The sequence below is a fragment of the Quyinboa sediminis genome (assembly GCF_042219855.1).
GTDB lineage: Bacteria > Bacteroidota > Bacteroidia > Bacteroidales > UBA5342 > JBHJHP01.
Map to the genome: position 1 here is coordinate 346030 of NZ_JBHJHP010000001.1, position 57671 is coordinate 403700.

At 40.8% G+C, this 57671-nt stretch carries 57 protein-coding genes (2 of these 57 only partly in view); 44 read left to right on the forward strand and 13 right to left on the reverse strand.

What is annotated here, in order from left to right; all coding sequences use genetic code 11:
• Window positions 1-122, reverse strand: partial view of a porin family protein gene (locus tag ACE1EF_RS01450; RefSeq protein WP_375718823.1) — the start only. It extends 1003 nt beyond the left edge of the window; the window shows 122 of its 1125 coding nt (coding positions 1-122); its start codon is at window positions 120-122; its stop codon lies beyond the left edge, outside the window.
• A 115-nt stretch (window positions 123-237) separates the two neighbouring features.
• Here ACE1EF_RS01450 and ACE1EF_RS01455 point away from each other — a divergent pair, with 115 nt between their 5' ends.
• A complete protein-coding gene (locus ACE1EF_RS01455) occupies window positions 238-387 on the forward strand; it encodes a hypothetical protein (RefSeq protein ID WP_375718824.1) in 150 nt (49 codons plus the stop codon).
• A gap of 84 nt (window positions 388-471) precedes the next feature.
• Here the strand turns inward: ACE1EF_RS01455 and ACE1EF_RS01460 are convergent, their stop codons facing one another.
• Genes ACE1EF_RS01460 through ACE1EF_RS01470 form a run of 3 tightly spaced genes read right to left on the reverse strand, consistent with a single transcriptional unit; the run spans window position 472 to window position 2186 of the window.
• Window positions 472-1125 carry a hypothetical protein gene (locus ACE1EF_RS01460; RefSeq protein WP_375718825.1) on the reverse strand — a complete coding sequence of 218 codons (654 nt, stop codon included), beginning with the start codon at window positions 1123-1125 and terminating at the stop codon, window positions 472-474.
• Window positions 1126-1178: 53 nt separating this feature from the next.
• On the reverse strand, window positions 1179-1475 hold the full coding sequence (locus ACE1EF_RS01465) for a hypothetical protein (protein WP_375718826.1): 297 nt from the start codon (window positions 1473-1475) through the stop codon (window positions 1179-1181).
• Between the two features lie 12 nt (window positions 1476-1487).
• Window positions 1488-2186, reverse strand: a complete 699-nt coding sequence (locus tag ACE1EF_RS01470; RefSeq protein WP_375718827.1) for an SIMPL domain-containing protein — start codon at window positions 2184-2186, stop codon at window positions 1488-1490.
• A gap of 587 nt (window positions 2187-2773) precedes the next feature.
• On the opposite strand from ACE1EF_RS01470, the gene ACE1EF_RS01475 reads away from it, so the two are divergent.
• The 22 genes from ACE1EF_RS01475 (at window position 2774) to ACE1EF_RS01580 (ending at window position 31515) form a co-directional block, all read left to right on the forward strand.
• Window positions 2774-3367, forward strand: coding sequence for a Pvc16 family protein (locus ACE1EF_RS01475; RefSeq protein WP_375718828.1), 594 nt, complete (start codon window positions 2774-2776; stop codon window positions 3365-3367).
• Window positions 3367-4233 carry a hypothetical protein gene (locus ACE1EF_RS01480; protein ID WP_375718829.1) on the forward strand — a complete coding sequence of 289 codons (867 nt, stop codon included), beginning with the start codon at window positions 3367-3369 and terminating at the stop codon, window positions 4231-4233. The genes ACE1EF_RS01475 and ACE1EF_RS01480 overlap by 1 nt, the downstream gene beginning before the upstream one ends.
• Before the next feature lie 18 nt (window positions 4234-4251).
• Window positions 4252-6297, forward strand: coding sequence for a phage tail sheath C-terminal domain-containing protein (locus ACE1EF_RS01485; protein ID WP_375718830.1), 2046 nt, complete (start codon window positions 4252-4254; stop codon window positions 6295-6297).
• Window positions 6298-6321: 24 nt separating this feature from the next.
• The gene (locus ACE1EF_RS01490; protein ID WP_375718831.1) at window positions 6322-6756 is read left to right on the forward strand and encodes a phage tail protein; all 435 of its coding nucleotides are present in this window, start codon (window positions 6322-6324) and stop codon (window positions 6754-6756) included.
• A 2-nt stretch (window positions 6757-6758) separates the two neighbouring features.
• Window positions 6759-7190: a phage tail protein gene (locus ACE1EF_RS01495; protein ID WP_375718832.1), complete on the forward strand. Its 432-nt coding sequence runs from the start codon at window positions 6759-6761 to the stop codon at window positions 7188-7190.
• 1 nt (window position 7191) lies between these two features.
• The gene (locus ACE1EF_RS01500; protein WP_375718833.1) at window positions 7192-7350 is read left to right on the forward strand and encodes a DUF5908 family protein; all 159 of its coding nucleotides are present in this window, start codon (window positions 7192-7194) and stop codon (window positions 7348-7350) included.
• Between the two features lie 15 nt (window positions 7351-7365).
• Window positions 7366-8052 (forward strand): CIS tube protein, encoded by a 687-nt coding sequence (locus ACE1EF_RS01505; RefSeq protein ID WP_375718834.1) that lies wholly within the window; start codon window positions 7366-7368, stop codon window positions 8050-8052.
• A 5-nt stretch (window positions 8053-8057) separates the two neighbouring features.
• Window positions 8058-9803: a type VI secretion system tip protein VgrG gene (gene vgrG / locus ACE1EF_RS01510; RefSeq protein WP_375718835.1), complete on the forward strand. Its 1746-nt coding sequence runs from the start codon at window positions 8058-8060 to the stop codon at window positions 9801-9803.
• 1 nt (window position 9804) lies between these two features.
• A complete protein-coding gene (locus ACE1EF_RS01515) occupies window positions 9805-10095 on the forward strand; it encodes a PAAR domain-containing protein (protein ID WP_375718836.1) in 291 nt (96 codons plus the stop codon).
• Window positions 10096-10506 carry a GPW/gp25 family protein gene (locus ACE1EF_RS01520; protein ID WP_375718837.1) on the forward strand — a complete coding sequence of 137 codons (411 nt, stop codon included), beginning with the start codon at window positions 10096-10098 and terminating at the stop codon, window positions 10504-10506.
• A gap of 9 nt (window positions 10507-10515) precedes the next feature.
• Window positions 10516-13737 carry a baseplate J/gp47 family protein gene (locus ACE1EF_RS01525; protein ID WP_375718838.1) on the forward strand — a complete coding sequence of 1074 codons (3222 nt, stop codon included), beginning with the start codon at window positions 10516-10518 and terminating at the stop codon, window positions 13735-13737.
• Window positions 13725-16445, forward strand: a complete 2721-nt coding sequence (locus ACE1EF_RS01530; RefSeq protein WP_375718839.1) for a hypothetical protein — start codon at window positions 13725-13727, stop codon at window positions 16443-16445. The genes ACE1EF_RS01525 and ACE1EF_RS01530 overlap by 13 nt, the downstream gene beginning before the upstream one ends.
• 10 nt (window positions 16446-16455) lie before the next feature.
• Window positions 16456-20661 carry a PKD domain-containing protein gene (locus ACE1EF_RS01535; protein ID WP_375718840.1) on the forward strand — a complete coding sequence of 1402 codons (4206 nt, stop codon included), beginning with the start codon at window positions 16456-16458 and terminating at the stop codon, window positions 20659-20661.
• Complete coding sequence (locus tag ACE1EF_RS01540) at window positions 20654-22030, forward strand: contractile injection system tape measure protein (RefSeq protein ID WP_375718841.1); 1377 nt, start codon at window positions 20654-20656, stop codon at window positions 22028-22030. Before ACE1EF_RS01535 ends, ACE1EF_RS01540 begins: the two co-directional genes overlap by 8 nt.
• A gap of 1 nt (window position 22031) precedes the next feature.
• The gene (locus ACE1EF_RS01545; protein WP_375718842.1) at window positions 22032-25730 is read left to right on the forward strand and encodes an eCIS core domain-containing protein; all 3699 of its coding nucleotides are present in this window, start codon (window positions 22032-22034) and stop codon (window positions 25728-25730) included.
• On the forward strand, window positions 25717-26718 hold the full coding sequence (locus tag ACE1EF_RS01550; protein ID WP_375718843.1) for a tetratricopeptide repeat protein: 1002 nt from the start codon (window positions 25717-25719) through the stop codon (window positions 26716-26718). Before ACE1EF_RS01545 ends, ACE1EF_RS01550 begins: the two co-directional genes overlap by 14 nt.
• Window positions 26708-28066, forward strand: coding sequence for an ATP-binding protein (locus ACE1EF_RS01555; RefSeq protein ID WP_375718844.1), 1359 nt, complete (start codon window positions 26708-26710; stop codon window positions 28064-28066). Before ACE1EF_RS01550 ends, ACE1EF_RS01555 begins: the two co-directional genes overlap by 11 nt.
• A gap of 42 nt (window positions 28067-28108) precedes the next feature.
• Complete coding sequence (locus ACE1EF_RS01560) at window positions 28109-29050, forward strand: tetratricopeptide repeat protein (protein ID WP_375718845.1); 942 nt, start codon at window positions 28109-28111, stop codon at window positions 29048-29050.
• 19 nt (window positions 29051-29069) lie between these two features.
• Window positions 29070-30299 (forward strand): patatin-like phospholipase family protein, encoded by a 1230-nt coding sequence (locus tag ACE1EF_RS01565; RefSeq protein WP_375718846.1) that lies wholly within the window; start codon window positions 29070-29072, stop codon window positions 30297-30299.
• A gap of 279 nt (window positions 30300-30578) precedes the next feature.
• Window positions 30579-30980 carry a NifB/NifX family molybdenum-iron cluster-binding protein gene (locus tag ACE1EF_RS01570; protein ID WP_375718847.1) on the forward strand — a complete coding sequence of 134 codons (402 nt, stop codon included), beginning with the start codon at window positions 30579-30581 and terminating at the stop codon, window positions 30978-30980.
• Between the two features lie 11 nt (window positions 30981-30991).
• Complete coding sequence (locus tag ACE1EF_RS01575) at window positions 30992-31213, forward strand: hypothetical protein (protein ID WP_375718848.1); 222 nt, start codon at window positions 30992-30994, stop codon at window positions 31211-31213.
• Window positions 31214-31215: 2 nt separating this feature from the next.
• Complete coding sequence (locus ACE1EF_RS01580; protein ID WP_375718849.1) at window positions 31216-31515, forward strand: hypothetical protein; 300 nt, start codon at window positions 31216-31218, stop codon at window positions 31513-31515.
• 14 nt (window positions 31516-31529) lie between these two features.
• On the opposite strand, the gene ACE1EF_RS01585 is transcribed toward ACE1EF_RS01580, so the two are convergent.
• The gene (locus tag ACE1EF_RS01585) at window positions 31530-32318 is read right to left on the reverse strand and encodes a glucose 1-dehydrogenase (RefSeq protein WP_375718850.1); all 789 of its coding nucleotides are present in this window, start codon (window positions 32316-32318) and stop codon (window positions 31530-31532) included.
• Window positions 32319-32377: 59 nt separating this feature from the next.
• Window positions 32378-34183 (reverse strand): glycoside hydrolase family 15 protein, encoded by a 1806-nt coding sequence (locus ACE1EF_RS01590; protein WP_375718851.1) that lies wholly within the window; start codon window positions 34181-34183, stop codon window positions 32378-32380.
• 438 nt (window positions 34184-34621) lie between these two features.
• On the opposite strand from ACE1EF_RS01590, the gene coxB reads away from it, so the two are divergent.
• The 10 genes from coxB to ACE1EF_RS01640 all read left to right on the forward strand — a co-directional run bounded on the left by coxB (window position 34622) and on the right by ACE1EF_RS01640 (window position 42612).
• Complete coding sequence (gene coxB, locus ACE1EF_RS01595; protein ID WP_375718852.1) at window positions 34622-35584, forward strand: cytochrome c oxidase subunit II; 963 nt, start codon at window positions 34622-34624, stop codon at window positions 35582-35584.
• Window positions 35585-35610: 26 nt separating this feature from the next.
• Window positions 35611-37293 carry a cytochrome c oxidase subunit I gene (ctaD, locus tag ACE1EF_RS01600; protein WP_375718853.1) on the forward strand — a complete coding sequence of 561 codons (1683 nt, stop codon included), beginning with the start codon at window positions 35611-35613 and terminating at the stop codon, window positions 37291-37293.
• Complete coding sequence (locus tag ACE1EF_RS01605) at window positions 37280-37831, forward strand: cytochrome c oxidase subunit 3 (RefSeq protein WP_375718854.1); 552 nt, start codon at window positions 37280-37282, stop codon at window positions 37829-37831. Before ctaD ends, ACE1EF_RS01605 begins: the two co-directional genes overlap by 14 nt.
• Complete coding sequence (locus tag ACE1EF_RS01610; RefSeq protein WP_375718855.1) at window positions 37828-38664, forward strand: cytochrome c oxidase assembly protein; 837 nt, start codon at window positions 37828-37830, stop codon at window positions 38662-38664. Before ACE1EF_RS01605 ends, ACE1EF_RS01610 begins: the two co-directional genes overlap by 4 nt.
• A complete protein-coding gene (locus ACE1EF_RS01615; protein WP_375718856.1) occupies window positions 38633-38881 on the forward strand; it encodes a hypothetical protein in 249 nt (82 codons plus the stop codon). The genes ACE1EF_RS01610 and ACE1EF_RS01615 overlap by 32 nt, the downstream gene beginning before the upstream one ends.
• Window positions 38868-39377: a QcrA and Rieske domain-containing protein gene (locus ACE1EF_RS01620; protein ID WP_375718857.1), complete on the forward strand. Its 510-nt coding sequence runs from the start codon at window positions 38868-38870 to the stop codon at window positions 39375-39377. Before ACE1EF_RS01615 ends, ACE1EF_RS01620 begins: the two co-directional genes overlap by 14 nt.
• Complete coding sequence (locus tag ACE1EF_RS01625; protein ID WP_375718858.1) at window positions 39374-40789, forward strand: cytochrome b N-terminal domain-containing protein; 1416 nt, start codon at window positions 39374-39376, stop codon at window positions 40787-40789. The genes ACE1EF_RS01620 and ACE1EF_RS01625 overlap by 4 nt, the downstream gene beginning before the upstream one ends.
• Before the next feature lie 110 nt (window positions 40790-40899).
• Window positions 40900-41358, forward strand: coding sequence for a hypothetical protein (locus ACE1EF_RS01630; protein WP_375718859.1), 459 nt, complete (start codon window positions 40900-40902; stop codon window positions 41356-41358).
• Window positions 41359-41644: 286 nt separating this feature from the next.
• Entirely contained in the window at window positions 41645-42238 is a 594-nt protein-coding gene (locus ACE1EF_RS01635) for an NADPH-dependent FMN reductase (protein ID WP_375718860.1), read from the forward strand.
• A gap of 2 nt (window positions 42239-42240) precedes the next feature.
• Window positions 42241-42612: a DUF4260 domain-containing protein gene (locus ACE1EF_RS01640; protein ID WP_375718861.1), complete on the forward strand. Its 372-nt coding sequence runs from the start codon at window positions 42241-42243 to the stop codon at window positions 42610-42612.
• Window positions 42613-42733: 121 nt separating this feature from the next.
• On the opposite strand, the gene ACE1EF_RS01645 is transcribed toward ACE1EF_RS01640, so the two are convergent.
• On the reverse strand, window positions 42734-43054 hold the full coding sequence (locus tag ACE1EF_RS01645; protein ID WP_375718862.1) for an MmcQ/YjbR family DNA-binding protein: 321 nt from the start codon (window positions 43052-43054) through the stop codon (window positions 42734-42736).
• A 241-nt stretch (window positions 43055-43295) separates the two neighbouring features.
• Between ACE1EF_RS01645 and ACE1EF_RS01650 the strand changes: the two genes are divergently transcribed.
• The 8 genes from ACE1EF_RS01650 to ACE1EF_RS01685 all read left to right on the forward strand — a co-directional run bounded on the left by ACE1EF_RS01650 (window position 43296) and on the right by ACE1EF_RS01685 (window position 48145).
• The gene (locus tag ACE1EF_RS01650) at window positions 43296-43778 is read left to right on the forward strand and encodes an Hsp20/alpha crystallin family protein (RefSeq protein WP_375718863.1); all 483 of its coding nucleotides are present in this window, start codon (window positions 43296-43298) and stop codon (window positions 43776-43778) included.
• A 50-nt stretch (window positions 43779-43828) separates the two neighbouring features.
• Complete coding sequence (trxA, locus tag ACE1EF_RS01655) at window positions 43829-44128, forward strand: thioredoxin (protein ID WP_375718864.1); 300 nt, start codon at window positions 43829-43831, stop codon at window positions 44126-44128.
• 186 nt (window positions 44129-44314) lie between these two features.
• A complete protein-coding gene (locus ACE1EF_RS01660) occupies window positions 44315-44485 on the forward strand; it encodes a hypothetical protein (protein WP_375718865.1) in 171 nt (56 codons plus the stop codon).
• Window positions 44486-44567: 82 nt separating this feature from the next.
• Window positions 44568-45401 carry a nitroreductase family protein gene (locus tag ACE1EF_RS01665; RefSeq protein WP_375718866.1) on the forward strand — a complete coding sequence of 278 codons (834 nt, stop codon included), beginning with the start codon at window positions 44568-44570 and terminating at the stop codon, window positions 45399-45401.
• An 87-nt stretch (window positions 45402-45488) separates the two neighbouring features.
• Window positions 45489-46304, forward strand: a complete 816-nt coding sequence (locus tag ACE1EF_RS01670; RefSeq protein ID WP_375718867.1) for an ABC transporter ATP-binding protein — start codon at window positions 45489-45491, stop codon at window positions 46302-46304.
• Between the two features lie 14 nt (window positions 46305-46318).
• Window positions 46319-47104: a hypothetical protein gene (locus ACE1EF_RS01675; protein WP_375718868.1), complete on the forward strand. Its 786-nt coding sequence runs from the start codon at window positions 46319-46321 to the stop codon at window positions 47102-47104.
• A 1-nt stretch (window position 47105) separates the two neighbouring features.
• Window positions 47106-47477: a GntR family transcriptional regulator gene (locus ACE1EF_RS01680; protein ID WP_375718869.1), complete on the forward strand. Its 372-nt coding sequence runs from the start codon at window positions 47106-47108 to the stop codon at window positions 47475-47477.
• Entirely contained in the window at window positions 47474-48145 is a 672-nt protein-coding gene (locus tag ACE1EF_RS01685) for a hypothetical protein (protein WP_375718870.1), read from the forward strand. Before ACE1EF_RS01680 ends, ACE1EF_RS01685 begins: the two co-directional genes overlap by 4 nt.
• A 99-nt stretch (window positions 48146-48244) precedes the next feature.
• Here the strand turns inward: ACE1EF_RS01685 and ACE1EF_RS01690 are convergent, their stop codons facing one another.
• The 5 genes from ACE1EF_RS01690 to ACE1EF_RS01710 form a co-directional block, all read right to left on the reverse strand.
• Window positions 48245-49693 (reverse strand): vWA domain-containing protein, encoded by a 1449-nt coding sequence (locus ACE1EF_RS01690; RefSeq protein WP_375718871.1) that lies wholly within the window; start codon window positions 49691-49693, stop codon window positions 48245-48247.
• A gap of 103 nt (window positions 49694-49796) precedes the next feature.
• The gene (locus ACE1EF_RS01695; protein WP_375718872.1) at window positions 49797-51221 is read right to left on the reverse strand and encodes a pectate lyase family protein; all 1425 of its coding nucleotides are present in this window, start codon (window positions 51219-51221) and stop codon (window positions 49797-49799) included.
• A 257-nt stretch (window positions 51222-51478) separates the two neighbouring features.
• On the reverse strand, window positions 51479-52516 hold the full coding sequence (locus ACE1EF_RS01700; protein ID WP_375718873.1) for an ABC transporter permease: 1038 nt from the start codon (window positions 52514-52516) through the stop codon (window positions 51479-51481).
• A gap of 50 nt (window positions 52517-52566) precedes the next feature.
• Window positions 52567-53523 carry an ABC transporter ATP-binding protein gene (locus ACE1EF_RS01705; protein ID WP_375718874.1) on the reverse strand — a complete coding sequence of 319 codons (957 nt, stop codon included), beginning with the start codon at window positions 53521-53523 and terminating at the stop codon, window positions 52567-52569.
• A 2-nt stretch (window positions 53524-53525) separates the two neighbouring features.
• A complete protein-coding gene (locus ACE1EF_RS01710) occupies window positions 53526-54674 on the reverse strand; it encodes a COG1470 family protein (RefSeq protein WP_375718875.1) in 1149 nt (382 codons plus the stop codon).
• Window positions 54675-55271: 597 nt separating this feature from the next.
• Between ACE1EF_RS01710 and ACE1EF_RS01715 the strand changes: the two genes are divergently transcribed.
• The 3 genes from ACE1EF_RS01715 to ACE1EF_RS01725 all read left to right on the forward strand — a co-directional run bounded on the left by ACE1EF_RS01715 (window position 55272) and on the right by ACE1EF_RS01725 (window position 57377).
• The gene (locus tag ACE1EF_RS01715; protein ID WP_375718876.1) at window positions 55272-56561 is read left to right on the forward strand and encodes a PQQ-dependent sugar dehydrogenase; all 1290 of its coding nucleotides are present in this window, start codon (window positions 55272-55274) and stop codon (window positions 56559-56561) included.
• A gap of 55 nt (window positions 56562-56616) precedes the next feature.
• A complete protein-coding gene (locus ACE1EF_RS01720; RefSeq protein ID WP_375718877.1) occupies window positions 56617-57048 on the forward strand; it encodes a c-type cytochrome in 432 nt (143 codons plus the stop codon).
• 182 nt (window positions 57049-57230) lie between these two features.
• Entirely contained in the window at window positions 57231-57377 is a 147-nt protein-coding gene (locus ACE1EF_RS01725) for a hypothetical protein (protein ID WP_375718878.1), read from the forward strand.
• Between the two features lie 20 nt (window positions 57378-57397).
• Here ACE1EF_RS01725 and ACE1EF_RS01730 read toward each other — a convergent pair whose 3' ends face one another.
• Window positions 57398-57671: the final stretch of a Cbp1 family collagen-binding glycoprotein adhesin gene (locus ACE1EF_RS01730; RefSeq protein WP_375718879.1), read on the reverse strand. Its footprint extends 584 nt past the window's final position; the window shows 274 of its 858 coding nt (coding positions 585-858); the start codon falls outside the window, past its right edge — the gene reads right to left on this strand; its stop codon occupies window positions 57398-57400.

Genomic DNA, 57671 nt, shown 5'->3' on the forward strand with positions numbered 1-57671 from the left:
TCGTATACTTTTATGTTGTATTTGGTTAAAGAATCAGTTCTGTAATAACTTACCTGACCATTACAATAAAAGCTAGAACATAACCATAATGCAATAAACAGGAATTTAATATAGGCTTTCATATATTTTGAGTCTTATTGCGTAATTTTTAAAACAGGTATTATAATTCTTAATATGACTTAAGTGTAAAAATAGCGTTTTTGTTTATACAAACATCGAGTTACAAACATTTTTTGTTTGAAATTAGATTTATCGGTTAAAAATACAGAAGACCTCATTCAACCTGAAGAAATTGCTGAACTGGTTGTGTTTTTATGTAACTATAAAGGCAAAGGAACGATTGATCGGATCGGGATACGCCGCTTTAATTCGCTGGCCTTTGATTAATTTTGACTTCCCGCAGATTTCGCCGATAAACGCAGATTTTTTCAGTCGTTGGTTTAAGCTGTATGTCATGCACAATGTTCCCGATTAGTTTTTATCGCAATTGTTAAAGGTTTCAACAATTTCCGGTAAATCGGCTATAAAAAATATTTCAGCCTGAACCAGGTTAACCACGGCACCACAATCCCCGAAGTATTGATTAACAAAAACTTTAAATTTTTGGTGAATCTTTTTAGATTCAATAATTGCTGTTTGCTGCCCTCTGACACCTGATGAGCTGTTTCTATCATATTCCCAAACCTTAAAATTATCTTCATAGGGGCTAATGACCAGTAGATCATTGTATTGTGGGAATTTCAGGTAGTATAAAAAGTGTTTATCCGAAGGAATATAATCCCGCTCATACAGATCAACCCTGCCGGATTTAATCTTTTGAATAAAAAAATCATCTCCTTGCGATGAATGTGATAAGTATAAATTATCGTCAATTTGATATCCTTTTATCTCATTTGCCCTGTAAACAGTGACTGAATCATTGGCATCCTTCGAAATACAAAACATATAATAGTTGCTCTTTGCCCTGCCTTTGAAAGCAAGTAGTTTTGTGGCTATGGTATCGTTATTCATAAATACATATCCATCCTTAAACGTCCCTTTGGTAAGTAGTTTGTCTAAACGTTCCAGTGTTTTGCTGATATACTTCTCAGTTTCATTTTCAGACTTTAGCAGTGTAACATTCATGAACAGGATTAAAATAAACAGGCATTTGTACATGGGTATACTTGAGATTTAGGTTAAAAATCTTTTCCAAAAAACTTTGAAATATCAAAATAGTATTTTACGGTTTCACCGGTTTGGGTTTTAAATTCAAGGATGTCGTAAGGTTTTTTACGTTCATATACCAGTGATTGTCCAACAAACTGGCAATCTTCACAGTTTTCCCTGGCATACTGGTATTCTTCAGGAACACTGTTCACTATGATGGCTCTTTCGAAGGAACTGCCATCCCGTTCTGATGCAGGTAAGCCACTGGTGGTTTTGCAGGCAGATACTGCAAGAATAAATAGTATCACCGCTGTTATTTTTTTCATGATTCAACAGGTTTAGTAAATAACATATTCTACAAATAATGTTTGTTCAACTGCCATATTTCCGGTGCTGACCGGCATTTTTGATTTTGAGATACCAGTATTATTTTCTTCGCGCGCAAACATAAGTTCATTTGCCGGACCGGATGTCGATAATTGTTCATTACTGATCCGGCCTATGGTTTTGTTGGTTTCAGGCAATTTTGTCAATAATTTATCTGCCAGTATACTGGCATTTTCAAGTGCATTCAGGTAAGCTTCGTTGCTCAGGCTGTCGATTTTACTGTGCTGGTAAGTTAAATTCCCAATGGAGAGGTCCTCCATAACCAGAAAGCGGGTATAAAAGTCGCCCAGGATATCCAGATTCCGGATCACCACATGAACCTGTGATGAAGCATTATATCCGGTGAATACATTTGAGTTATTTCGCCACTCGTATGCTTTATTTAAGCGTAAACTGGTTGTGAGTATATCTTTTTCTTCAATGCCCAGTTTTTTGAGTATGTCGTTTACCGTACTGGCTTTATTTATCAATTTTGATTTGGCTTTTTCCAGGTTTTTATCCACGCAGCTCAGATTAAGATCAATGGATGCCTGGTCCGGTTCAGCCAACACATAACCTGAGGCTTTTAAAACTATGGTTTTATTTGATATATTCTGCTGACAACCAATAAGAAATGTTGAAAGTATGGCAATAATAACTATTTTTTTCATTACCGGAAGGATATTAAGTTTATCAGGCTAAGTTATGAAAATAAAATTTAACGGAGAACAGTGTACGACTGATTATATTCTTTTGTAGGGTTTTGTCTATTTCTTTTTCCGGTTCTTATGCCGTTAATTAAATTTAAAATTGACTTTCTGTTTTTTAAATTATATATTTGATGAGATTAATTAAAAATAAGAAACTTTACCCTTCTTAGTTAACAGACATAAAAGAGCAATTTACCCATTTGTTCAACTGTTTATCCCATCAGATCTGCAATCATGCATCCGTTTTGTGTATTGAAGTTTAAAGATGTTTTATACACCTTTTGTATTAATACACGCTTTTCATAACCATTGTCCTTTACAACCTTGTTGTAAGTGACCGGGCGAAGCTGTTGCAGGTGCTATGAAATTGAGAAAACAAGTAACCTTTAACCACATCAGATGTTTGTAAAATTTAATGAACCCTACTGGTTCGCTATTTCCAGGTCTTCATCCGGCTACATTCTTAAATTATACCGACTGAATTATGATATATATGTGATCCGGATTGAAACAGTTGTGTGTATAAATGAGATTGTTACAGTCCGCTCATGATTTATGAAACGTTACAAATACTGAAAGAAGAGCTGGAAGCTTATTTCATGGAAGCTGGCCTGGGAAAAGTGGTGGTGTTGGACAATATTGCAATGTGGGACTATGAAAGTGAAGATGATACCCGGTTCAAAGACAGGGTAGTGATAACACTGCTTAAAATGGAGGAGGAGACCACTTTGAAGAATATTCCTACGACCAGGGTGGTCAATGAACAGACTGAGACAAGGAATGCCCCGGTTCATTTGAATGTGTTTGTGCTCATCAGTGCCAATTTCGGAAAGTATGATACGGCTTTAATTCATCTGTCACAGGTCATTGAATTTTTCCAGGGTAAAAAGATTTTTACTACTGCCAATACGGTCTATGACCGGAATAATGTGGCATTTCAGGATATCAGTTTTTTCAGGTTTAATGTGGAACTCGTCACACCGGATTTTGAAGCCCTGAATTACGTATGGGGAACATTGGGTGGAAGACAGCTTCCATCGGTAATCTACAAGATTCAACTGATTGAAATAGAGCGGCGCAGGAAACTGAAAGCCGGCAGACCTGTCATTCGCATATCCGGTGAATTCAAAGATAAAACATAATGGGGTTCAATATTGACTATCGTATTCTATTTAAAATCAATGTTTTTCATCATTACTATTTAGATAAAGGTGGAATTGATTTTGATACCATGTCCGATATCGACAAGGAGAAACAGCTGCAACAATATGCAACGGATGTTTTTTTAAGCATCAGGCCGGATGCTAAAACAAGAGGGTTGTTATCGGGTCACCGGCTTTTGTTTAAAAATACTCGGACAGGTTTTATGGTATTAACATCAATGGATGGGAGCAAACCCGGATTGCCATTGGAAGATAATCTTGAATTTACGTTTCTGATTCACTTGAAGGATCCTGATTTTTTTTCATATACCAAACTTGAAATTGAAAATTCCGGTAATCTGTATTATTTCTCTAATACGCGTTTAAATAGTGAGCCGGCTTCATTTCCACTCATAAAATTGTCAGGGAATACTGACAGAATTGATTCTGGTTTTGTGATACAGGATGCAACAACAATGTCCGAAAGAAATAATCTTTATGACTCAGAGATACTTGGCTTATTTGGGATTATACGAATTGGCATCAAAGGAGAAAATAATACCCTGAACCTTTTAAGTAACACAGGTGAATTACCGGCAACACCGGTATCTTTTGTTCTTAATTTTGAAAACCGGCATACCTTTTGGCGGTACCGTTTTGATAAAGATCAACCGGTTAATCCTTCAGATGATGTAGAACCCGAAAACGGTAATCCCAAAATATTAGTCACCAAAACAACACACCCCTTAACGCTTAACGGATTTGTGAACATTCTAAAAAGCGGCAGACAACTTCCAAACCCTGATTTGTTCACTTTCGTTCCTGATATTCCTAACGATAAGTATTATTCAGAAATATACATGTAAAACTAAAAATCAGATATTATGGCAACATCCTACAAAACACCGGGTGTGTATATCGAAGAGATATCCAAGTTTCCTCCTTCGGTAGCGCAAGTTGAAACCGCAATACCAGCTTTTATAGGCTATACAGTCAAAGCAACAAAACTGGTTAACGGAGATTTGAACCTGAAACCAACCCGTATTTCATCTCTTGTGGAATACCTGAATTATTTTGGTTCAGCAAAACCAGAAACAACGATTGGAATAACTGTTACAGATACTTTCACCGATGGAGCCAATGAACGAGAGATTATTGTTTCTCCACCTTCATCTAAGTCTCCGTTTCTTATGTTCTACGCGATGCAGATGTATTTTGCAAATGGTGGTGGTCCATGTTATATTGTATCTGTAAAAAGTTATGCAGATGCCATAAGTGACAATTCAGCCAGTCCGGTACAGCTGTCCGATTTGCAGGCTGGTCTGGCTAAAGTTGAACTGGAAGATGAACCGACTCTGATTGTTTTTCCTGATGCAACATCATTGGGGGAAGCTGATTTTTATGCTGTGAATAACGATGCACTTTTACAGTGCAATAAACTACAGGATCGCTTTGCCATCATTGATACATACAGCGATGATGAAAACGCTGTGCCTGCACCTGTTGCCGGAATACGTGAGGGGATCAATCTCGAAAAGGATTACCTCAAATACGGAGCAGTATATTATCCGTTTCTTGAAACGATCCTGAACTTTGAATATGATGCTGCCAAGCTCATGATAACCCATACCGCAACAATTCCAACGGCTGTTTCAGGTGCAGTTGTTTTGCTTGATGAATACAAGGAAGCATTTGTAAATATCAGCAACGATCTGCGGGATACCGGTGATGCTGCCAAAGGATATATTGGTGAAGCAAAAGCCAAAATATCTGCTGATTTCGCTGACTTTCCGGGCACATCTTTAACCGATCTGAAATCAGGTGCAACGGAGCTGGCAGAACAGGTGAAGAAGGTAATCAAAGCTCTAAAAGAGACAGATGCTAACCGAAAACTGGTCAATAACACCGGAATGGCTGTGATGGCATCTGTGGATGAAAATCTGGGGGATCACGATGCTGATCCTGGAACACCGGATACAAATCCAACAGCGGAAGCTATTAACACACAACTTACAGCCCTCAATAATATCTTTGAAGGAACTGATAAGATTGAAAAGGTTATTGAAAACCTGAATCTGGCCGTTGAAAATCTGACCTCTGCCAATTCAAAAACCAAGATTGAGAATAACGTAACAACGATATCCGACGAACTCAATAAAATATACGAGGCGCCGACAGATGTGCTGACCGATGCAGCCGGCATCTTGGATAATATAAAGTCAGCTGTTCAGGCTTCTGATTCCATAGATACCAATAATGGAGAACTTAACGGCAGGTCTCTGGCAGGAATTGAGAAGCTTGATAATGAAGCCTATAGTATCATTAAAACAAAGATTGCCGATCTCCCGATGACATTACCGCCCTCAGCAGCCATGGCAGGAGTGTATGCACGTGTGGATGAGGACAGAGGAGTGTGGAAAGCACCGGCAAATGTTGGTCTTAACTATGTGATGAGGCCATCTGTTAAAATCACATCAGAGGACCAGGAAAGCCTGAATGTGGATACGGTGGCCGGTAAATCTGTAAATGCGATCCGTGCATTCACCGGAAAAGGGACATTGGTATGGGGGGCCCGGACTTTGGCCGGCAACGATAATGAATGGCGATACATCTCTGTCCGTAGATTTTTTAATATGGTGGAAGAGTCCGTAAAAAAGGCAAGTGCACAGTTTGTCTTTGAACCCAATGATGCCAACACATGGGTGAAGGTTCGTGCCATGATCGAGAATTTTCTGATACTTCAGTGGCGTGCAGGTGCACTGACAGGAGCAAAACAGGAACAGGCATTTTACGTCAGGGTAGGATTGGGACAGACCATGACAGCCGATGATATTTTACGTGGATACATGAATGTGGAAATCGGGATGGCCGTTGTCCGGCCAGCTGAGTTCATTGTCCTTAAATTCTCTCATAAAATGCAGGAAGCTTAAACATAACACTTAAATTATAATATTATGCCTACAGATTATCCATTAGTTAAGTTTCATTTCCAGGTGGATTGGGGGGGAACTAAAATAGGGTTTACAGAAGTTTCAGGACTCGACGTGGAAACAGAGGTTGTGGAGTACCGTGCAGGAGCAAATCCGGAGTATTCAAAACTGAAAATGCCTGGAATGCAAAAATTCAGCAATATAACGTTGAAACGTGGCACTTTTGCCGGAGATAATGAATATTTTACATGGTGGAATACGGTTAAACTCAATACCATAGAACGCAGAAATATCACGATAAGTCTCCTCAATGAAGAACATGAACCTGTGGTGACATGGAAGGTAAAGAATGCGTGGCCAAGCAAAATTCAATCCACAGATCTTAAGGCAGATGGAAACGAAGTGGCCATTGAGTCCATGGAAATTGTTCATGAGGGTTTAACCATTCAAAATGAATAAACATGGCGGATTACTATCCACCTCTTGCTTTTCATTTTAAGGTTACATTCAATAATGTTGAAGGTGAAACAGCTTTTCAGTCTGTGGACGGACTCACTGTTGAACTGGAGACTGAGCAGGTTGCAGAAGGAGGAGAAAACAGGTTCAAACATGTACTTCCGGTACGGTCCAAATATCCTCATCTTGTGCTTAAACGTGGCCTGATCACCAATTCCGATTTGATTAAATGGTGCAGAGAGGCGCTTGAAGATATGGTGATTGAACCGACGGATATTACCATCAGTCTGCTGAATGAAAAGCATGAACCACTGATGACCTGGAATGTGGCACATGCCTACCCTGTAAAGTGGTCAGTGAGCAACTTTAATGCAGAGGAAAGCAAACTTGTGATCGAGACCATCGAACTGACGTATAACTATTTTAAACTGCAGTAGAATGCCCATTGAAATTAAAGAGCTGCACATCAGGATCAACGTGGATGATAGCCCGGGAAAATCGGATCAGAAACCGGTTACTCAAAAGGATATTGACCGGATCATAGCGGCATGTATTGAACAGGTGATGGATATTCTTGCAAAAAACAAAGAGCGTTAAAAAGGAGGTGAGCATTTGAAACTACGGATTAAAGCCTATAGCGATGAACAGTTCAGTAACGAAGTGGCAGACGGTGAATTCAGAACACTGTTGAATCCTGAAAAGTACACCTACAGGTACAGGATTGAGCAGAACGAAGATCAGGCTCAGGGTACCAGTAGTGCAGCTCCACATTTTAATAAGGCATTGCCGGAGGATCTGACGCTGGATTTTGTATTTGACAGAACCGGGGTCATTGCTGATCCAGATAATTCAGGCAGTACGATGAAGGATGAAGGCAACGGTATTATTGACGATGTGGAGAAGTTTAAGGAAGTTGTGTTTGATTATAACGGAGATGAACATAAACCGAATTACCTGCTGATTTCCTGGGGAACCTTACTGTTTAAAGGGAGTCTCACCGAAATGGACATCACATATAAGCTGTTCAAAGGCGATGGAACTCCTTTGCGTGCCGTTGCAAAAGCTAAATTCAGAGGTTTTGTAGAGGACAACCTTCGCGTTGCCCGTGAAAACAATAGCTCACCTGACCTTACACATATCAGAACCGTACACGAAGGCGATACTTTACCGTTAATGGCTTTTCGCATTTATGGTGATTCACGTTTTTACCTTCAGGTAGCTGAAGTTAACGGCATAACCAATTTCAGAAAACTACAGGTCGGTCAGAAAATCATGTTTCCACCGGTAAATAAAACATAATAACTATGGCAACACGTCGTGTGATCGAAACGTCCCGGTCAGCTGATCTGGTAACTTTTAAAATTCTTTCTGGTGGTACTGTACTTTCTGCCGCTTACCAGGTCACAGCCGTCACTGTTGAAAAAGAAGTAAACCGTATTCCTAAGGCTAAAATTGTACTTCTGGATGGTGATCCGGCAACACAGGATTTTAAAATCAGTAATACGGATCTGTTTACGCCGGGCAGGGAAATTGAGATAAAAGCAGGCTATCACAATGATGATGAAACCATTTTTAAAGGTATCGTCATTAAACACAGCTTAAAAATAAGGAGTTCACAGTCGTATCTCATTATTGAATGCATGGATAAAGCAGTAAAAAGCACGATTGGCAGAAAAAGCAGGTATTATTATGATTCTGCCGACAGCGATATTCTGGAAGAAATAATGAGTTCATATGGCCTTGAAACAGATATCGAATCCACTGGCGTACAGCACAAAGAGATGGTGCAGTACAATGCTTCTGATTGGGATTTTAGCGTAATCAGGGCTCAGGCTAACGGTAAAATTTGCATGGCAGATGACGGTAAATTCACCATAAAAAAGCCGGACACAGAACAGGAACCTGTTGAAACCGTTGTCTTTGGTGCTACATTGCTCGACTTTGATGCTGAAATTGATGCGCGTAACCAGTTTTCTAAAACAACAGCATATAGCTGGAATTCAACGGATCAGGAAATCACTGAAGCCGAGGGCTCAGATCCGGGATTGAACCTGAACGGTAATCTTTCAACAAGCAGACTTGCAGAAGTAGCCGGACCGGATAACCAGGAACTACGTTCAGGAGACAGCACGCCCGAAGCAGCTTTGCAGGCCTGGTCAGATTCTAAAGTATTATTCAATCAGCTTTCAAAAACACGGGGACGATTGAAATTTCAGGGGATACCTTCAGTTAAACCGGACCGGACAATACTGCTTGAAGGTGTAGGTGATCGATTCAATGGTAAGGTTTATGTCTCAGCAATCCGCCATCAGATTTCAGAGGGTAACTGGACAGTAGACGCTGAGTTTGGGATCAATCCGAAATGGTTTTCAGAAACTTATGAAATCAATGCTTTGCCGGCTGCAGGACTCTTGGCAGCTGTTAGTGGGTTGCAGATTGGTATTGTGACTCAGCTTCAGGATGACCCGGATGGTGAGGACAGAATTCTGGTCCGCTTACCAATTGTTGATAAGGCTGAAGAAGGCATCTGGGCCCGCATTGCCACACTGGATGCCGGTGAAAACCGTGGTTCATTTTTCAGGCCGGAAATTGAAGATGAAGTAATTGTAGGATTCCTGAACGATAATCCCAACGATGCCGTAATTCTGGGTATGCTGAACAGCAGTGCAAAACCAGCACCGCTGACCGCTTCGGACGATAATCATGAAAAGGGTTTTGTGACCAGGAGTGAAATGAAGTTTATTTTTAATGACGATAAAAAGTCTGTATTACTGGAAACACCCGGCGGAAAAAAAATAATTGTGGATGAAGATGCCGGTGAAATTGTTATAGAGGATGAAAACTCAAATAAGTTTACCCTGAATTCTGATGGGATTACCCTGGATTCTCAGTCAGACATCAATATCAAAGCGACAGGAGATGTTAACATCGAAGGCACAAATGTGAGTATAAAGGCAAATGCGCAGGTTAAAGCTGAAGGATCAGCCGGTGCAGAAGTCTCCTCAACTGCAACAACAGTTTTAAAAGGTTCATTGGTTCAAATCAATTAATATGGGTTTAGCAGCAAGAATAACGGATATGCACACCTGTCCGATGGTAACCGGTGTTGTACCTCATGTGGGAGGGCCGATATTACCTCCGGGCGACCCCACTGTTTTAATTGCGGGCTTACCTGCCGCCAGAGTTGGAGATATGGCAACCTGTGTAGGTCCGCCTGATACCATTGTTATGGGCTCAGCAACAGTGATGATAGGAGGTAAACCTGCTGCAAGGATGGGTGATTCAACTTCTCATGGAGGAACAATTGTAGTTGGTTGTCCAACAGTAATAATTGGAGGATAGATGGCAGATAAGGGATCATTTTTAGGACGGGGATGGAGTTTTCCACCTGAATTCGACAGGGAGCGAAATACGGTGTTACTGACTGAAGATGAGGTGGATATTGAAAGCAGTCTGCACATATTATTATCCACCAGACCAGGTGAGCGCGTTATGGTTCCGGATTATGGTTGTAACCTGGATGAATTGCTGTTTAAACCGCTCGACCTTACTTTAAAAACCTATGTAACGGATTTAATCAAAACGGCTATATTATATTATGAGCCCCGTATTGATGTGAACCGGATCAGGATGGATCAGTCAACTGATTCTGAAGGTCTGTTACTGATAAACATTGATTACACTATCCGAACTACCAATTCCAGAAAAAACATGGTATATCCCTTTTACAAGGAAGAAGGGACTGAAATCTGAAATTAGATTATGGGAAAATGTGGAAAAGACATATTAAAGCAGCGTTTTGGAAGTGACCAGGATAACCGGTTTATTGAAGCTCTCAATCCGGAATCATTTAACCTGGTGGATTTGAGTATTCAGGACTGGATGACATTCGCATACCGCTTTGCCAAACATGTGAATTACTTTAATAATTCAAGTGATTCAGAGCCTGAAGGTGACTGGACCGCTTTTTTTGAACAGGATCAGACACTTAAGGATTTACTGGAAAAACTTAAAGATGATTCAGGTTTTTCATTCAACCGTGAAGGTAAGCTCACACCTCATTTGGCACTATTTATTAGCTTTTTAAAACTTTTAGAGTATTCGCAGAAAAGATTTAACGGCCTGTTAAAGCGACACCTTAACTTTTACTTTAAAGATATACTGGATATTCAGAAGTTGCCGGCAACTCCCGATAAGGTCCATGTAATATTTGAACTGGCCAGAAGCACTATGGATGCTTTAATATCAAAAGACAGTGAGCTGGATGCCGGCAAAGACGCAGATGGTAAAAAGCTCATTTATAGAACTTCTGAGGATTTGGTGGCCAATAAAATTGCAGTGTCTGAACTTAAGACACTTTATACCGATTATGAACACCACAGGATTAAGGCAGCGCCGGTCGCAAATTCTTACGATGGTAAAGGGGCAGATTTTCCGGATAATGTGAAGACATGGTGGCCATTCGGTTATTATCATGAAGAAGGGGATCCCCAAAAAAGTTATCCCGAGCTTCGGGATGCTAAATTTGGTTTTGCAGTCGCTTCGGGATTGCTGAGACTTTCTGAAGGACTGAGAACCCTTGTTTTCAAAGTTTATTTTGATGAGGGTTTAGAGCCCGTGCCATTCAATTTACTGCACGACAAAATACAAACAGTTTTGACCGGAGAAAAGAACTGGCTCGGTCCGTACAGGCTTGTGGAGGAGGTTTCCGAAACCTATTCCGGGAATACATACAAAACAGAACTTAGCCCCGATAAGAAACAACTGACCCTGGTAATACAGCTGCCAAAGGCCGAGGAACCCGTAACTGACAATAATGATGAAATTCACAAAGAGGCATTCGCAACGGATTTGCCGGTATGCCGCTTTTTATTTGACACGACCGAGCCTGATGCTGTTGATCTGTATCGGTCTCTGCTCGGGAATAAAGTAACTAGTATTGAGCTTGAAGTATGTGTGGAAGGTATTACATCCATAAAAGTTGAAAATGATCAGGGACTTTTGAACGTGGAGAAACCGTTTTATGCATTTGGAATCAATCCGGATAAAGATTCAAATTTTTACATCAGTTATGATGAAATGTTTCGTAAAAACTGGACTGATCTGAATGTTGACATTCAGTGGAAAAATACACCGGTTAGTTTCCGAACCCTGTATATTGCTTATCGTCAAAGTTATAAATATGAGGTTACACCATTTAAATTCCTTACCATAATGGGTAACTATCTGTCTGCAGAAACGACAGGGACAGACTTTGTTGCCGATTCTGCCGATTTGGTTTTTGAGGCGAATGAAACGGATTTGATTGTGGAGGATGACAGCTATTTCACTGCTGATCTGGAATTGTTCACCCGTGGAGAATGGGTAAGCCTTAGTTCAGGAGAAGTGTTATTTACTGCAGATGGTGAGGATTATTTTTTAAATTTTAACATGGTAAACAGTCCTGTTTCTGACAGGAATGGTCCGTTGAGGGTGACCTTAAATCAATCATTTCTTCATGAATTGTATCCTAAAATATATACTCTGGCGCTGCGTAGCGATGAAGAAAATGTTCTGATCCCAAATGAACCGTATACCCCTGTGGTGGATACAATAGAGCTGAATTATACAGCTATGGCAAGCTGTAATTTTGAGGCATCGGAAGATGTGTACCGTCATAATGATGTCAGGTTATATCATGAACATCCGTTTGGACAGACAGAGGAACATCCGTGGTTGAAGCAGCAAAGTAATTTTTTATCGGTTCAGGATAAGAATATATATCTGGTTCCCACCGCATGTTCTGGCGGAGAACTCTACATAGGATTGGATCAGGTTAGTCCGGGTCAGCAGGTAGCCCTGTTAATTCAGGTACTGGAAGGAAGTGAAAACCCTCTGGCCGATTCCTTCACGGGGAAGCAAAAGGTAGAGTGGTCTGTTTTATGTAACAATGAATGGAAAAAGCTCAATTCAGATTTTCTGATTTCCAATGAAACAGATAATTTCCTAAGATCAGGAATCGTTAAGATTCAAATGCCCGGGGAGGTTACATTCAGGAACACAAGACTTCCTTCAGGCAAGGTCTGGTTAAGAGCAAGAATGCACAAGTCATTCGATGTGGTTTGCCGCACATTTGCTGTTACAGCTCAGGCCGTGAAAGCTGTTTTTCAGGATCAGGAAAATGATTTGTCGCACCTGATAAACGGACTGGAAGCCGGAACCATTTCAAAACTGAAACAAAGGCCGGCCCAGATAAAGGGTGTCACTCAACCCTTCAATTCATTTGGTGGTGTGCCTGAAGAATCGGATGAAGCCTATTACAGGAGAATCAGTGAACGATTGCGTCATAAAAACAGGGCTGTAACACTCTGGGATTATGAACATATTATTTTGCAGGCTTTTCCTGAAATCTATAAGGTAAAATGTTTAAATCATAGCCGCACAGAACAAAAAGGTGGTAAAACGGTCCATTCGTACCTGTCTCCCGGCAATGTATTGTTGGTGGTAATCCCTGATACTGTAAAAAAGAATGTATTCGACATGTATCAACCAAGGGTCAGCAAGGCCATGTTAAACAGGATTGAAGCGCACATAAACCGCCTGAATACACTTCATGTAGATGCCAGGGTGATTAACCCGGATTATGAAGTCGTAAAAGTGGATCTTAAAGTTAAGTTTGAAGAAGGTTACGATGAAAACTTTTATCTCAAACAGTTAAATGAAGACATCACCCGCTATTTATCACCATGGGCTTTTCGGAATGGTGGCGCTGTTGAATTTGGCGTATCCCTTCACAGAAGTCATCTGATCAACACGATTGAAAAACTGCAATATGTGGATTATATTGAGGATGTCAGGTTGCTGTGCAATGGGGAAATTTATTCTGCAGAATTAGCACCGTCCAGTCCAACCGCCATTCTCGTTTCAGCCAAACAGCATAACCTTGGAATCAATCTGAATTCATGCAAATCGGTTCCGGAAGATATTGAAACATGCCAGACCTGAAGCAACAAACAACGATACAAAAGCCCGTTTCTACTGGTGATGATCTTGACTATGACTTTCTGCGACAAAAAGGACTGGAATATATAGAAAGCCTGGCGGGACAACTCTGGACTGATTATAATACACATGATCCGGGTATCACCACACTTGAGATGCTTTGTTATGCCATTACGGATCTTGGAGCCAGGATTAAAATGCCATTACAGAATATACTGGCACCTCAGGAACTCACGGATCAGAAATTATCGGATCAGTTCTTCAGAGCGTCTGAAATTCTGCCATCCGATCCGGTCAGTGAGGCTGATTACCGTAGATTGTTCATTGATATTGATGGTGTGAAAAACTGTTGGCTGAGGCCATATAAAAAGACGGTTTTTGTCGACTGTAAACATGATAAATTATCATATAATGATGACGCATTCAGTGATATTGATGACACCTTTAAACGCAGTTTCGATCTGCAGGGGCTTTACACTATTCTCGTGGATGTGGATAACGGGTTTGATTCCGATGATGCTTTTGAAGTTCTAAAAGAGAGAATAAAAGCCAGATATCATGCGAACAGGAACCTGTGCGAAGATCTGATTGAGGTTAAAATGATTGGAGAACATCCAGTATCCGTATGTGCAGATATTGAATTGGAAGCCGATGCCGATGAAGAATCTGTTCATGCACATATAAAGCTGGCATTGCAGGAGTATTTTTCACCTTCCATGCGGTTTTATGGTCTTAGACAGATGCAGGAAAAAGGATATGCAACAGACCGGATTTTTGAGGGTCCGGTACTGGAACATGGGTTTATAGATCCCGAAGAACTGGACAAATCAGGTTTACGAACCGAAGTTCGCCTTTCAGATATTATTCAGTTGATAATGGCGGTTAAAGGTGTAAAAGTGATTAAAGAGATAAGCCTGAATAATTGTCTGCTTAAGAATGATGATTCGGAAACGTGGGTCGTTTGCATCGATGAAAATAAAAAGCCGGCATTATGCGAAGACAGTACATTCAGCTACTTTAAGGGTGTACTGCCGCTAAACATAAATAAAAAAAGGGTAGATTCAATTCTGAACCGGCTGCAAAAAGAAACAGAGCAGGAGCAGATGCCTGCTTCGAACGACAAAGAACTGAAATTGCCTGCTGCGAAATACTCCGGTGCCGGTGAGACTACCACCATTCAGAATGATTTTCCGGATACTTATGGCATAGGTTTAAACGGCTTGCCATCAAGGGCCGGAACAAAAAGGAGGTCACAGGCACTGCAGTTCAAAGGCTATCTTTTGTTTTTTGATCAGATACTTGCCGGGTATTTTGCTCACCTTGGAAAAGTAAAAGATCTGCTTTCGGTAGACAACAGGCTTAGACAAACCTACTTTACTCAGGCAGTGCAGGATATAAAGGACTTTAAAAAGCTGGTTGATAATTATCCAAAGTCAAGTGCAGAAGAACTGACAAAGTTATTATTTAAGGATGCTGATGATGTTGTTGACCGGAAAAACAGAATTCTGGATCATTTAACTGCGCGCTTTGCCGAACGGTTCAATGAATACGCTTTTTTGATGAAAGTGCTGTATGGTCAATACGCAGGGGAAATTACCTTACAGACAAAAGAACGGTTTTTAAAGCATTATCCTGAAACCAGCAGTTCTCGGGGCAGTGGGTTTGATTATTATTTCAAACAAGCACATGAACTCTGGAATACCGAAAATGTATCTGGTGTCCAAAAACGTATTGCCAGACTCACCGGAATAAAAAATGTACAACGGCGTAACCTGAGTGAATCTTTTATTGTCGTATCTGATCCGGATGAAGGAGATAGCACTGAAACGTTTAACTGGCAGATAAGTGATGCACATGATACCTTATTGCTTTCTTCAGGTAAAACATATAAAACCCGGAGAAAAGCTGAAATGGCGCTCTATAAGGTCGTAATACTGATTATGGAAACACCTGTTTCGGCGATAGAGGCAGCGTTTGATAAACCAGTTGCAAACGGACAGATTGCCGGAAATTTCAGCATAAGCCTGAGTGATGGTAAATATTCGTTTCAGATTGTCAATTCGGAGCTGGAAAAAACAGATTCCGGTTATATTCTGGCTACCCACCCGCTGTCGTATACTTCACAGGATAACCTGAAAACTGCCATGACTGATATCATAAGGTTTATGATTACTGAGTTTACTGAGGAAGGAATCTACCTGGTAGAGCATATCCTGCTACGACCGGATGTGACCCGAAACGATATTCCGGAGGATCAGTTTTACCCTGTCTGCACTGAAAACTGTGAAAGTTGCGATCCTGTAGATCCATATTCCTACCGGGTTTCAGTTATTTTGCCGGGATGGACCTATCGCTTTTCAAATGCGGAATTCCGGACATTTATGGAAGAGCAGATTCGCAGAGAACTTCCTGCTCATGTGCTGTCGGGAATATGCTGGGTTGGATACAGAAAAAACCAGGTTCCGGATGTCGAAAATGACCTGCTCCGGTTTGAAAAGGCATACAGGGACTTTCTGCTCTTTAAAACCAACCATCAGCAGGAACAGGATGAATCAGTCCTGAAGGCTTTAACAGATGCTCTGATGCAGCTTAATTCAATTTATCCTGAAGGGAAGCTTATGGATTGTAACGATGATACCACAGATGATGATGATGATGACAGTCTGGAAGGACGGATCATACTTGGGCGTACCAATATTGGAAATCTCTAATTGAAAAGCAATGGCAACAAAACTAAATGAAATAACCACCCAATACCACACTTTTGTAGAGAACCAGGTCCTTACGCATACGCAGTTAAACGAATTTATTTCTTATTTCGAAGATCAGGATCGCTTATCGCGCATACTGTTAAGTGGCGTAGGTATCGTTTGTGGGTTCAGGCTATTTTATGATCCGGAATCTAAAACGGTAACCATTAGTGCCGGTTCCGGCATAACTACGGATGGTGATCTGCTGACGCTCAGAAATAGCATTTCTGAATCCCCTCGCAAAACAATAGTTTCAGACTCCATTTCATATAACTGGTTCAGAAAGTTTGACGATCACATTGCTCACTACAGGTTTTTCAGTCGTTTACAGGATGTGGAGGACAGTGCTACTGCAATGCCATTAAAGATGTGGGAATTGTTACCCGGTGAAGCAGAGAATGCAAAGACACTGGACAATATGGAAAATCCCGAAAGCATGGTGGTTCTTTTGTATCTGGAATCCTATCCTTTGGAAGGAGACCTGTGCACAGCTAAAGATTGCGACAACCAGGGAGTAGAAGAGGTTAACCGGTTGCGGGTATTAATGGTCTCAAAAGAAGATGCGGCATTCATTGCCGGTCTTGACCCGGTTTTTACCAAACACGATATCGCCGAAACAGTCATCAGTCTTCCGGAGGTTGAGATCAGACGTGTTATTCTGAATGGCGCTAATACATCCACTTATACTGAACTGAAAAGAGCTTATCATACGGCATTGAACAGTGATAACCTTATAGAGAATCTCAGCATAGGGATATCCCGGATTGTGAACCACTTCGGATCGCTGCTGCATCTTGAAATCAGTTCCGCACAGTTGAACAGTGTGTTGACCCGGTTAAGACAACTGACAGGATTCGGGCCATACAACGTGCCTTTTAATGTACAGTATCGTTATGATATGGTTCTTGATGTAGTGGATACCTATAATGAAATTAAAGCGGAGTTACTGCATCTGAAACAGGAGTGCATTCCCGATATCACTTCGTTTCCAAAACATCTCCTGCTGGGGCAGCTTGATGAAGTTGAACAGCTGCCAAAACATTACCGGCACGCATTTTACAAATCACCTGCTCTGAACGAACATGATCGGATACACTTTGTACAAAGCCTGGTGTATCGGTTGTTTGAAATGATCAGACAGTTTTCAACGTCCACCGGTGAGGTAAAAATTACACCTTCTGTTATGTCTCATCCGTTGAACCGGAAGGCTATACCATTCTATTATAATGTGAATCATTCACTGCTCAATGTATGGGATCATGCTAAAACAATACGGTTTAAACAAAAGAACAACCTGTCGTATCATACCGGATTATTATCATCTGCACCAAAATATCAGGATCCTCTGCGCTTCGATCTGGGTTTAACAGATTTTTTCAGGATTGAAGGGCATCAGGGAAAAAACTACATCGATGTACTGGACGAAATAGATACTTTAAAACAGAGGTACGGACTTGCTTTCGATGTGAAAGCCTTATCAGTAAATGTGAATACGGATATTCTGAATATAGATGAGTATGAATGTGAGTTTGAGGACCTGAATGTACTACTTAAGGCGTGGACTGCTGAACAGGATTGTATCCTGGCGGAAGTGTCGGAATTTCTGTCCGGTTTCAGAACTGACAAACCCGGAAGAAATTACCGTGAAGAAAAGTATAAAGCGGTGGATCTGGTCTTAAGGGATAACAACAGAACCTTTAATGAAGAAGCAGATATCAGAGCATTCACCAACAGAATGAAGAGCGGTATGATGATCAACACAAATGGTAATTATACTGCTTATGCCATTGAAAAAAGCAATACCATAAATGATAATCTGGTTACCGAAGATAATGCGATAGGCAGTGATTTAAAAGTAGTATTTGAAAGCAATAAAGGAGGATCGGCAAATGATTTTATCATGAATGCACACCGCCTAATAGATGCCAAAGTCAACACCGAAGAGTGGAAAAATGCTCCTGAAATAAAAGATCTTGTGATAGATCAGTCTATAGAAATAATGGCATTCGCACATATTCTTGCCACAAGAATGCCGGATTTGCTGATTAATGTGAATACCGAGCGCGTGGATATTTATCAGCTTACACTAAAGCAGTTGTGCCGCAGGGTGGAAATCATGAAAGAAAAATACCAGACCGTTCAGTTGACTGACGCCCTGAAGGCTGTTATGGGTGTCCTCATAAATCAGCTTTCAACTATTTGTTGTTCGGGCAAAAAACTGCAGATTTTACTCAGGGAGATTACAAGCAGAAAAGAGCAAATACTGCTGCGCCTGCAATTTGCCAGGTTTGTGGAACAGCATCCGGGAGTGGAACACAAAGCGGGTGTGAAACCAGGAGGTACATTTATTATTCTGTATATCAACAAGCAGCAGGATCAGGTAAAAGATAAATCCGGTACTGTAAGTCTTATGGGCAATGCCGGAAAAGACTATAACATCAACAGGATTTTGGATCCGGCTAAAGGAAGAGACACCGGAAATGGTGGATATTATTCAGACATCAGACATGCCGGTTCCAATAAGACAGAAGAAGAACTTATTCGTAACATTTTGAACAAAGATGTTCGCGTGACGGATCTGGCAAATAATACCGTTGTAGCTGATTTCACCCTGCCTTACATGTGTTGTTCGGATTGTGCTCCGGTAAATTTTATAGTTCAAAGGCAGCCGGTTTCACTGCGTATCGAAAAAGATCAGTTCTGTCTTGGTCAGGATAAAAGTCCGCTCTTGTTTGATGTATCACCGGCTGACGGAATCATAAAGGCTGATCCTGAGGTGAATGGCCTTTCTGTTGAAGAAAATAAACTGATTGTGGATGCTGAAAGTTTTGATGAAGCCTATATTGGCAAACCGATCCGCTTCACCGTTAATGAGCAGGTTACAGATGTGATATTTACAGTTTACAAATCTGTGGATTTTGATTTTACGGTCAAACATTCGGAAAAAGACAATTCTGTGGTAACCTTTATTCCTGATGGTGATCTGGTTGGAGCATCTTTTTTATGGAACTTCGGAGACGGCAGCACCGATGATGAAAGAGCACCAGGGCACCAATATACCTTGCCCGTAAACGAAGAAAATAAAGTGACCGTTTCTTTAACGGTAACTGCTGCAAATGGTGTGTGTCATGCAACGGTTGAACACGAACTGACGTTTAAGATACCTGATCCTGTGTTACATATTGAACCGGATATCTTCTGTGCTAACGATAATCAACAGTATCCTTTCACTGTTGATCCTGAAGGTACTGCTGTCGTGATAGAGGGTAAGGGAGTTGTTAAAAACAGCACCGGTATGTTTTCATTTGTGCCGAAGAATGCTGGTTCAGGAACATTTACCTTTAAAATAAACGGTAAGGATTCAGGAGTATCTGTTAAAGTTAATGAAGCACCAAAAGCATCATTCACACATGCACAGGTTGAGAATACCCTGGTTCTTACAAATACTTCAACAGGTGCACAGGCTTATAAATGGAACGTAAACGGAAAAACGGTGGAACAATTAAGTAAAAAGAATCTTACTGTTCCTGTATCACCGAATATAAGTACAATTCGGGTTAGTCTGGAAGCAGTCAGCGAAACGTGTGGCTCTGATAAAACCAAAACAGTCTCTATAGAAACAAAATTTACAGAAACAGATACTGATACATGCATATCAGATACTATTGAGGTTATTCAGACCGATCAGAAAGCCGTTGAAAAACTTGATGTTCCGGGTAATGCTGCACTTCACTCAATTTGGCAGGAAACAACTAAACTTTATGATGAAGTCTCAGCTAATGGCAGTGATTTTTTAACAGGTAAATCAAATGCAAAGTTGCATGGACGGTTCAGTAAGCTGTTCAATGCCACCGTAAAACAGATTACGGCGCTGAGCATTAATGATAGTGTGGTCAATCAGAATAAAATAAAAGAGTTATTCCGCTTACAGCTTGAGTTATTTTATAATATTCTGGGATGTCAGAAGCCGGATGTAATCAAAGCATCCACGGATGACCTTCAGCCTGTTCTGGATATTATCCTGGAATTACTGAGCAGCTTAAAGAATAAAAAGATACTTCTTCCTAAATCGTTGAATGTGTTCATGAAAGCATATAGTGTTAAGATAAAGGCTATTCAGTTGCTTCAGGAGCATATGACATTTATTTCAAAAAATAAACTGATCATTTTTGCTTGAGCATTCTGTTAAAATTGAAAAACTCTTTGTTGAGGTTAATACCTCATCAAAAGAAAAAGCGGACAGGATTAATTCAGATATTGAAGTATTTGTAAATGAGAGACTCCTGCCGGAACTGGAGGAAATTCTGAAAAAGAATGATTCACCAACCGTTTATTACCGTATACAAAAACTCACACTAACCGGGAATATCAGCAACTGGGATAATTCTGAGTTGTTACTTTCGGGAATCCCGGATGAATTATCCAGGCAAATTGCAGCGCTTCAGGATTCAGTTGCTGAAAAAGAGCAGATGCCAAAGCAATCTGAGGAGGAAATGCTGGGTGAAATGTTTTTGTATTATCTGAAATCCGGATTCTTGCCCTGGTTTGGTTCCATGCTTCATTTACAACAGTTTATAAGCGGAACATGGAAGGACACTGTACAATATAAATCTTTTATCAATGAATTTACAAAAACATTAGCTTTTAATATTTTCTCGGCAAGGCGGTTTCTTTTTACAGCTTCACCGGAGATGCAAAAGTATGTATTTGAGAATATCCTTCCATTATCTCCGGACCTCATGAGGGACATAAAGCAAAAATCCAATCCTGATTTAATTACTGCAATGATTTACGCAGTTGCCTGTATCCATTGGATGAAACAAAATTCTGTAAACCTGAATTTGAAAGACATTGAACCCATGGTTTCAGATATTCTGACCACTTTTCCACAATTCAGGGAGAAGCAAGAACTGAAGAGAATTCAGAACCTGATATCGCAAATTACCGCATCTCACCTGGAAATACCATCAAAGGTGGAATCTGTTTTTGCTCAGGTCAGTTGGGTTAAACCGGAAAAAAAGAATTTAGCTTCCAATGATATCGTTAATGATGAGATTTGGGTTGAGAATGCTGGCCTGATTCTGATGCATCCTTTTTTACCAGGTTTCTTTCGTAAAACTGGAATTTTAACTAAGGATAATGGGATTAAGGAGCCAAAATTAAACCTGGCAGTTCAGGTTCTCCATTATCTTGCAACAGGTAAAGAAACTGCACATGAAGCTGAAATGGTTCTGGAACGTGTGCTATGTGGTATTCCCTTACTGTACCCTGTTAAGACAGAAGAACCGTTGTCCGATGATATTAAACGAGCTGCCGTTCATATGCTGGAGGCACTTATCGGACACTGGCCGGCATTAAAACAAACTTCACCGGACGGGTTGAGACAACTGTTTTTTTGTAGAGAAGGTAAGATGAAAGAGGAAGAGAATCATTACAGTCTTATTGTGGAACGTAAAGCACAGGATATACTTTTAGACCGTTTAAACTGGAATATTTCGTTTTTCAGTTTACCATGGCTTGATAAAATGATTCATATAGTGTGGTAATATGAAAAAACCGGTACAACATAAAGCAAAACAAAATACCGATAAGCATCATTCACAGCCATTTTTTAAGGGAAGAAATGCATCAGGATTTTTCGGGATCCAGGAGAAGCTGACCGTTGGTAAGCCCGGTGATATTTACGAACAGGAAGCCGATCGGATGGCAGATGCAGTATTAACGCGAAATTCAGGTGTTGAAACTCAGAATGCATTGTCGAATGGTAACAGGACGTCGGAACACGGATCATTACAGGGCATGATACATAAAATGGAAGAGGAGGAGGTCCAAAACAGTTTACAGGAAATGATTCAGCGACAGGAGGAAGAGGAAGAACTGCAAATGAGTGCAGAAGAGGAACGCGAAAAAGTGCAGAAACAGGAGGAAGAAGAATTGCAGCTACAGTCTGGTGCCGATGAAGAGGAGATTCAGATGCAGGCAGATAATGAGGAAGGAGAATTACAAACCAAACTGATACAAAAAAAGGATGAAGAGGAGGTTCAGACCCGGAGAGACAATGTGGCAACACAAACAACATCCGGGATTGAGCACAGCCTGAATGCATCAAAAGGCGGAGGTTCAGCAATGCCGGACGATGTAAGGCAACAAATGGAATCCGGTTTTGGAACCGATTTCAGCAATGTGAGAATACATATGGGCTATAATGCTGTGCAGATGAACCAAAAATTGGGTGCTCAGGCCTTTACCAATGGGAACGATATCTATTTTAACAATGGCAAATATAATCCTGTCTCGCATACCGGTCAGCAACTACTTGCACACGAACTTACACATACCATTCAGCAGGGTGCTTCGGTTCAGCCGAAACGGATTCAAATGCAAACGGAGGAAACTGTTGTTCAACCACCGGCAGGGGTGACACCGGTTACAGAAGCAAATGGAGAGTTTTCATTCAGTGAAGGGAACTATACAACAACATTTCAAACACGACCGTCAAATCAGTTCATGTTACCTGATATCAGTCTGCCCGCGTTCAAACAGCGTAATTCGGGATTATTCCTGCCACCGTTTTATGTTCCATCCGGACGCAATACCAATCAGGTGGAAAACTGGAAACAGGGCGTTTCTTCACAGGCAAACAGACATGTAAATGATATGATAGGCAATGCGACAGCCAGTGGAGGATACAGCAGAGCAGAGGCGGTTGAAAACCGTATTTACTTTTTTAAGGGCAGGCAGAATCCTGATTTAAAAGTTTTTGGTACACGGCCGCAGCTGTTTGAACTGGCCCGAATTCCAACATGGGATGAAAACAATAATCCAACAACTTTTCAGGTTGACCACATTGTGGAGCATCAGTTAGGAGGAAGCGATACAGTGGGCAATTACGAGCTTCTGGAGGCTTCGGCCAATGGAAGTTCCGGTTCATCCATAGCATGGGAAATGAACCGGAGATTAAAACACGCCTACGATATACTGAATTCAGACTATTATACCAACGACAGTCGTACAGAAAAGCCTTCCCTGCCACCACGGCCGGGGCGTGCCAACCAGTATGTTAATACTTTTAAATATAATCTGGGATTTGATATTTCATTTCTTTCCAATGATTTTACGCTTGAGACACAGTCCGGGATGCCTGACCGGTACTGGTCATTTAATCAGATTTCGCAGGGTGAACATCTGAATAAACTACAGCCGCTCACCGGTGATGAATTGCGGCAAATGGGTACAGAAGATGATCCGGCACTGTTTATTTCTCCCACAGGTGGAAGCAGACTTCCGGTTCCTGCAGGTGATAATTATCCCATTCAAAACTGGTTACCGCGTGTTGATCTGAAAAACAGGCCTGATTTTGATAACCTGACCCTGAATGTGGATGCATACAAGGCATCAGATGAGGCAGGAAACAGCGTAGATGCATCCTATCCGGATATGACCTGGTATCTGAACCGGATTCCTGACACCTACATTTTTTATGTCAACAAGGCTCAGACGCTTGAAAATGCACAAAGTGGTACAGGTGGCGTTTTCCAGAGCCTCAGATTGCCCGGAATGAGTCCGGTTCGTATCATATCTCTGGATTTGACAGAACAAGGTTTTGTGGGTGTGGGAAAGGTATTACCGACAGTACCGTTAATCGGCGATGCAGACATCGATATCGTCATTGACGGAAACGGGGTAAGACTTCGAAAACTCTTTTCGGCTGAAGAATTCTCATTTCCACCACCATTTGCAATCAGCGAAGCCACTCTGGAAGTTTCATTTGGGACACAAGGTCTTGGTTTGACGGGCGGAATAAACTTTGGAATAAACCAGGTTGGAGAAGGAAACATTCAGGCTTCAGCTTCTACAGGTAACGGCTTTGAACTGGAGGGCTCTTTTAATTTCGATTCAGCACTTTTTGATCCTGCTGAAATCAGCGTGGAGTATAAAGAAAATATCTGGACCATTGGTGGTGTAATAGGAATTCCAGAGGGAAAAGTAAGGGGAATAAAAAATGCCACCATAGAAGCAACATACAGTGAAAACAATTTTAGGGCCAGTGGTGAGGCGGAACTTGATATTCCGGGCATTGAACAGGGAACATTATCTGTTGAATATGGTGATCAGGGATTTTCCGTTGGAGGCCGTTTTAATCTGAGTTCTGAAATCCCGGGCATACGCAGTGGATCAGTTGAAGCCACTGTCACACATTCTGATGAAGAAGAAGGCTATCATGTCATGGTCTCCGGTACGGCACAACCGGATATTCCGGGTCTGGATACAACCTTATCGGTAAACTATGAAGACGGCGCCCTGACCATTGAAGGATCAGCAGCATATGAACGTGGCATGCTGCGTGGAAATGTAAATATAGGTGCCACAAACCGGACAATAGATGAAAGCGGTGAGCCAACAGGCGAACCGGATGGCACAATGCGGGTGTACGGAGGTGGAGATCTCACGCTGCAGCTAACACCGTGGCTGGAAGCCAGTGCCGGCGTACAGTTTGAACCTGATGGAGAACTGGTCGTTTCAGGAAGAATTGGTTTGCCTGATGTTGTTGATGTATTTCCGCGAAAAGAATTTAACCGTAATCTGTTTTCTGTACCTACCATCGAGATACCCTTGTTTGCCATTCCCCTGGGGCCACGTAGCATCGGACTTGTGGCTCAGATTGGTGGAGGTCTTGATTTTTCTGCCGGGTTTGGTCCGGGACAGTTGAGGGAATTATATGCCGAAGTAACTTACAATCCTGACAGGGAGCAGGATACAGTTGTTCATGGTCGTGGCGAATTTGCCATCCCTGCGGATGCCGGTCTGACCCTTAGAGGCGATATGGGATTGGGTGTAAGTGTGGCCATAGCCAGTCTTTCGGGAGGTATTGAACTTGCAGGAACCTTAGGCCTGGAAGGTGAAGCGGCAGCTGCTGTTGATGTCAACTGGACACCAACGGAAGGCATATCTCTGGACGCAGAAGGAAGGATTACAGTTAATCCGAAATTTGTATTCGACGTTAATGCGTTTGCCAGGGCTTCGCTCGGAATCGGTTGGCTATCAGTATCCGAAACCTGGCGTCATAACCTTGTATCCTTCTCATGGGGCCCGGATATTCAGTTTGGAATTGTATTCCCGGTCCACTATGCAGAAAATGAACCATTCGATATTTCATTTGATGATATACAGGTTATCTATGCGGATCTTGATATTATAGAAATGGCAAAAGGACTGGCTATTGACATCAAAGATGATATTTTTTAATGGAGAGCAGGTACCCATGAACGACGAATTACAGGATTTAAATAATAAAGGCGTAAAACTGTTTATGGAAGGAAAATTTCATGAGGCAGAAAGCATGTATATGGAAGCCTTACAGACAGATCCCGACCATTCAACCACACTCAATAATATGGGTATGCTGCGCTTATACCAGAAGGAATACCGTTTAGCTCTGGTATGTTTTAATAAGGCATTAAAACAGGCGGAAAAGCCGGTTTATTATCTGAACAGAGGGCATGCCTATGCACATCTTAAACAGTTTGACAACGCAATTGAAGATTACAAAACATGTGTTTCCATTGAACCCTCTTCACTGAAAGGCTGGATTAGCCTTGCCCGGACATGTATAGCGGCAGAGCGAAAGAATGAAGCTATTCAGTATCTGGAGCGTGTTGTGTCTCTGGATCGGGATCCGGTTTACAAATTGGAACTGGCAAAGCTGCTTATCAGTACCGGAAGTCTTGACGAGGCAAGACGTATTCTGTATACGACACTTAAATCGGTTAAATTAAAGGATGTGGTGTTGTACTATCTTGGACTGATTGCCTTTTACCGGAAAAACTTTGGTCTGGCATCGGATTACCTGCAGGAAGCTCTGAAATTAAATCACAGTAATGCTGTATACCGGGAGTTGCTGGCAGCGGTATTCCTGGCAAAAGGTGATGCTGAAAGCGCACTGAAAGAGTGGAATACAGTTATACATCTACACCCTGAAAATGTAAAAGCACGGCTTGATTCCGGCATTGCACTGTTGGGATTGAATTATCTGAAAGATGCTGATATTCAAATTCGCAAAGCCTTGCAACTTGAACCTGATAACGAAAAAGCACAATACTATCTGGCACTTCTTCACTATAAAGAAGGAAAAACCGGATGGCGGGCTGAAATAGAACGAATCGCTGCATCTGGTTCCGGATTCAGTAAAAAAGCTCAGAATTTTTTAAACAGTTTGTCCAATAATGCACAGTGAACCGCAACTCATGCAGCAAACCGGATATTTTAATAAAGTATTGAAAACAGTTGAACAGGCCATTGATAACCGGATGCAACATGAATTTGGCCAACAGGCATTTAAGAAAACTGATCTGGGAGAATTAAAAACAAAAAACAGTTTTCTCGGGAAGTACATGATAGAGCATAAACTGAGCGATGAAGAAATTTTATGCCTTCTGATTGCCTTTATACCTCATTTGTCTCCGCATTTTTATGCTGCAACCGTTCAGAAGTACTTTCCGGGTGGCGGAGATTTTCCTGAGTTCGGTGGTGTAAAAGGGAAAAATCACAGAGGTGTATTACCTACCGGTGAAACTGTTCAGTTTATACTGGCTGGCAGAGATATTGAAAAGCGCATTGCAGTACTATCATTGTTTGAACCGGAAAGCATTCTTATCCGGCACAACATTCTTTATGTTAATCAGGGTGAGGAAAACGAGCCGGGAATGAGTGGGGTAATTGTACTTTCGGATGAGTACATTGATTTGTTTACAAAAGGAAGAATTACAAGGCCAAAACTCAGCAGCGGTTTTCCGGCTGAATATATTACCACAACACTTGAGTGGAAGGATCTGGTGTTACAGAAAAGCACCCTTGATGAGATCCGGGAAATTGAAACCTGGCTGGCTCATAACAATGAGTTTCTGAAGAAGTGGAAGATGGAAGGAAAAATAAAGCCCGGCTTCCGCGCACTGTTTCACGGTCCTCCGGGGACAGGAAAAACGCTTACAGCATGCCTCCTTGGTAAGTATACAGGGAATGATGTTTTTCGTATAGATTTATCCATGGTCGTGTCAAAGTACATTGGTGAAACTGAAAAGAATCTCTCACGCTTATTTGATAAGGCGGCCAATAAAGACTGGATCCTCTTTTTTGATGAGGCTGATGCAATTTTTGGTAAACGGACGAATATCCGGGATGCACACGATAAATATGCCAATCAGGAAGTATCGTATCTGTTGCAACGGATCGAAGCACATCCGGGACTGGTAATTCTGGCATCGAACCAGAAAAGCAATATAGATTTTGCCTTTACCCGCAGGTTCAATACCATCGTAGAATTCGAGAATCCGGGAGTTGCAGAACGCATACAGCTATGGAAAACCTATATCCCCGGTTCAGTCAAGCTTGATCCGGAAATTTCACTGGAAGAAATTGCACGAAAATACGATATTACCGGTGCAAATATCCTTAATGTGGTGCATTATGCGGGTTTGCGGACAATAGAAGGCAAGTCCGGAACACTTCGGCATAGAGATCTGATTGATGGAATAAAAAAAGAGTACATAAAAGAGGGAAAAATGATCCGAAACAGAAAGGAGTGAAGGGAGCAATCCTTGTTAACAAATTCTTTTAATGGTAAAATTATGATTCTGAAAATAAGTCCCGATGCAATTCTGATAGATGGCCTGTCGCTCTATGAAAGTGTTCTGCTCTATTTCGGTATACTGGTGCTGCTGCTGCTGATTGTATCTATTGTGATCCTGGTTGCTAAAGGTCGTAAAGTCCCGCGGTCGTTCATCGCATTTTTTGCCGGTGCAGTTATTATGATTGCTTTTCCAGGTATTCAGGAAATATCATATAAAAACCTGACTATTATACTCAGAGAAAAGAACAGGGAGTTATTAACCGGATCAGATCAAAAAGAAAATAAACAGGAGCTGGAAAAAATCGTTAACCGACTGGAAAACAAAAATATCCGGTCATCGGATAACCTGACAGAAATGGCGATGGCAAAGACCTTACTGGGTAATTATGAAGAAGGAATATCTTATGCCGGTAAAGCCTTAAAACAGGATAGAACAAATCAAAAAGCAGATGAGGTTATCAAACTCGCGCGTGGTAGTGCAGCGATAGAAGGCCTGATTGACAATCCTGAAAGTGAAGAAGCGCAGGAAAATGTGAGGGTAAATATTGACCGTTTGAAAGATGTTTCTTTTAAGGGAAATTATGTGGATATGAAAATCGCTGAGGCCTACCTTTTAACAGGAAACACGGTGGAAGCAAAAAGAAACGCCCAAAAAATACTGGACAGGAAACCCTCGGATTCAACTGCCATGGAAATACTTAATTATGCCAGCAATTCGGAACGATTAAAGGAAGCCATAGAAAATGGTAATGTGCAACAAAGCAAAAACATTGCTGAATCCATTTCGGCGAAGTCCGCAAGTGATGGCAAATCGCAAAACTTCGGTAAAGCTGTGATTCAGGTTGCTGTAAAAACGGCAAAACAACGTCCCGGATATTTTATTCATACCGATTCGGTTCTTCCGCAGTTACATATTGATCAACCAATACTTACGCAATAAAACTTAAATTTTAATTTGTATGGATACGAAAGATTTTACTGAGAATCCCGAGGTTTTTCTATTGCTTAGAAACCTGAAACAGGACGGTATAGATAAAAAAGTGTTTTCTGATGTTGTCGACAGTTCAAACCATCAGTATGTGGAACTGGTACAGGAGGGCGGCGGCGTACTTGGTGTCGCACTCATAGGGTATACTTATGTGATGGAACAGATGGGTGTGCGGTTTTTCAGCCTTGCCGGAACATCAGCAGGATCTATAAACGCGCTCTTGCTGGCTTCGCTGGGTAAAATAAATGAGACCAAGTATGAAAAACTTTTAAATGTTCTGGCTTCTAAAAACCTTTATGATTTTGTGGATGGAGACAAGGATTCAAAAGATTTTATTGAGGCTATTGTTGAAAAAGCCAAAAGGGTGAAGCTCGTATGGAAAGGAATGCAGATTATAGATAATGTATTCGATAACCTGGGACTGAACCCCGGAAATGATTTTTACAGCTGGCTGGCAGATGTGCTGAAAGATAATGGGATCGTAACCACAAAAGATTTACTGGATCAGTTTGGCACGCTTCCGGAAGGTATGAAAATAAGGGATGGTGTGGACAGGACTTTGGATGGATTGAAACCTCGTTTCGCTGTAATTGCATCAGATATAACCACAGAAACCAAGGTTGAATTCCCGCGTATGCGAGCTCTGTACTGGAAAAACGGGGACGAAACAAATCCGGCTTATTATGTAAGGGCTTCCATGTCGATACCGTATTTTTTTGAACCACTTATAATCGATGATCTTCCGGTGGGACCGGATGCTATGAATAACTGGTATGATCTGGCGAAATATAAGGGCGTTATTCCGGATAAAGCATATTTTGTGGACGGCGGCATCATGTCTAATTTCCCCATCGATCTTTTTCATAAATTCAATACCATTCCACGCTTACCTACATTTGGTGTAAAACTTGGTGTTGATCGCAATAAAGCCAATACCGTGGAAAGCCCTTTAGGTTTGTTTGGCGCTCTTTTTAATTCCATAAGACATCTCCATGATTATGAGTTTATTCTTAAAAATCCGGAGTTGCGCATGCTGGTTCAGAATATAGATATAGGGGATCACGACTGGCTGAATTTTGGGATCACGGAAAAAGCCAAGATTGACTTGTTTGTGCGTGGGGCAAAAGCTGCTGATCAGTTCCTGCGCAATTTCAACTGGGAAAAATATAAACAGGTGCGTGCAGGTCAGGTTATGAAATAGCACTTCTCTTTTTCATACATGCTTAGGTGTGTATGGAATAATTCATACAAGCAGAACCCGGATGTTTAACGTCCGGGTTTTTTATTTTCTGAAGTCCCTGCGTTTAGATGGAATTTTATTGTGGTTTAATTCGCACAATTATGTCGCAGATTCTCTGGTTCCCTACAAAAATGTAGGAAATGGATTTGAGGTTGAATGTTAAGTTTCACATTTTCAAATTAATGCAATCTATGGCATTCGTCTTGTTTTTAAGGAATCAGTCTATAAAAAGATATGCATATGAAGGTAATAATTCCGGTGGTTGATGCAGACCGTTCCAGAAATGTTCTTGCAGCTAGTTTTCATAACGCTGCTTTTGCAGCAATTTATGATACGGAATCAAAAATGATGGTGTGGATTGAAACAAGATCTATCAGTGAAGATGTTGGAAACATCAGTCTGGGTTTAAAAAGGATGGGAATTGCGGCTGTCATCAGTCAGCAGATGCCTCCCATGGCACTTGGACTCTTTGTGGAAAGTGGAATAAGTGTTTTTAAGGCAGAGAGTGATGATCTGCAGGAAAACATCCTCTGCTTTATCGATGAGAATCTGGAGTTGTTTTCCTCTCAAATGGCATTTGAAAACAGTGCATCCTGCAGCAGTTCCTGTGGTTCCTGCAGTTCAACATCATGTGATATATAAAACAGATAACTATGGCCCTTAGTAAAGCAATCAAGTTTTTGGGAGATGCGATCTCCAGTAGTGAATTAAGAGATAAATGTGCGGGATTCAAAACACGTAAGGAGCTGTTGAAATGGCTTGATTTTAATGATCTGGAATTTGAGGATGCCGTGAATATGCAATTGGTAAAATGCCGGTCAGCCGATGATGCGGAATATTACCATCAGTTACGAATGTGGTTTAAACTGTTATAAATATGGCTTATTTTGATTTGGAAAAAGTGCGTGGAATAGTAAAGAAGTCTACCGGATTAAATATCATGTACGCTTATGATGATCTGGTATTTCCTGAACATGCAGCATTTATTATTCAGTATGATAAAACAGATGAAAATCATCTGCACTGTTATTTTCATAAAGATTGCATTCCCCATGAACAAGATAAAATCTTGACTGATTTGACGCAAAGTTGTTTTAATATGATGACGACAATACAGAACAGTGGTATGTTTGAGATGGCGCAGAAAGGTGGTGAAGTAGAAATAAGGTTTTTGTGAACCGGACTTCTGATCTACCCTCCATGTGCAAAATCAGCATACAGTTCCATGCCGCCGTCTACAAATATGGTTTCACCGGTAATGTATCCTGCTTCACTCGATGCAAGCCACAACACAGCTGATGCAATATCGTTGGTCTTTCCGGCTTTTCCGAAGGGAATTTTTCGCAGGATTTTTTCCTTCTCATCGGGATCTTTGAAATTATCGATGTTAATGGCTGTTTTTACGGCTCCCGGAGCGACAGCATTAACCCTGATATTCCCGGGCGCCAGTTCCATGGCTACTGTCTTCATCAGCATGGATGCACCCGCTTTGGCTGCGGTATAATTTGCTCGCTGAGCCCAGGGAATATTCTGATGAACCGAGGTAATAAAAACAATATTTCCCGGCACTTCTTCATTTGTATCTTTTTGCAGAAATATTTTAGCTGCTTCACGTGTACACAAAAAATGGCCTGTTAAATCCACATCTATCACGGCATTCCAGTCCTCCAGTGACATCTTCCAAACCGGAGCATCTTTCTGTCTGCCGGCATTATTAACCAGGATGTCCAGTTTCCCGATGCGTTCCATTATTTTACTGTACATGGCCACGACATCATCCTCCTTACTGATATCTGCCTCAATATATATGGCTTTCCCGTTCTCTGAACGAATCTTCTCTACCACTTCTCTGGCCTTATCTTCCTGCTTGAAATGATTCACTACAACCGTTGCTCCTTCAGCGGCAAACCGAAGTGCAATTGCTTTACCAATTCCACTCGAAGCACCTGTAATCAGTGCCACTTTTCCTTTCAGTTTCATATTATCCATTGATTTGTCATATATCCTAAATCTTTTATCTTATATCTTATGTCTTATATCTATTTTGTTTTACTCAATTGGAGTGCAGCACTTATCAGGCCCAGGTGTGTAAATGCCTGTGGAAAATTACCAAGCTGTTCTCCTTTCATGCTGATTTGTTCAGAATACAACCCAAGATGATTGGAATAGCCGAGCATTTTTTCGAAAGCGAGTACGGCTTTTTGTCTGTCACCGGAACTGGCCAGACACTCAATATACCAGAATGAGCACATGCTAAATGTACCTTCCTGTCCTGAAAAGCCATCGCTTGCACCTTCATCAAGTCTGTAGCGGTATACCAGCGTATCGGTGACCAGGTCTTTTTCGATGGCGTTCAGGGTGGAGATCCATCTGGGTTCTTTTGGACTTAATATTCTGACCAACGGAATCAGTAGTGAAGAGGCATCCAGGTTTTTAGATCCACGGAATTGCACAAACGCTTTAAGCTCCGGATTCCAGTAGTTATTATAAAAATCATCATATATGCGGTCTCTGGTTTTTCTCCATTCTTCAAGTGGAGCAGGAAAGGATCGGTGTTCTGCTATCCGGATACCTCTGTCTATGGCAACCCAGGACATAACTTTGGATATCAGAAATTCACGTTTTTCATCCCTGACTTCCCACATTCCACGGTCTTTAGTCTGCCAGTTATCGCAGACAAAGTCAACGAATTTTTTCAGATTCATCCAGAATTCATAACTGATCGGACCTCCGTGTTTATTGTATAGATAAATGGTATCAATCAGTTCACCGTAAATGTCCAGTTGAAACTGGTTGAAAGCTCCGTTTCCTGTTCTGACAGGTGAAGACTTTTTATAGCCTTCAAGATGTTCGAGCGATTTCTCTTCAATATTGGTTCCGCCATCCACCTGGTACATCAGCTTCAAATCGCCGGCATCATTTATTTCATTACAGCGATCCTCAATCCAGTCGATAAAGTGTTTCGCTTCTTTCATGTAACCCAGCTGCAGGAAGGCACGCATCGTAAAGGCAGCATCCCGGATCCAGGTGTATCTGTAGTCCCAGTTCCGGTTCCCTCCAATCACTTCGGGCAGTCCCAGGGTTGCTGCAGCAATAGTTGAACCATAAGTATATGAAGTCAAAAGCTTTAGTGTGATGGCTGCCCTGTTGACAACTTCCTGCCACTTCCCCTTATATGATGATTTTTTTATCCATTTGTGCCAGAAATTAATGGTTTTTGTAAATAGTTTTTTGGTAAAGTAGGAGGTTGGCTTCAGTTCTATCACTGAATCTTCTTCATCACCACTGATGAGAACCATAAACACTTCATCCTTTGTTTTAAGGTCAGCTTTAGCTGTAAATTCACCGTCCTGAAAGGTGAATTCAAGGTTGCTTTTCAGAATCAGCTTCTCACCATGATCTGTACTGATGATAATCCGGTCTTTTTTTACCTGATAATCAAACCTTGTCTGTCCGAAGTTGAAACCCGGTTTAAATTTGAACAGAAATGTATGGGCACCTTTTATAACCTTGAGCTTTCTGACCAGAATCATTTTATCCTCTATAAATACCGGTGGCATAAAATCGGTTAGTTCAGCGATACCATCTTCTGCCAGGTATCGTGTCAGTAGTACGGCTGTATCAGGAAGATACAGTTGTTTATGGTTGATATCCTTGCTTTCCGGTTCAACAGAAAAATAACCGCCATTTTTCGAATCCAGTAAAGATCCCAACACGAGAGGCGCATCAAACTGATGGAAAGGCAGGTAATCAATGGATCCTGTTTTGGATATCAGGGCTCCGGTTTGCAGATTGCCTATTAATCCGTAATCTTCTATTGGTAAGTAATTGCTTTCAGCATTCATTTTTTCTGTTTTATGTCAGTACATAAATGTTTCTGTTCTAAGATGTACCAACAAAAGGACCACTTATCAGAAAAAAGTATTAAATAATGTGAAGGCGCTTATAATGCGGCTGACAGTGCATCATTACGTATTTATGACGAAAGCAGTACTTAATTTGTTTATGGCTAAAATCGGGCAATTATTCCTCACATTGGGTAGCACGGTCTACAGAAAACTCAAATGTTTAAAAATGTTTAATGTACTGTAAGCATTTATTAAAAAGGCTTAACGAGAAAGACTGACTAAAAATATCAGGATTTGAACCATATGGTGTTAATTTATTATAAAAAGTTTATATTAAGTGTTTTATGATTGTTCTTTCAATATCCGCTTCATGTTATGCGGTAATTCAATATTGAATTTAATAACCGACCGACAGGCCATCATAAAATGTAGTATATGATACTTTTTCTGGATGCGGTAAAGAAATTCTTCCAAGAAATGTTTGTGTCAACTTCGGCTCAGGCAGATGATATCAACCGACTTTTTCTGATTTATATGGTGATTGCAGCCGTCATTCTTGCCATAGTCATATTTATGGTTGTTGGTGGCGTTATACGTTATCGGTCAGCTAAAAGACCCGGAAATCCAAAACAGATTACAGGTAATAAAGGTCTGGAATTAACCTGGACCGTCATTCCTCTCATTATTGTAGTGGTTCTTTTTTTCATGTCACTTAAAGCTATGAAACAGATTAATGAACCGGTAAAGGAGGGGCAAAAACCTGATATAGTGATCATTGCACATCAGTGGTGGTGGGAAATGCGCTATCCCGGCCATGATGTGGTTACGGCAAATGAGTTACACATTCCGGTAGGCAAAAGGCTTTTAATGCATATTAAATCTGCGGATGTGATTCATAGCTGGTGGGTGCCTGCGCTTGGACGAAAGATTGATGCTATTCCCGGGCGCACAAATGAGGGATGGATAGAATCAGACAGTGCCGGAGTATTTCAGGGGACCTGCAGTGAGTTTTGCGGTATGGAACATGCCTGGATGAGAATCAGTGTCATAGCTGAGCCGGAAGCGAAATATGATCAGTGGCTTAATGAGGAACGTAAACCTTTTATCCCACCTGAGGATAGTCTGGCCATTGCAGGTGCACATATGTTTCAACAGATGACCTGTGGCAACTGCCACTCGATAAAAGGTACGGCTGCAAGTGCAGTAATTGGTCCGGATCTGACACATCTGGCATCCCGTAAAACACTGTTGAGTGGAATGATGGAAAACAATCCGGAGAATCTGAAAAAATGGCTTACAAATCCACAAAAAGTGAAGGAGGGAGCCAATATGCCCAATATGTTACTCTCAAAGCAGGAAGTCGATGCAATATCTGAATTTCTGGATCATCTGAAATAATCATATATGACAAACTTATTTACCACATGCGACTTAGTCTGAATATACCTGAACAGGAAACACGTCTGCCAAATGCTTTTACCAGCAAGGGATTATTAAGCTGGTTGTCAACAACTGATCATAAAATGCTGGGTATTTTATACCTGCTGTCTTCGCTTGTCTTCTTTTTTACAGGATTCACCGAAGCCATGCTGATGCGAATACAGCTGATGCAACCACAGAATGATGTCTTATCGCCGGAAGCTTATAATCAGATATTTTCCATGCATGGGACGACCATGATTTTTCTTGTTTTGATGCCAATGGTCATAGGTTTCATAACCTACGCTTTACCGTTGATGATCGGAGCCAATGAAATGGCATTCCCAAGACTGAATGCATTTAGTTTCTGGATGTTTTTATTTGGCGCTTTGCTATTGCATTTCAGCTTTTTAGCCGGAGGAGCTCCCAATGTAGGATGGTTCAGTTATGTGCCTTTAAGTGAAGGCTTTTACAGTTCTTCTCCGGGAATCAACTACTGGGCTATGAGCATTTTACTCATGGGGATTGGCTCTGTAGGAGCAGCACTGAATATTATTGTCACTACGCTGACCATGCGCGTTAAAGGCATGTCATTTAATAAGCTGCCACTTTTTGTATGGATGTCTTTTGTGAACGCCTTTTTAATTCTTGGCGCTTTCCCGGTATTGAATGCCGGTTTGGTCATGGTTTTAATTGACCGCTTGCTGGGAGCGCACTTTTTTACAACCTATACCGGTGGTTCAGCCATCATGTATCAGCATCTGTTCTGGACATTCGGACATCCTGAGGTTTATATTCTGGCTCTGCCTGCATTTGGAATAATTTCCGAAGTCATACCCGTATTCTCGCGAAAGCCCATTTTCGGGTATTCCTTTGTAGCTGCGTCAACAGTGGCAATTGCCCTTTTATCCTTTGGTGTGTGGGCACACCATATGTTTGCGGTTGGATTGGGAAACACCTTCAACGCTTTTTTTGCGGCAGCCAGCATGTTGATTGCCGTGCCTACCGGAGTGAAAATTTTCAACTGGTCAGCAACCATATGGGGTGGTTCGGTGCGCTTAAAGACTGCTATGTTGTTTGCACTGGCTTTTCTCATCGATTTTACGGTAGGTGGATTAAGCGGTGTGCTGTTTGCTGTGGTTCCTGCTGATCTGCGTTTAACGGATACCTATTTTGTAGTCGCGCATATTCATTACGTATTTATCGGAGGAGCCATTCACGGAGCTATGGCCGGCGTTTATTACTGGTTTCCTAAAATGACAGGGCGAAAGCTGTCTGAAAAAATAGGAAAGTGGCATTTCTGGCTTTTCTTTATAGGATTTAACTGTACATTCTTTGTATTCCACCTGTTAGGGTTATTCGGGATGCCAAGGCGCGTATTTACATATCCCGATCTGCCTTACCTGGGTGGTTTGAACCTGTTTTCAACCTTAAGTGCTGTCATTTTTGGCGGATCCTTTTTTGTATTTGTCTGGAATATCATTTATAGCCTCAGAAAAGGTGAAAAGGCAGGTGACAATCCATGGCATGCGTTTACCCTGGAGTGGCTGACCACATCACCGCCACAGCTTAAGAATTTTGAATCTGTCCCGATGGTCAGAAGTGCGCGCCCGGTATGGGATATCAATCATCCGGAGGATCCGGACTGGAAACGAAAAGAAAAAAAGAAGAACGATGTCAAAAAATAAACTGATGATGACGATTTTTGTGGCCTCTGAAGCATTCTTCTTCATTGCGCTCATCATTTCGTATGTCTTTTACAGTCATGCAGGAGGACGCCTGTCTGCGAGTGCTAAATATCTTGATGTGCCCAAGACAGCTGTTTTTACAGTTATGTTGCTGGCCAGCAGTCTGACAATTGAAGTGGCCAACAGAAAATTAAAAAAGAACCAGCGCAAAAGCATGCTTTGGTGGTTGGGTGCTTCGGTGGTTTTGGGCCTTATTTTCCTCATCGGACAGGGACTTGAATATGAGACTCTGATAAGTGAACATATTACGGTCAGCAAAAACCTGTTTGGTTCAGCTTTTTTTACCCTCACCGGCTTTCATGGTTTTCACGTGTTGATTGGTCTGATAGTGCTTACAATAATCGGTGGACTGATCAGATCGGGAGCTTACATGAAAGTAGAATATGATACATTGAATACAGCTACAGTTTACTGGCATTTTGTGGATGCTGTATGGGTTGTGGTTTTTAGTGTGGTATATATAGGATCATTAATATGAATGAATTGATACATATCGGAACATACTGGCATATAAACTGGCTGGCATTGATCACAGCGCTGGTTTTACTGGCATTCTGGTGGTATAACCGTACCGGTTCACCAGTGAGAAAACAAATACTGTTTTTATCCGGCGTTTTTCTGATGCTGCTGGTCACATTTTCGCCGGTTTCTTACCTGGGAATGAATTATTTGTTCAGTGCTCATATGGTAGTACACATCGTACTGTTGCTGATTGTGCCACCATTGTTGCTGGCCGGTACAGGGGAGAAAGTTTTCCTCAAGCTTAAAAACTCGCGATTTAAGTCGGTAGGTAATATTCTTTTTTCAACTCCCGTGGCCTGGATAACAGGTATTGGAACGATGTACTTATGGCATATTCCGGTCATTTTTAAGGCTGCCATGGAAAATCAAACAATTCACGTTATTCGCTTTCTGTCCCTTATTCTTGCGGGACTTATCTTTATCTGGCCTGTATATGCACCCGTCAACTGGAAACGTTTGTCACCTCTGCAGTGTGCCCTCTATTTGTTTACTGCCTGTGTTGGCTGTACCGTGCTGGGTATTTTTATCACGTTTGCCCCGGCGGGCATTTACCAGCCGTTCTTTTCAGGCAGCAATGTGGCAATATGGGATATAATACATAATGCCTGGGGTATTACAACTGCTACAGATCAGCAGGCAGGTGGTTTAATCATGTGGGTGCCGGCCTGTTTTATTTATGTCACGAATATACTGATTATGCTTGGTGGTTATTTCAACCATCCTGATGATAAAGCTGAATATAATAATACAATCGTTTATGAATCCAAAGCAAGATATAACAACCAATAGAGAGATTGATACAGAGCAGTATCCGCTACAGGAAGCTGATCCTCAGATAATTCCGAAACCAACGATATGGCCGATAACAACGGCATTTGGGGTGATGTTTTTATTATGGGCACTTATTGCATCCCTGGGTTTGCTGATCCCCGGAATTCTAATTACGGGGATTGGTGTAGCAGGTTGGATATCAGATTTAAAACCGGAAGAAGATGAAAGAGATTGACATAAACAGGCGGACCTTCATAATGAAGATTTTGTGGGGACTGGGCGGATTACTGGGCCTGATGACTATGATACCGGTACTGGGTGCTTTATTTGCACCCTTATTTCGAAAAACACCAAGAGCATGGCGCGCTGTAGGGAAGGTGGATGAATTTGAAATAGGAAAAACCGTACTGGTAAAATACGAAAATGCCATGCCGCTTTCCTGGTCAGGCCTGTCATCTGAATCTGCCTCATGGCTTCAGCGAAATTCAAAGGAGGAATTCACCGCTTTTGCCATAAACTGCACACACCTTGGGTGTCCGGTGCGCTGGGAAGCAGATGCAGAGATTTTTTTATGTCCCTGCCACGGTGGTGTTTACAATAAAGATGGTTCATACGCTGCCGGTCCTCCACCACACGGTTTAAATAAATATCCGGTAAGAATCCGGAACAACCAGGTGGAAATACTTACCAGTCCTGTACCTATTACTAATATTGGAGAAACTGAATCATGAATAAATTAAAGCAACTCTGGAGCTGGATTGATGATCGAACAGGCATAACGGAAACCCTTGATCCGTTAAAACGACATTTGGTGCCACATAATGCCAGATGGGCTTATGTTTTTGGAAGTGCTACCCTTTTTGCATTTTTAATCCAGGTAATTACGGGTGTGGCACTCGCATTATTGTATCAGCCCACAACTGATAATGCGTATGATTCACTCAAATATATTACTAATGAAGTTCCGCTGGGAAGTATACTGAGGGGGCTTCATTACTTTGGAGCATCTGCAATGATTATCCTTGTCGGGATTCATATGATCAGGGTCTATATTTTTGCGGCTTTTAAGTATCCGCGCGAAATGAGCTGGATATCCGGGGTTGTGTTGTTATTTCTGACCATTGGTATGGGTTTTACAGGACAGTTGCTGAGATTCGATAGTGAAGGGATCTGGGGCGTTGTTGTAGCTGCACAGCAGGCAGGGCGGGTCCCGGTTCTGGGTACTTTACTCGGCCGGTTTCTTCTCGGAGGCGAAACTCTTGGTGGCGCTACACTGAGTCGTTTCTTTGCCATACATGTATTCCTGATTCCGGCATTCATATTCGGACTGTTGGGGCTGCATCTTTATCTTGTGATCAGGAACGGTATTTCTGAGCCACCGAAAGCCGGAAGACTTGTAAAGCGCGAAACATACCGGAACTGGTATAAAAATCTGATGAAGAAAGACGGAGTGCCATTCTGGCCTAATGCTGCCTGGCGGGATATGGCATTTGGTATTTTTATCGTGTTTATCATCTTTATCTTTGCCACTTTTGTCGGACCTCCGGAAATTGGTAATCCTCCTGATCCGACAAATATCAACACCAATCCTCGTCCGGACTGGTATCTGTTGTGGATTTTTGCCATGTTCGCACTAATCCCGAGATCACTGGAATCCTATGCTATTATTTTACTGCCATTAATTGGCGGATTAGTGCTGTTTGCATTACCTATCATATTTAACACTGGTGAAAGAAGTCCCTGGCGCAGACCTTGGTCAATTGGTATTGTTGCGACCACACTGACAGCTGTCGGGGTTTTCTGGTATATCGGTGTACAGGCTCCCTGGTCTCCTCGTTTTGATGCTAAACCCTTAACGCAGGAGGTTATCGGAGATGTGAGTCCTAAAGCGCAGAAAGGGGCAGAACTTTTTCATTCCAAAGCCTGCATTTATTGTCATAAGATTTCAGGAAACGGAGGAATTCACGGGCCTGATCTTACCGATGTCGGAAACCGTTTAAATCGTGATCAACTGACGTTGAAAATTGTAAACGGTGGGAAAGATATGCCTGCTTTTGGAGGAACGCTGAGCAAAGATGAACTGGATGAACTGGTCACATTCTTAAAAACCAGAAAAAAGGAGAATAGTAAAGAAAATAAGTAGAATCAGTTAACGAAAGTACCGCTTTCCGGAAAGAAGATATTTTTCATACATGACTGAAAATGATGTAAATTTATGTATCTCTTTACATAACTTGCAAAATACCAGTCACCATGAAAAATTCACAATTCTCCCCGGTTCGTTTGTTGGTAACAGCGATTGCGGTACTTTTATTCTCATGTTCTGATTCTAAGATGGACCCATGCGATGATACGGTTGCACCGGAAATAACAGTTTCGCTGAAGGCCACAGTTACCGTTTTGGATAAAGATAACAATCCCATTCCAAACCAATTACTTTATTTTAATATTTACAAAATTCCATGTGGGGCTCCGGCAAAAGGATTTTTTAATTTTGACGGTAATACCAACGAAAGTGGTATGCGTGCATCAACTATTGTTGAATACAATCTTAGAAATACAGAGGACGAAATATGGGTTGATGTGCATGCGGTGAATCTAGGCAATGGTTCCGCTGAGGCTGATTCTGAATATGTTATTTTATCCTACGATGATTTTAAATCATCCATAACCAATAAGGAAATACATGTTTTTATTTACCGAAAGTTTTGACGGAAAATGGCAAAAGTAAAAAGGTAAAAGGTAAAAGTAAGGTTTTCGTGCGTTTATCTGTTCTTTTGGTTTCCTGTTCTTATCCTCGTTTGCGAAGGTGGTGTGCTTGTGAATCATTTTTTAATGCATAAGAGGAATTTCCTGAACAATCATACAAAATTTATATGAATTTTTATTTCTGAACTGAATCATATCTACAGAAAATTAGCTGACTGTAGGATTAGGTAAGGCCAAAATGATCATTATTGGTTATGGATTGTTATGCTAGAGAATAATATTTTACACTATGACAAAAGTTATATCTATTATAATTGGTAGCGTGAGACCCGGAAATTATACATCCAAGGTTGTTAAAGTGCTTGTTGATGAGATACGAAAAACAAAGGATCTTACAGTAAACATAATTAATCCGGTGGATTATCAACTGCCCTTTCCGGGGATCAGTAGTCATTCTGAAGATGTGAGTCGTCTGCGACATCTGGTTGCTGATTCTACCGGCGTAATACTGGCTACACCTGAGTATCACGGATCATTCAGCAGTGTGATTAAACTGATTATAGAAAATCTTGGCTATCCATCCGTGTTATCGGGAAAACCCATTGCCCTGCTTGGGGTGGCCAGTGGTGAAATTGGGGCTGTTAAATCACTGGAAAGCTTACGGGGAGTCTGTTCCCACGTAGGAGGAATTATTTTGCCGGGGCCGGTTTCTGTGGCACATGTAAAAGAAAAATTTGATAGTAAGGGTAATTGTACAGATCTTAAAACTGAAACAAGATTACGTAAACTGGTTCAGGCCATGGATGCTTATTTTAATGATGCCATTTGCCCAAAATTTTATATGGAAGAGATGGTAAGAGACCAGGAAAACTTAATTGTTTGACTATGATGAAGATGATAAGGCTGGAAGAAGCAGCCCTGTTGATTTCGGTGTATGTCATTTCTCTTTTGCTGGGTTTCAATTGGTGGCTATTCTGGGTTTTTCTTCTGATACCTGATGTGAGTATGCTGGGATATCTCTCAGGACCACGTCCCGGTGCATTCATTTATAATCTGTTTCATCACCGTGCCATAGCCTTAATTATTGCCTTTGCCGGTTATTTTACCGGGCTTACCTGGCTGCTGTTTATTGGCATTATTCTGTTCGGCCATAGTACAATGGATCGGATATTTGGGTATGGTTTGAAATACAGTGATGATTTCAAACATACACATCAGGGCTGGATAGGTCAGGAAAAAGTAGGGAAGGGGTTGTAAATTTTGCAGACAAATACTATAACATGTTATTATTGTTCACTATTATCCGGTAAATGTACTAAACGAAGTATTAAACTCTTTTATAAAAAAGTCTTCAGTAACGCAGGCATGAATGCCGGGATTACTTTTGGCTGAATGTCAGATTATATGCTGAATAAAGAGCTGCATCTATGATATTTTCAGGTAAAATTCTGAGATCAAAAGTTGTCCAGCCCTGTAATCCGTATTTGTTTGCAACCGGATAAATAGCATCAGGGTTCAGTTGACAAAATGCGTGCTGTTCTTCCGGCGATAGCCTTATATTACTACTCTGAGAATTATCATCTACGGATGCAAAAATACGTTTACCTTCCACTTTAAAAGCTGTTCTTTCAAAATGCGGCTGTTGTACAGTTCCCGGAAAAGATATGGCCAGTTCTGAAAATCTGTCTGTTGTGATCATCGTCTAAATTACAAAAAAATATATTTCAATGTCAAATTTTCATTTTTGAAAAGTTCATGTAAGTCATTTTGACATAGACAGTTAAAAAGTATAAATTGATGTATGATACCTGATTTTTTGAAAAAAACTGACATCCAGATATTTACAATAAATAAAGTGATTTCTATATGTTTGGGATGTAAGTAGTGGCATATCCTTTGATTAATTAGTATCGAAATTAAAACATAAGTCTAACTAAAAAATGGAGGATTTAATTATGTCACTGTTAAGAAAATCATCTGATAACTATCAGAACAACATGTTTCCATCCTTTCCTTCATTACTGGACAGATTTTTTGAAGGAGATCTGATGGACTGGAACAATTTCAATTACGCTGGTATGAATTCAACCCTGCCGGCAGTAAATGTTAAAGAAACCGATAACGACTTCACGATTGAAGTTGCAGCACCAGGGATGAAAAAAGACGATTTCAAAGTAGACTATGACAATGGACGTTTGATAATTTCATCTGAAAAAGAGTTTAAAAACGAAGAAAAAGAAGGTGAGAAAATCACCCGAAGGGAATTCAGTTATCAGTCATTCCAGCGTAGTTTCAGTGTATCTGAAAAAGTGGTGGATGCTGAAAGGATTGCCGCAAAGTACGAAGATGGAATTTTGCATATCAGTATTCCCAAAAGGGAAGAAGTAAAACCAAAACCGGCAAAAACCATCAAAATATCATAATATTTTAAACCCGGGCAGGACGAAGTGCCTGCCCGATTTTTTTATCTATAATGAAGGGAAATTTTAATGCACTCATTAATTCAGATGTACCTGTATTAATTGATTTTTTTGCAGAGTGGTGTGGCCCGTGTAAAGTTCAGTCACCTATCCTGGCTCAGTTTGCTCGCGAAATGGAAGAAAAGGTAAAGGTGATTAAAATTGATGTGGATAAAAACCAGGAGATCGCAGCACGTTTTCAGATTCGTGGGGTACCAACCCTGGCTCTCTTTAAAAACGGACAGAGTCTTTGGCGTCAGTCAGGTGTTGTGGATAAAAATCAACTAAGCGCTATTGTATCGCAATATATATGATTCTTTGGGGTGATTTAGTTAATTATCTATAAACGATATCATTATTTGAATTTACCGGAGACATCTCAGGTTTATTAGTCGTATATTTAAACGTAAGATCGTTTTCCCATCCTGAGTTATGTTGCACCATCACGCTGCATACTTCCTCTTACCATGAATTCGATATTTAAATTTAAAACGTTAGTTATGGCTAATAACATGTATAAAAAAAATCAGCCCACAGCTGTTTCTCCTGATATCAATAACCTCAAGGAAGTAATCATCGATTTTAAAACCAGAATTTATATCGATAAGGATGCTGATGCTGAGGAAGCAAAAGAACGTTATCTTTCCCGTCTTGAAAGAAGAAAAAAGTAGGGAACAGCGTACGAAGAAATAGCTTTATTATTGGTTTTGGCTAAAACTGTTTTCTCAAAATGAATACTTTCGCATAAAAAATATGCCTGCTATTGCATCTGATTTATGTACCCAATGTATGAAGTGTGTGAAGGATTGTCCTTCAGACGCCATTGAAATAGGCCATTGGCACATTAATGATTCCTGTATTCATTGTGGCCACTGTGTGGCGGTTTGCCCTGAACAGGCTGTAAAGCCCGAGTTTGGTGATGTGTTGCCAGTGATGAATTCAGGTATTGATCCCTTGATATACCGTAATTTTACTGCAGACTTACGAAGTTGCAGATCTTATAAAGACAAAGCTGTACCTTCAGATTTGTTGGATGATATGATTACAAATATGAGCCGTTATCCTTCTGCCAGTAATAAAAGAACGGTTCAGGTAACAGCTGTAATGGACAGAAGGAGAATTCAGGAACTGAACGACCTTACGGCTAAAACGCTGTTAAAGGCAATAGGACTTCTGACACACCCAATAATCTCACCCTTCGTAAATCTGATTTCTCCTCAGTACGGCTTAAAAAGTCTGGAAGCATACAAGCAAAAGTATGCCAAAAGACAGGAAATCAATACATCCCAAATCTGTCATGGTGCGCCATTGGTATTACTTTTTCATGGCCCTGCAGGTAAATACAGTCTTGCCAAAGACGATGCTTTAATCTGGGCAACATACACAACGCATTACGCTCACTCAGCCGGTCTTGGGAGTTGCTTCATCGGGTTTATTGTGAAAGCCATGGAACGTAGTAAAGGAATGAGAACAGCTTTTGGAATTCCGGATACACATCAGGTATTTGCAGCTCTGACAGTGGGTTACCCGAAGACAAAATATCTTAATGAAGTATCCAGAAAACCTCCGGAATACAACATAATCTGATTATTTTTTAACGTTTACTTGCTTTTTACAAATAAACCATTTTAATTTGTAGTGTATTAATATACTAATACACCAAAACGATAGAACATGATAAAAATTGATCAGCTCACATTTGCTTACCGTAAACAGCCGGCTTTATACAATCAGCTTACCCTTGATATTCAGGGAGGAAGTATTGTAGGCCTGCTAGGGAAAAACGGTGCCGGCAAGACGACGCTATTAAAGCTCATTGCCGGATTGTTACAAACACAAGATAAAGGTAGCATCGAGACTTTAGGTTTTAAGCCCGGATGCAGAAACCCTGAATTGCTGCGGGATATTTTCTTTATTCCGGAAGAGTTTGAATTACCTTCAGTATCCATGAAGGATTATGTCAATGGCATTCGTGGGTTTTATCCCGGATTTGATTCAGATAAAATGGACAGAATACTGTCAGATTTTGAACTGGATCCGGGGCGGAAGCTTAACAAGCTCTCTTATGGACAGAAAAAGAAATTTCTGATCGCAGTGACTTTGTCCTGTGGCAGCAAGCTTTTAATCCTTGATGAACCTACCAATGGCCTGGATATTCCTTCAAAGGCCGTATTCAGAAAAGTGATTTCCGGTGCGTTAACTGAAGATCAGCTGGTACTGATATCTACGCATCAGGTTAAGGATATTGAGACCATAATTGACAAGGTGATCATTGTGGATCAGGGCACTATTATACTGAGCCACAGCATCTATGATATTACAGAAAAGTTTTCTTTTAAATCGGTAACAGATCCGGATAAGTATCAACCACTGTATCAGGAGGCGGTTCCTGGTGGATATAAGATTGTCACACCACGAAACGGTGATGAGACCGACCTGGATATTGAGATTTTATTTAATGCAGCCACCAAAGGCATCAGTTTCGACTAAAAAAGCTTATGATTATGAATAGTATACAATCCATTTTTAGTATCAAACGTTTCGGTTTACTCATCAAACGCGAAGTGATCATGAAACGGTCTTTTCTATTAATCGCCTCTGCAGGATTATTTATTGCCATTACAGCGGTGACCCTTTTCATCCTTGGAGTTGATCGCAATTACAGAAGCTGGGATATTAATAAACAGTCTGCTCTTTTTCTGGCTCTTTTTGCAATCTGTGGAATTGTGTTTTCCGGAACAGCTTTTCCTGCATTCAGAAATTCGAAAAAGACCATGGATTATCTGCTGGTACCAAATTCAATGACCGAAAAATATTTATTTGAAGTTTTGTTCAGGATTTTAATCTATATCCTTGTATTTCCGGTACTGTTTTGGCTGGCCGCCAATTTTGCAGGAGCCATATTTAACAGCTTTACAACTACTCATTATGAGTTGGGATATAACCTTTGGACGCCATTCAAAATGATCCATAAGGAAGTGCACTTTACACAAGGAGAGGTTACTATCTATGCCATGGTATTGTTTTTAATTTCCATTCCGTTTACCGGATCTGCTTTCTTTTCAAAAGCTCCGTTGTTTAAGACCATCATTTTTCTTGCAGTGCTTATTGGTACCTACTGGTTATATGGCTGGATCCTGGATGAAATATTTGGTTTTACACATGCACATGGTTTTGATCCTGATATAACAAAAGAAACCGGGATGAATATAGTTACGTCTGTTTTGGTTTTTTCAACTCTTGTTTTACATGCATCTGCATTTTTCAGGTTAAAGGAGAAGGAGGTTTAATATGGAATTTAAAAATACCAAAAGTATCTTTCAGCAAATTGGTGATACCATTTGTGAGAAGATTCTGAATGAAGTATTCCATCCCGGAGATCGATTACCTTCGGTAAGGGAGATGGGAGCTGACATCGGGGTTAATCCCAATACCGTAATGCGAACCTATACTGAACTTCAGAACGATAATATTATCAGTAATAAAAGAGGCATCGGCTTTTTTATCAATGACGATGCCGTGAAGATAATCCTGAATAACAGGAAGAAAGAATTTTTTGAGCAGGAGCTACCTGAATTTATAAAAAAGGTTGATCTGCTGAATCTTTCAAAGGAGGAGATGGAGCCCATAATTATTAACCTGCAAAAATGTATAAAACAATGAAAACAAGTAAAATAATTCTATTCTCTTATATAAGTCTTCTGGCACTGATTTTTCTGGGTTTTGTAATATATCTTACTCAATTTGATCACGAAACCAGGCACAGGGAACAGATGAATTATAAAACCATATCTGAGGAACTACCGTCATTCAAATATATTTCTGTTGATGGAGAATCCATAAAAATTAAGGGTGGTGATAAATCAGAATTAAGCGTTATGGTTAAGCCTGATACAATAATTGCAAAACTAAACTACAATTGTGAAAATGACACCTTGTATATCAGTCACTCAGATTTGAATAATAATCTCACCATTCACATTAAAGAACCCTCTACGGTTAATGTAATCTCCAACAGAAGTCGGATATGGATCACAAACCTTAATGCGGACACATTAAATTACAAAGGGTTAAACGGTAGTGAAATAAATGGATTCAACGACACTAAAATACAGGTTGTCAATGCTGCTCTGTCAGAATCACGGTTCCATGCTTATAACGGATCGTTTGACCAAATGCGTCTGGATGCGGACAGAAGTAATGTGAATGTCAGGTGTATGATGTCGGAAATAACAGGACAGATTAAGGATAATTCCGAGGTTCGGTTCAATAATGCCGACATCTTAAACATGAAAAAAGATAAAAGCAGCCGGTTTTACTGTTATCCGTAAAATACCTTTTCCAAAGCTTTAAGCTTTGGAAAATTTGAATAACATAAAAAAGCGGAAGAGGAGAGTTGTACTTTCCTGCTTCCGCTTAGTTCTGAAAAGCTATTTTGAAACTAATTCAACAAATTCCTGACGATAGCCGTGTGGATCAAACGATTTGGCATTTTTAGCCAGATCGATCAGCATCTGTTGATTCACTATACCTTTGTAGTCAGATTCTTTCATCAGCAGTCCGAATCCGGCTACAACTGATACAAACCGCATATTTTCAGATGCGGAGCCAATATTTACCGGTTCTGAGGTGACCTCATGTGAGATCAACCGGCTTTGTTCCTCATCCGGTTTTTTATATCTGAAGTCAAACTGAGCATAGGTTCCATCGGTATGTTGTGGGTTCATCACAATTTCATAGAGTGCCGTTATGGTTTGTGTTGAACCAATCTCACCGGCATCGGTTGAATCATTTTTAAAATCTTCATCATCCATCTGCCTGTTTTCATAACCTATAAGTCTGTAGCTTTCAATTTTGTCCGGATTAAATGTAAGCTGTATGCGGGCATCCTTAGCCACAGTATAGAATTTTGCAAGTTCATAGGTAAACACCTTTTTTATCTGGTTGGCATTATCTATATATTCATAATTCCCGTTGCCCTTATTGGCTACCTGTTCCATCATGTAATCGTTCAGATTTCCTGTTCCAACTCCCAAAACAGTAAGATATACACCACTCTCACGTTCTTCCTCAATCAATTCAACAAGGTCTTCAGTAGAGTAGGGACCAACATTAAAATCGCCATCTGTACCAAGAATTACCCGGTTGTTTCCGCCCTCAATAAAGTTTTCTTCTGCAATGACATAGGCTGTTTTAATGCCTTCAGCACCGGCAGTAGAGCCACCTGCACCCAGTTTATCTATGGCTTTTTTAATCTTGCTTTTTTCTGATCCTGAGGTTGACTGGAGCAACACACCGGCCTGACCGGCATAGGTTACAATAGCTATTCTGTCATTTTGACCGAGGTTATCCACCATGGTTTTAAACCCGGCTTTGAGAGTCTCAAGTTTGTCGTCATAACTCATGGATCCGGATACATCAATCAAAAATACATAATTGGAAGGTGGTAATTCATTAACGGGAATGCTCTTTCCTTTCATGCCGAGTCGTAAAAGGTAATGTTCACTGTTCCATGGACAGGTAGATAATTCTGAATTCAGGGACACATTCTCACCATCTGTTGGCTCAGGATAATCGAATGTAAAATAATTGATGTATTCTTCAATTCTTACGGATGCAGCAGGTGGATTTTGTCCGGAATTAATAAAACGACGCATATTGGCATATGACCCGCCATCGGCATCAACCGAAAATGTGGAAACAGGATCGTCAGTTACATTTACAAACGGATTTTCTCCGTAATCTTTATACTGTTCATTTCCCGGGATACCCTGCAAATCAGAATATGCATAAAAGCCGGTTTCATAATCCCCGGTACTGCAGGAGCTGATGATTAGAATAAGAATTGTAAAGAAAAGAAGGTTTAAGTAAAGTTTCATGGTTACATATTTTTATTTATTAGACATGTAACAGAGGAAGCTTACTTAAAAATGGTTGCATTTAATGTGCCAGTCCGTTTTTTATTTAAACAGGAATGAATCTTTACCAATAAATTTTGTGAATATAATTTGATGATTGAGACTGAAACTTAATGATATAAATGTCGTGGTCATGCAATGGAATGACAGTTGTACCTTTTGCAATCTCTGTTTCCAGCTTTTTCTGCCCGTCAAGCTTGAAAACAGTTATAATACCCTCATGATCCGTTTCAATTTGGATACCGTTTTCTCCTGCCCAGATCCAGGTTTTAGGAGGCGATACCTGTATTACTTTTGTATATTCATCAGATATCTTACCAACACCGGAATATGATTTCACAATAGCAGGGACATCGGTAGTTTGAGTTAATACTCCTGCATAATCATAGAGGTCTGAAGGCAGGAAAATGCAGGCACGCACAAACTCTTCACTGCTGCTCAGAGGATCAGATTTTGCACCGTTAATATTTGAAATCCCTTCCGGAAGTCTGCTACAATTTTCAAATATATTGTTAACCAGCAGGCCCTGACCGTTTTCTGAAAGTTTTCCGAATACCGGCTTTTTTGAGTCTTTAAAGTAATTGTTTTCGATGTAACAGTTGGTATTGATGCGCAGATCCAGACCATCACCTTCACAATCCTCCATAAAATTGTTAAAATAATGATGTTGCCCGAACCGCAAAAGAGGAAGCCTTGATCCGTAGATTCTATAGAAATAGTTGTGGTGAAAGGTTATGGTCCGGTTATAATCATCGCTGCTGCCTTTCCCTGACAACATAGCCTTGGAGTGATCATGAAAATAGCACCACGAAATAGTCAAGTTTTGTACATTGTTCTTATTGTCCAACAAACCGTCGTACCGGTCTTTGTTATCAATGTTCTCATTATAAAACTCACAATGGTCAATCCAGATGTGCTGGCTGATGCGTTCCGCTTCAGGAATACTTTCTGCATCAGCCTGAATACCGATACAGTCTGGATCTCCGATTGTGGTGACACCGTCCGTATCCAGAATCTTATATTCACCGTCGCGTGTTGCAGGAACATCTTTCATCGTGAACCGGATGTTATGGATGATGATGTTTGACTGGCATTGAACCACCAGTCCGATACGGTTGAAAAAGGCCTGATCACCGATGCCTATGAGTGTTTTGTTGGATCCTACCCGTAAAACAGCTCCAAAAGTTGTTGCTATGGCACCTGGTGTATCACTGCTTACGATACTTCCATCTGCATCCACCCACGTATCAACACCGGTATTAAATTCTTTGGTAATTCGAATAATATAAGGTATTGATGTCGCTTCAACATACTGCTTTAATTCGGTAAATGTGGTTGGCGTTATAATCTGACCACCCTCTCCACCGGTTGTTCCACCGTTGAGCGTAGCAAAACCGATCATGCTGAAGTCCGGTGTCTGACTTTGGTTCAAGGCCGAAATCAAAAAAAGAGATATGATTAAAATCGTCTTAAGCGCTTTTTCTTTCATTATTATATTCGTTAGCGGGCTATAAAATTAACAATAAATGCATACCTGCAAGCACGAAAGCATTTCTTATCTCTTTAAATCAGTGAGACTGTAATTTCAGAAACGAAGTGAAATGAAATTACAAAGTCGAACCGATCCCGAGCTTTTGTCGAGGGATCTATGATCTATGGGTTTTATTTCCCGCCGCTTGGGACGATTAAACGAATAATTCTTTATTGTTACCCCGTCTGCTATGCCGCGGGGGCCCTCATTTATGCTTATCTTGGCCGTATTTCACGTCGCATAAACATGTAATAGGAGATGAGAAAACAGATGAGGGTAAGCGCAATCAGTCCGGTAAGTTGAGGCCAGACCACCATTAAACTTTGTCCCAGAGGTAAAGGGCCCGGGATGGCGCCCTGTATCTGTCCCTGGGTTAAGGGGCCCAGACTGCGCACCGAAGGTACCAAAAGAGTAGAGGTGATCTCACTGAACAGTTCATTTGGCATAATTTGCGTAAGTCCGTATTTCAGTGTTTCATATCTGAAGATTGTTCTGGGCAAAGCGTATCTTGATGGTTGTATTCCCTTTAAAACCAGATTCAACAGAAGCGGATAAAATACGGTGAAAAATAACCATACTGCGATGCCTGACAATGCAGATGTGGCCGCTTGCTTAAATCTAACGGAAAACAGAATAGACAGGTTCAGCCAAAAGGAAACATAAATAACGCTTATAAGCGTATAAACCATTATTCTCAGAAATTCTTCAGGTGTGGGAGGTATTCCCAGTGCTAACAGCCCGGTTCCTATAACCAGGAAACTAAGCGAGAAAAACATGATGGCAATCACTACAGTGCCTGCAATAAATTTTGAATTCAAAACATAATCGCGTGGTACAGGTTGAGCCAGAATCCTGCTTAAAGTTCCCCTGTTTTGCTCTGAATTAATAGCGTCGAAACCAATGCTGATTCCCAACAAAGGCCCCAGAAAACTGACAAAAACAAAAAATGAGGGAAGGGTTCCGTCTGACTGTGTAAACAACTTTAGAAAAAAGAACGCATCATTTGAAGCACTTTTTTTTACCACCTCGGCAAAACCTGAAAGTGATACATAAAGAGAGCCCAGGCAGGTGAGAGAAATAATTATCAGAAGTATAATAAACCTCCAGCTTCTTACATGATCCGAAATTTCTTTCCGTACCATGTTCCAAAACGTGGAGGATAGCGGATTTTCAATCATTCCTGTAGATGAGAATAAATTTTTAAATGAGGTTAAATCTGATGCCGGATTTTGTTGTATTGTACTGAATTTCATGCTTGAAAAATTATAAATTCAACTAAATCTGCTTAAAATGCTAACTGTATTCATATAGTTGCCTCTGCACCCTGAAAATAGCGTTCATAAATGTCATCAAGACCCAGGACTTTTTTATTCAGGCTAAGCAGTCCTGCTCCGCTATTGATGACAAATCTGGACACTTCTGCAGCAACATCCTTTTGTGCTCGAATATTGAAGTGGTTATGATCAAACCTTACCTCAGATATATTCTCAATATTTTTCAGCCCCTTGAGCAGCAACTCTTTTTGAGTGTTGTCAGAAATATCTACATCGCCTTCAATAAAGGTGTTTTCTTTAGTGAAAAGCTGAGAAGAAAGGCTTTGTATATCACCTTCTGCCAGAAGATTTCCCTTAACAAATATGCCCACACGGTCGCACACTTTTTGTATCTGATACAGATGATGTGAGGAAAGCAAAACGGTCATCTTTTCTTTTCTGCTCAGTTCCACGATCATCTCCAGAAATTCTTTTACTCCCGAGGGATCAATTCCCAGGGTTGGTTCATCCAGAATGATAACCTCCGGGTCTTTGATCAGCACATCTGCAAAACCGAGGCGCTGCCGCATTCCACGGGAATACTTTCCGGTCTTTTTCTTCTTTTCCTGCCCAAGACCGACCTTCTCCATCAAAAGGTTAGCCTTTTCTTCAGCTTCGTATTTTGACAGCCCATTAAGGCGTGCAGTATATATGAGATTCTCCAGTCCGCTGTAGTCATCATAAAAACCTACATCTTCCGGAAGATAACCCACTTTTTTCTTCACCTGAATTGGTTGCTTTACCGGGTTGATCCCACACACGCTGATTTGGCCAGAATAAGGTTCGGTAAGGCCCATCAGCATTAAGATTGTAGTGGATTTACCTGCACCATTGGGACCAAGCAGTCCGAATATTTCACCTTTGGCAATATTCAGGCTCAGATGATTAACAGCACTATACTCGCCATATTTTTTCGTTAGGTCTGAAATTTCAATGATGTGATCCATAATCACCTCCTTCCATATTTTCTGAACAGCATAAATATGGCTGCAACAACGGCCAGAATGATCAGAATGCCTAACCATCCCCATAACATCGGGGTTTTTACCATAAACCGGAAAGTTGCTTCCGACGAGACTTCCCTGGTTCTTGCAGAAAATTTGACGGCGTAATCGCCCGGAATGGATTTGTCATACGCTTTGACTATCGCTACAACATTCGAATTTCCTCCTGCAACAACGGCAGTTAATGTGTCCGGCTCAAACTTAACATCCCAGTTCTGTGGTTTCGATGCACTGAAGATCACATTTTTTAATGTGCTTGTTCCTGTGTTGATAACCGTTAATTCTATCCGTTTTTCCTTTCCTGCAGTCAATTCATCACTCAGCCTGCCGGTTGGTGTTGACAGGTTCATGTTGTATGATCCGGTTATAACAACCTCAAGATCAAGTGCTGCTGAAGTACTTTTATTGGATGCTTTAACTGGTATTTTGTAAGTTCCTTCCCGGACATTGTAAGGCGGGTTTATCTCCACAGAAACGTTGGAAGTGCTTTTGGGATCAACCTCTACAGCCGTAGCCTGTTTGTAATTTGGTTTGAAAATTACATTCCAGCCTTCCGGTGGAGAAGCGTGGAAAGAGTATTCCTGTTTTTCGCCTGTGAGATTTCGTAGTTTCGTAGTAAAGTTGAATTTGGATTTTGCGTGACCCTGCATATTAATCTGATTCGTAGTGAATTCGGTTTTATATGTTCCCTGGGTGGAGACATTGATCTGCAGGTGTAATACATCGTAGCTTTTAGCAACTACACTTATTTTATAGGCACCCTTATTAACTTTTTGCGGTATTTCCACCTTAAGCATTACGGTTCTTGTCTGACCCGGTAACAATGAAAGTTCCTGCAGATTGAAACCGCCACCTTTAAGGCTGTAGGTCCAGCTTTTAGGAATACCCGTCACGTAAAGCGGAATATTCTGAGTTTCGCCCGTACTGTTTTTTACATCGATGGTGTAGTCAACTGACTCGCCCGGTGGAACAGAAATTCTGACAAAAGGAGTATGTAATTCAACTCCGGCAGCAAAGATGGATGTGTTTGGTAATGTCAACAAGGTAAAGGTAAGAAGGGAAATCAGAACGAAATGATGCGTATGATTTTTCATAAAGAACCCTCCATATTTATAAACATAATAATATGGTCTGCAAATTTAAATGCATGTTTTAAAATAAGAAACGATAATAACAGCTTAAAGCCTTTGGTGCAAGGTGACCTGACAATTATTTTTCAATAAATCAAGGCTTTATAAGCTACTGTTAAATATATTAAATTCACAAAGCTTAACGTATTTCAGGTTCTTTAAGAATTACGGACTTGTACTGGTGAGATGACACCTATTTTCATTTGGATTCAGCGATAGAATACAAAAGTTTCATGTGATCTATATCGTAAATTATGAGGGTTCAAAATGGCTCTTATATTTGGAAATGCAGTTTGGTTAACCTTATTTGTCTTTCCATGCCAACGTTCTTCGTTACATCGTTAAACAGAAGATCAAGTGTGTAACTGGATGTGATTTCATTAAACCGCATTTTTAATGATGATAAAGGTTGGACCCAGTATGCGGTTTTATTTTTTACATTGAACACCATTGTGAAAATATGGAAATATTAATAATAAAGGCCTAAAACCAAACATATTGCAACGTATTCTGTTTTTAAAATAAACAACAGCTAAGTTTTAACAGATTTAAAATATGATTATGAATCGTACTATTATTTATTCATCCATGATTGGTTTAATGTTATTAATGACCAATTGTATGGATGCAAAAAATACAGGAAAAACACCCGGATCAACGGTTACTGCGGATCCCGATAATGCGGAGTTAAAACTTCCGGAGGGTTTTTCAGCACTTAAAGTAGCAGACAACACGGGACGTGCCAGGCACATTGCCGTTACGAACAAGGGAGAGGTATACATTAAACTGAACAGGCCCGTAGACGGTAAAGGTATCCTGCTTTTAACTGATGAGGATGGAGATGGACGGAGTGATAAACAGGCAGGATTTGGCGATTATGGTGGAACGGGAATTTATTTGAATAACGATTATCTCTATGCGAGTTCCAACAGCACAGTTTACCGCTACAAACTGGATAATATGCAGCATGTGCTGAATCCGGATCAACCTGAAATAGTAGTCAGCGGACTAATTGACCGACGTCAGCATAACTCAAAATCATTTACACTGGATAATGACGGTTATATTTATATCAACATTGGAGCTTACTCCAACGCATGTCAGGAAAGGGATCGTACTAAAGGCTCACCAGGAATTGATCCATGCCCTATCCTGGAGCAGGCAGGTGGTATATGGCGGTTTAAAGCTGATGCTATCGATCAAACTTATGAAGATGGAATTCGATTTGCGACCGGTTTGCGTAATGTCGTAGGCCTGGACTGGAACAGGCAGGCTGATCAGTTGTTTGTTATGATGCATGGAAGAGATCAGTTACATGATTTGTATCCTGAATTATACACTTCCCAGGAATCGGCTGATTTACCTTCAGAAGCTATGTATGCCCTTAATGAAGGAGATGATTGCGGTTGGCCCTATATGTATTACGATCAGATAAAACACAAAAAAATGCTGGCCCCGGAATATGGTGGTGACGGCAAAACAGAGTACGACGGGCCGGCAATTGATCCGGTACTGGCTTTCCCCGGACACCTTGCACCAAATGCATTATTATTCTATACCGGAACCATGTTCCCGGAAAAATACCGGGAAGGAGCCTTCGTAGCATTTCACGGCTCCTGGAACAGGGCTCCTGAGTTGCAGGAAGGATTTTATGTTGCATTTGCGCCTTTTAAGGATGGTAAGCCGACCGGAGAATGGGAGATTTTTGCTGATAATTTTGCCGGAATGCAAAATGTTGTATCTCCAGGTGATGCCAAACATCGTCCATGCGGTCTGGCACAGGGGCCTGACGGATCGTTATTTGTGTCTGATGATGCCCATGGTACCATTTACAGGATTATGTATAAGTAGCCCTTAAAAGGAAAAGTACGGATTAAACAAAAGAATTCTTTAAAAGATAAACTACATGAGATTTAAATCAAAAACATTTTTATTGCTCGCAGCTTTAATTACCGGAGCAGTTATTTTTATGGCAAGTGCTCAGAATACTAAAAAAGATGCACCCAAAACAGGCGAACAGGTGTACAGACAGAACTGTCTGGCTTGTCATCAGGTAAATGGTAGTGGGGTACCTAATCTGGCACCTACACTGCACAATACATCTTATGTCAACGGCGATAAATCAAAACTGATTGATATAGTACTGAAAGGTTTTAATGAAGATGTTGAAATTGAAGGAGAAACGTTTGCCAATCCTATGCCTCCTTTTGCACATCTTTCGGATGATGATATTGCCAAAGTACTTACGTATATCCGTAGTAATTTTGAAAATAAGGCTGAGGCTGTGTCTGCAGAGGAAGTTAAGGCCAGAAGGGAGAAAATGAAAGCAGAGCAATAGGTAGGTTGAACATCATTAATAATTTCCATTTGCCTTTTGTATTAAGCTTGTTTCTGGTACAACACTCCTGTGGCTGTTTTCTTTTATCCCGTTGGTTTTATTGGCTGAAACACCGAAAGGAGTTCAAAAAAACAGGTATTTAAATAACAGCTTATATCATTTCTGAAAAGGGAGTTCTAAACATGAGAAGTTCCTTTCTCTGGACAGGAAGTATTAAAGTTTCAAAAGAGAATTGTACCATTTCATCTGCAATCATCAATAAAAAACTTTATCATTTTGCTCTTCCAATAAGTAAAAGAGCCGCAAAACTAAGTCTTGCGGCTCTTTAATATACATTAAAATTGTTGTTTTAATCTTTGGCTATAACCAGGAATTTGGAAACGCTCCAGAATAACATGGGATCATCAATTTGCAGTGATGTTACCATTTTGTCCTCATTTTCAAAGTGGTAACTGCCTTCAGGATGTACTGTTAATACTTTAGCCTTTTTAGCATTCACAGGAACTGAACTAAAGGTACGGATATCCACCATTGTAAAGTCATTCTTATTGAAAGACTGATCAACTTTCAGTGTTTTACCCAATCCAATAAAACCACCTGTTTTTTCTACGATATTAGCTTCA

Bases quoted from the DNA above. Each gene is read 5' to 3' on its own strand.
- ACE1EF_RS01460 (WP_375718825.1), bottom strand. From the start codon at position 1,125: ATGAATGTTACACTGCTAAAGTCTGAAAATGAAACTGAGAAGTATATC.
- ACE1EF_RS01465 (WP_375718826.1), bottom strand. From the start codon at position 1,475: ATGAAAAAAATAACAGCGGTGATACTATTTATTCTTGCAGTATCTGCC.
- ACE1EF_RS01470 (WP_375718827.1), bottom strand. From the start codon at position 2,186: ATGAAAAAAATAGTTATTATTGCCATACTTTCAACATTTCTTATTGGT.
- ACE1EF_RS01475 (WP_375718828.1), top strand. From the start codon at position 2,774: ATGATTTATGAAACGTTACAAATACTGAAAGAAGAGCTGGAAGCTTAT.
- ACE1EF_RS01480 (WP_375718829.1), top strand. From the start codon at position 3,367: ATGGGGTTCAATATTGACTATCGTATTCTATTTAAAATCAATGTTTTT.
- ACE1EF_RS01485 (WP_375718830.1), top strand. From the start codon at position 4,252: ATGGCAACATCCTACAAAACACCGGGTGTGTATATCGAAGAGATATCC.
- ACE1EF_RS01490 (WP_375718831.1), top strand. From the start codon at position 6,322: ATGCCTACAGATTATCCATTAGTTAAGTTTCATTTCCAGGTGGATTGG.
- ACE1EF_RS01495 (WP_375718832.1), top strand. From the start codon at position 6,759: ATGGCGGATTACTATCCACCTCTTGCTTTTCATTTTAAGGTTACATTC.
- ACE1EF_RS01500 (WP_375718833.1), top strand. From the start codon at position 7,192: ATGCCCATTGAAATTAAAGAGCTGCACATCAGGATCAACGTGGATGAT.
- vgrG (WP_375718835.1), top strand. From the start codon at position 8,058: ATGGCAACACGTCGTGTGATCGAAACGTCCCGGTCAGCTGATCTGGTA.
- ACE1EF_RS01515 (WP_375718836.1), top strand. From the start codon at position 9,805: ATGGGTTTAGCAGCAAGAATAACGGATATGCACACCTGTCCGATGGTA.
- ACE1EF_RS01520 (WP_375718837.1), top strand. From the start codon at position 10,096: ATGGCAGATAAGGGATCATTTTTAGGACGGGGATGGAGTTTTCCACCT.
- ACE1EF_RS01525 (WP_375718838.1), top strand. From the start codon at position 10,516: ATGGGAAAATGTGGAAAAGACATATTAAAGCAGCGTTTTGGAAGTGAC.
- ACE1EF_RS01530 (WP_375718839.1), top strand. From the start codon at position 13,725: ATGCCAGACCTGAAGCAACAAACAACGATACAAAAGCCCGTTTCTACT.
- ACE1EF_RS01535 (WP_375718840.1), top strand. From the start codon at position 16,456: ATGGCAACAAAACTAAATGAAATAACCACCCAATACCACACTTTTGTA.
- ACE1EF_RS01545 (WP_375718842.1), top strand. From the start codon at position 22,032: ATGAAAAAACCGGTACAACATAAAGCAAAACAAAATACCGATAAGCAT.
- ACE1EF_RS01550 (WP_375718843.1), top strand. From the start codon at position 25,717: ATGATATTTTTTAATGGAGAGCAGGTACCCATGAACGACGAATTACAG.
- ACE1EF_RS01555 (WP_375718844.1), top strand. From the start codon at position 26,708: ATGCACAGTGAACCGCAACTCATGCAGCAAACCGGATATTTTAATAAA.
- ACE1EF_RS01560 (WP_375718845.1), top strand. From the start codon at position 28,109: ATGATTCTGAAAATAAGTCCCGATGCAATTCTGATAGATGGCCTGTCG.
- ACE1EF_RS01565 (WP_375718846.1), top strand. From the start codon at position 29,070: ATGGATACGAAAGATTTTACTGAGAATCCCGAGGTTTTTCTATTGCTT.
- ACE1EF_RS01570 (WP_375718847.1), top strand. From the start codon at position 30,579: ATGAAGGTAATAATTCCGGTGGTTGATGCAGACCGTTCCAGAAATGTT.
- ACE1EF_RS01575 (WP_375718848.1), top strand. From the start codon at position 30,992: ATGGCCCTTAGTAAAGCAATCAAGTTTTTGGGAGATGCGATCTCCAGT.
- ACE1EF_RS01580 (WP_375718849.1), top strand. From the start codon at position 31,216: ATGGCTTATTTTGATTTGGAAAAAGTGCGTGGAATAGTAAAGAAGTCT.
- ACE1EF_RS01585 (WP_375718850.1), bottom strand. From the start codon at position 32,318: ATGAAACTGAAAGGAAAAGTGGCACTGATTACAGGTGCTTCGAGTGGA.
- ACE1EF_RS01590 (WP_375718851.1), bottom strand. From the start codon at position 34,183: ATGAATGCTGAAAGCAATTACTTACCAATAGAAGATTACGGATTAATA.
- coxB (WP_375718852.1), top strand. From the start codon at position 34,622: ATGATACTTTTTCTGGATGCGGTAAAGAAATTCTTCCAAGAAATGTTT.
- ctaD (WP_375718853.1), top strand. From the start codon at position 35,611: ATGCGACTTAGTCTGAATATACCTGAACAGGAAACACGTCTGCCAAAT.
- ACE1EF_RS01605 (WP_375718854.1), top strand. From the start codon at position 37,280: ATGTCAAAAAATAAACTGATGATGACGATTTTTGTGGCCTCTGAAGCA.
- ACE1EF_RS01610 (WP_375718855.1), top strand. From the start codon at position 37,828: ATGAATGAATTGATACATATCGGAACATACTGGCATATAAACTGGCTG.
- ACE1EF_RS01615 (WP_375718856.1), top strand. From the start codon at position 38,633: ATGAATCCAAAGCAAGATATAACAACCAATAGAGAGATTGATACAGAG.
- ACE1EF_RS01620 (WP_375718857.1), top strand. From the start codon at position 38,868: ATGAAAGAGATTGACATAAACAGGCGGACCTTCATAATGAAGATTTTG.
- ACE1EF_RS01625 (WP_375718858.1), top strand. From the start codon at position 39,374: ATGAATAAATTAAAGCAACTCTGGAGCTGGATTGATGATCGAACAGGC.
- ACE1EF_RS01630 (WP_375718859.1), top strand. From the start codon at position 40,900: ATGAAAAATTCACAATTCTCCCCGGTTCGTTTGTTGGTAACAGCGATT.
- ACE1EF_RS01635 (WP_375718860.1), top strand. From the start codon at position 41,645: ATGACAAAAGTTATATCTATTATAATTGGTAGCGTGAGACCCGGAAAT.
- ACE1EF_RS01640 (WP_375718861.1), top strand. From the start codon at position 42,241: ATGATGAAGATGATAAGGCTGGAAGAAGCAGCCCTGTTGATTTCGGTG.
- ACE1EF_RS01645 (WP_375718862.1), bottom strand. From the start codon at position 43,054: ATGATCACAACAGACAGATTTTCAGAACTGGCCATATCTTTTCCGGGA.
- ACE1EF_RS01650 (WP_375718863.1), top strand. From the start codon at position 43,296: ATGGAGGATTTAATTATGTCACTGTTAAGAAAATCATCTGATAACTAT.
- trxA (WP_375718864.1), top strand. From the start codon at position 43,829: ATGAAGGGAAATTTTAATGCACTCATTAATTCAGATGTACCTGTATTA.
- ACE1EF_RS01660 (WP_375718865.1), top strand. From the start codon at position 44,315: ATGGCTAATAACATGTATAAAAAAAATCAGCCCACAGCTGTTTCTCCT.
- ACE1EF_RS01665 (WP_375718866.1), top strand. From the start codon at position 44,568: ATGCCTGCTATTGCATCTGATTTATGTACCCAATGTATGAAGTGTGTG.
- ACE1EF_RS01670 (WP_375718867.1), top strand. From the start codon at position 45,489: ATGATAAAAATTGATCAGCTCACATTTGCTTACCGTAAACAGCCGGCT.
- ACE1EF_RS01675 (WP_375718868.1), top strand. From the start codon at position 46,319: ATGAATAGTATACAATCCATTTTTAGTATCAAACGTTTCGGTTTACTC.
- ACE1EF_RS01680 (WP_375718869.1), top strand. From the start codon at position 47,106: ATGGAATTTAAAAATACCAAAAGTATCTTTCAGCAAATTGGTGATACC.
- ACE1EF_RS01685 (WP_375718870.1), top strand. From the start codon at position 47,474: ATGAAAACAAGTAAAATAATTCTATTCTCTTATATAAGTCTTCTGGCA.
- ACE1EF_RS01690 (WP_375718871.1), bottom strand. From the start codon at position 49,693: ATGAAACTTTACTTAAACCTTCTTTTCTTTACAATTCTTATTCTAATC.
- ACE1EF_RS01695 (WP_375718872.1), bottom strand. From the start codon at position 51,221: ATGAAAGAAAAAGCGCTTAAGACGATTTTAATCATATCTCTTTTTTTG.
- ACE1EF_RS01700 (WP_375718873.1), bottom strand. From the start codon at position 52,516: ATGAAATTCAGTACAATACAACAAAATCCGGCATCAGATTTAACCTCA.
- ACE1EF_RS01705 (WP_375718874.1), bottom strand. From the start codon at position 53,523: ATGGATCACATCATTGAAATTTCAGACCTAACGAAAAAATATGGCGAG.
- ACE1EF_RS01710 (WP_375718875.1), bottom strand. From the start codon at position 54,674: ATGAAAAATCATACGCATCATTTCGTTCTGATTTCCCTTCTTACCTTT.
- ACE1EF_RS01715 (WP_375718876.1), top strand. From the start codon at position 55,272: ATGAATCGTACTATTATTTATTCATCCATGATTGGTTTAATGTTATTA.
- ACE1EF_RS01720 (WP_375718877.1), top strand. From the start codon at position 56,617: ATGAGATTTAAATCAAAAACATTTTTATTGCTCGCAGCTTTAATTACC.
- ACE1EF_RS01725 (WP_375718878.1), top strand. From the start codon at position 57,231: ATGAGAAGTTCCTTTCTCTGGACAGGAAGTATTAAAGTTTCAAAAGAG.